At 68.4% G+C, this 47449-nt stretch carries 55 protein-coding genes and 1 pseudogene (1 of these 56 cut by a window edge); 24 read left to right on the forward strand and 32 right to left on the reverse strand.

Annotation, left to right across the window (positions count from 1 at the left end; translation table 11 throughout):
• The 3 genes in view from idi to U3A55_RS02790 are tightly spaced (at most 31 nt apart) and all read left to right on the forward strand, a layout consistent with a single transcriptional unit that may run on beyond the window.
• A protein-coding gene (gene idi / locus U3A55_RS02780; protein ID WP_330990001.1) for an isopentenyl-diphosphate Delta-isomerase crosses the window boundary here: on the forward strand, positions 1–378 show its 3' portion. 201 nt of this gene lie to the left of the window's left edge; 378 of the gene's 579 nt are visible here — the last part of the coding sequence; its start codon lies beyond the left edge, outside the window; its stop codon occupies positions 376–378.
• Between the two features lie 31 nt (positions 379–409).
• Complete coding sequence (locus U3A55_RS02785) at positions 410–823, forward strand: desampylase (RefSeq protein ID WP_330990002.1); 414 nt, start codon at positions 410–412, stop codon at positions 821–823.
• A 27-nt stretch (positions 824–850) separates the two neighbouring features.
• Positions 851–1543 carry an SDR family NAD(P)-dependent oxidoreductase gene (locus U3A55_RS02790; protein ID WP_330990003.1) on the forward strand — a complete coding sequence of 231 codons (693 nt, stop codon included), beginning with the start codon at positions 851–853 and terminating at the stop codon, positions 1541–1543.
• Positions 1544–1556: 13 nt separating this feature from the next.
• On the opposite strand, the gene U3A55_RS02795 is transcribed toward U3A55_RS02790, so the two are convergent.
• Both U3A55_RS02795 and U3A55_RS02800 read right to left on the reverse strand, forming a co-directional pair.
• Positions 1557–1787, reverse strand: coding sequence for a hypothetical protein (locus U3A55_RS02795; RefSeq protein WP_330990004.1), 231 nt, complete (start codon positions 1785–1787; stop codon positions 1557–1559).
• Entirely contained in the window at positions 1787–2827 is a 1041-nt protein-coding gene (locus tag U3A55_RS02800; RefSeq protein WP_330990005.1) for a zinc-binding dehydrogenase, read from the reverse strand. Before U3A55_RS02800 ends, U3A55_RS02795 begins: the two co-directional genes overlap by 1 nt.
• 72 nt (positions 2828–2899) lie before the next feature.
• Here U3A55_RS02800 and U3A55_RS02805 point away from each other — a divergent pair, with 72 nt between their 5' ends.
• The 3 genes and pseudogenes from U3A55_RS02805 (at position 2900) to U3A55_RS02815 (ending at position 4534) form a co-directional block, all read left to right on the forward strand.
• Complete coding sequence (locus U3A55_RS02805; protein WP_330990006.1) at positions 2900–3529, forward strand: MogA/MoaB family molybdenum cofactor biosynthesis protein; 630 nt, start codon at positions 2900–2902, stop codon at positions 3527–3529.
• A pseudogene (locus U3A55_RS02810) lies at positions 3526–4304 on the forward strand (5-formyltetrahydrofolate cyclo-ligase). The gene U3A55_RS02805 and the pseudogene U3A55_RS02810 overlap by 4 nt, the downstream one beginning before the upstream one ends.
• A 23-nt stretch (positions 4305–4327) precedes the next feature.
• Positions 4328–4534: a hypothetical protein gene (locus U3A55_RS02815; RefSeq protein WP_330990007.1), complete on the forward strand. Its 207-nt coding sequence runs from the start codon at positions 4328–4330 to the stop codon at positions 4532–4534.
• Here the strand turns inward: U3A55_RS02815 and U3A55_RS02820 are convergent.
• From U3A55_RS02820 to U3A55_RS02845, 6 genes are all read right to left on the reverse strand, one after another.
• Positions 4531–4842 carry a cupin domain-containing protein gene (locus U3A55_RS02820; RefSeq protein WP_330990008.1) on the reverse strand — a complete coding sequence of 104 codons (312 nt, stop codon included), beginning with the start codon at positions 4840–4842 and terminating at the stop codon, positions 4531–4533. The two genes, U3A55_RS02815 and U3A55_RS02820, sit on opposite strands and share 4 nt — an antisense overlap.
• A 24-nt stretch (positions 4843–4866) precedes the next feature.
• Positions 4867–5193, reverse strand: a complete 327-nt coding sequence (locus U3A55_RS02825; RefSeq protein WP_330990009.1) for a DUF7126 family protein — start codon at positions 5191–5193, stop codon at positions 4867–4869.
• Between the two features lie 41 nt (positions 5194–5234).
• Positions 5235–5996, reverse strand: a complete 762-nt coding sequence (locus U3A55_RS02830) for a class I SAM-dependent methyltransferase (protein ID WP_330990010.1) — start codon at positions 5994–5996, stop codon at positions 5235–5237.
• Between the two features lie 43 nt (positions 5997–6039).
• Positions 6040–6957 carry a glutamine-hydrolyzing GMP synthase gene (guaA, locus tag U3A55_RS02835; protein ID WP_330990011.1) on the reverse strand — a complete coding sequence of 306 codons (918 nt, stop codon included), beginning with the start codon at positions 6955–6957 and terminating at the stop codon, positions 6040–6042.
• Positions 6957–8585, reverse strand: coding sequence for a CTP synthase (locus U3A55_RS02840; RefSeq protein WP_330990012.1), 1629 nt, complete (start codon positions 8583–8585; stop codon positions 6957–6959). Before U3A55_RS02840 ends, guaA begins: the two co-directional genes overlap by 1 nt.
• Positions 8586–8651: 66 nt before the next feature.
• Entirely contained in the window at positions 8652–9626 is a 975-nt protein-coding gene (locus tag U3A55_RS02845; protein WP_330990013.1) for a hypothetical protein, read from the reverse strand.
• A 113-nt stretch (positions 9627–9739) separates the two neighbouring features.
• On the opposite strand from U3A55_RS02845, the gene U3A55_RS02850 reads away from it, so the two are divergent.
• Positions 9740–10744, forward strand: a complete 1005-nt coding sequence (locus U3A55_RS02850; protein WP_330990058.1) for an alcohol dehydrogenase — start codon at positions 9740–9742, stop codon at positions 10742–10744.
• Here U3A55_RS02850 and U3A55_RS02855 read toward each other — a convergent pair.
• Positions 10734–11336, reverse strand: a complete 603-nt coding sequence (locus tag U3A55_RS02855) for an alpha/beta hydrolase (protein WP_330990014.1) — start codon at positions 11334–11336, stop codon at positions 10734–10736. The genes U3A55_RS02850 and U3A55_RS02855 overlap by 11 nt on opposite strands.
• Before the next feature lie 80 nt (positions 11337–11416).
• Between U3A55_RS02855 and U3A55_RS02860 the strand changes: the two genes are divergently transcribed.
• The gene (locus U3A55_RS02860) at positions 11417–12208 is read left to right on the forward strand and encodes a PspA/IM30 family protein (protein WP_330990015.1); all 792 of its coding nucleotides are present in this window, start codon (positions 11417–11419) and stop codon (positions 12206–12208) included.
• On the opposite strand, the gene U3A55_RS02865 is transcribed toward U3A55_RS02860, so the two are convergent.
• Positions 12103–13401: a hypothetical protein gene (locus U3A55_RS02865; RefSeq protein WP_330990016.1), complete on the reverse strand. Its 1299-nt coding sequence runs from the start codon at positions 13399–13401 to the stop codon at positions 12103–12105. The two genes, U3A55_RS02860 and U3A55_RS02865, sit on opposite strands and share 106 nt — an antisense overlap.
• 69 nt (positions 13402–13470) lie before the next feature.
• Between U3A55_RS02865 and U3A55_RS02870 the strand changes: the two genes are divergently transcribed.
• Positions 13471–14520 carry a hypothetical protein gene (locus U3A55_RS02870; RefSeq protein WP_330990017.1) on the forward strand — a complete coding sequence of 350 codons (1050 nt, stop codon included), beginning with the start codon at positions 13471–13473 and terminating at the stop codon, positions 14518–14520.
• On the opposite strand, the gene U3A55_RS02875 is transcribed toward U3A55_RS02870, so the two are convergent.
• Together U3A55_RS02875 and U3A55_RS02880 are read right to left on the reverse strand one after the other, a co-directional pair.
• Complete coding sequence (locus U3A55_RS02875; protein WP_330990018.1) at positions 14517–15719, reverse strand: MFS transporter; 1203 nt, start codon at positions 15717–15719, stop codon at positions 14517–14519. The genes U3A55_RS02870 and U3A55_RS02875 overlap by 4 nt on opposite strands.
• Before the next feature lie 55 nt (positions 15720–15774).
• Positions 15775–16260 carry an HPP family protein gene (locus U3A55_RS02880; protein ID WP_330990019.1) on the reverse strand — a complete coding sequence of 162 codons (486 nt, stop codon included), beginning with the start codon at positions 16258–16260 and terminating at the stop codon, positions 15775–15777.
• A gap of 82 nt (positions 16261–16342) precedes the next feature.
• On the opposite strand from U3A55_RS02880, the gene U3A55_RS02885 reads away from it, so the two are divergent.
• Positions 16343–16879, forward strand: coding sequence for a DUF6149 family protein (locus U3A55_RS02885; protein ID WP_330990020.1), 537 nt, complete (start codon positions 16343–16345; stop codon positions 16877–16879).
• Here the strand turns inward: U3A55_RS02885 and thrS are convergent.
• From thrS to U3A55_RS02910, 5 genes are all read right to left on the reverse strand, one after another.
• Positions 16876–18801 (reverse strand): threonine--tRNA ligase, encoded by a 1926-nt coding sequence (gene thrS / locus U3A55_RS02890; RefSeq protein ID WP_330990021.1) that lies wholly within the window; start codon positions 18799–18801, stop codon positions 16876–16878. The two genes, U3A55_RS02885 and thrS, sit on opposite strands and share 4 nt — an antisense overlap.
• Positions 18802–18846: 45 nt before the next feature.
• Complete coding sequence (locus U3A55_RS02895; RefSeq protein ID WP_330990022.1) at positions 18847–19890, reverse strand: dipeptide epimerase; 1044 nt, start codon at positions 19888–19890, stop codon at positions 18847–18849.
• On the reverse strand, positions 19887–20900 hold the full coding sequence (locus U3A55_RS02900) for a DUF1611 domain-containing protein (protein WP_330990023.1): 1014 nt from the start codon (positions 20898–20900) through the stop codon (positions 19887–19889). Before U3A55_RS02900 ends, U3A55_RS02895 begins: the two co-directional genes overlap by 4 nt.
• A 25-nt stretch (positions 20901–20925) precedes the next feature.
• Positions 20926–21813 carry a Vms1/Ankzf1 family peptidyl-tRNA hydrolase gene (locus U3A55_RS02905; RefSeq protein ID WP_330990024.1) on the reverse strand — a complete coding sequence of 296 codons (888 nt, stop codon included), beginning with the start codon at positions 21811–21813 and terminating at the stop codon, positions 20926–20928.
• Positions 21814–21962: 149 nt separating this feature from the next.
• Complete coding sequence (locus U3A55_RS02910; RefSeq protein WP_330990025.1) at positions 21963–22301, reverse strand: DUF5802 family protein; 339 nt, start codon at positions 22299–22301, stop codon at positions 21963–21965.
• A 138-nt stretch (positions 22302–22439) separates the two neighbouring features.
• On the opposite strand from U3A55_RS02910, the gene U3A55_RS02915 reads away from it, so the two are divergent.
• Genes U3A55_RS02915 through U3A55_RS02930 form a run of 4 tightly spaced genes read left to right on the forward strand, consistent with a single transcriptional unit; the run spans position 22440 to position 26142 of the window.
• Complete coding sequence (locus tag U3A55_RS02915) at positions 22440–23279, forward strand: hypothetical protein (protein WP_330990026.1); 840 nt, start codon at positions 22440–22442, stop codon at positions 23277–23279.
• A gap of 27 nt (positions 23280–23306) precedes the next feature.
• The gene (locus tag U3A55_RS02920; RefSeq protein WP_330990027.1) at positions 23307–23957 is read left to right on the forward strand and encodes an ArsR/SmtB family transcription factor; all 651 of its coding nucleotides are present in this window, start codon (positions 23307–23309) and stop codon (positions 23955–23957) included.
• Between the two features lie 35 nt (positions 23958–23992).
• On the forward strand, positions 23993–25246 hold the full coding sequence (gene gatD, locus U3A55_RS02925) for a Glu-tRNA(Gln) amidotransferase subunit GatD (RefSeq protein WP_330990028.1): 1254 nt from the start codon (positions 23993–23995) through the stop codon (positions 25244–25246).
• Complete coding sequence (locus U3A55_RS02930; RefSeq protein WP_330990029.1) at positions 25237–26142, forward strand: GNAT family N-acetyltransferase; 906 nt, start codon at positions 25237–25239, stop codon at positions 26140–26142. Before gatD ends, U3A55_RS02930 begins: the two co-directional genes overlap by 10 nt.
• Before the next feature lie 6 nt (positions 26143–26148).
• Here U3A55_RS02930 and U3A55_RS02935 read toward each other — a convergent pair whose 3' ends face one another.
• Genes U3A55_RS02935 through U3A55_RS02945 form a run of 3 tightly spaced genes read right to left on the reverse strand, consistent with a single transcriptional unit; the run spans position 26149 to position 28858 of the window.
• Positions 26149–26424 carry a ubiquitin-like small modifier protein 1 gene (locus tag U3A55_RS02935; protein WP_330990030.1) on the reverse strand — a complete coding sequence of 92 codons (276 nt, stop codon included), beginning with the start codon at positions 26422–26424 and terminating at the stop codon, positions 26149–26151.
• Positions 26425–26447: 23 nt separating this feature from the next.
• A complete protein-coding gene (locus tag U3A55_RS02940; protein WP_330990031.1) occupies positions 26448–27614 on the reverse strand; it encodes a TrkA C-terminal domain-containing protein in 1167 nt (388 codons plus the stop codon).
• A complete protein-coding gene (locus tag U3A55_RS02945; RefSeq protein WP_330990032.1) occupies positions 27611–28858 on the reverse strand; it encodes a potassium channel family protein in 1248 nt (415 codons plus the stop codon). Before U3A55_RS02945 ends, U3A55_RS02940 begins: the two co-directional genes overlap by 4 nt.
• Positions 28859–28929: 71 nt before the next feature.
• Between U3A55_RS02945 and U3A55_RS02950 the strand changes: the two genes are divergently transcribed.
• Positions 28930–30078, forward strand: a complete 1149-nt coding sequence (locus U3A55_RS02950) for an NAD-binding protein (RefSeq protein ID WP_330990033.1) — start codon at positions 28930–28932, stop codon at positions 30076–30078.
• Positions 30079–30120: 42 nt separating this feature from the next.
• Positions 30121–30417, forward strand: a complete 297-nt coding sequence (locus tag U3A55_RS02955) for a hypothetical protein (protein ID WP_330990034.1) — start codon at positions 30121–30123, stop codon at positions 30415–30417.
• A gap of 6 nt (positions 30418–30423) precedes the next feature.
• On the opposite strand, the gene U3A55_RS02960 is transcribed toward U3A55_RS02955, so the two are convergent.
• From U3A55_RS02960 to U3A55_RS02970, 3 genes are read right to left on the reverse strand one after another with little or no spacing between them, the layout of a single operon-like run.
• Positions 30424–31851 (reverse strand): HPP family protein, encoded by a 1428-nt coding sequence (locus tag U3A55_RS02960; protein WP_330990035.1) that lies wholly within the window; start codon positions 31849–31851, stop codon positions 30424–30426.
• A gap of 51 nt (positions 31852–31902) precedes the next feature.
• Positions 31903–32631, reverse strand: a complete 729-nt coding sequence (locus tag U3A55_RS02965) for a nucleoside phosphorylase (protein ID WP_330990036.1) — start codon at positions 32629–32631, stop codon at positions 31903–31905.
• Between the two features lie 39 nt (positions 32632–32670).
• Entirely contained in the window at positions 32671–33045 is a 375-nt protein-coding gene (locus U3A55_RS02970; RefSeq protein ID WP_330990037.1) for a helix-turn-helix domain-containing protein, read from the reverse strand.
• Positions 33046–33145: 100 nt separating this feature from the next.
• Between U3A55_RS02970 and U3A55_RS02975 the strand changes: the two genes are divergently transcribed.
• Positions 33146–33658 carry a DUF7509 family protein gene (locus U3A55_RS02975; RefSeq protein ID WP_330990038.1) on the forward strand — a complete coding sequence of 171 codons (513 nt, stop codon included), beginning with the start codon at positions 33146–33148 and terminating at the stop codon, positions 33656–33658.
• A gap of 271 nt (positions 33659–33929) precedes the next feature.
• On the opposite strand, the gene U3A55_RS02980 is transcribed toward U3A55_RS02975, so the two are convergent.
• Together U3A55_RS02980 and U3A55_RS02985 are read right to left on the reverse strand one after the other, a co-directional pair.
• Positions 33930–34838 carry a carbohydrate kinase family protein gene (locus tag U3A55_RS02980; protein ID WP_330990039.1) on the reverse strand — a complete coding sequence of 303 codons (909 nt, stop codon included), beginning with the start codon at positions 34836–34838 and terminating at the stop codon, positions 33930–33932.
• Positions 34835–35644 carry a DUF63 family protein gene (locus U3A55_RS02985; RefSeq protein ID WP_330990040.1) on the reverse strand — a complete coding sequence of 270 codons (810 nt, stop codon included), beginning with the start codon at positions 35642–35644 and terminating at the stop codon, positions 34835–34837. The genes U3A55_RS02980 and U3A55_RS02985 overlap by 4 nt, the downstream gene beginning before the upstream one ends.
• A 140-nt stretch (positions 35645–35784) precedes the next feature.
• Between U3A55_RS02985 and U3A55_RS02990 the strand changes: the two genes are divergently transcribed.
• Together U3A55_RS02990 and U3A55_RS02995 are read left to right on the forward strand one after the other, a co-directional pair.
• Complete coding sequence (locus U3A55_RS02990) at positions 35785–36669, forward strand: hypothetical protein (protein WP_330990041.1); 885 nt, start codon at positions 35785–35787, stop codon at positions 36667–36669.
• A gap of 18 nt (positions 36670–36687) precedes the next feature.
• Complete coding sequence (locus U3A55_RS02995; RefSeq protein ID WP_330990042.1) at positions 36688–37179, forward strand: hypothetical protein; 492 nt, start codon at positions 36688–36690, stop codon at positions 37177–37179.
• 3 nt (positions 37180–37182) lie between these two features.
• On the opposite strand, the gene U3A55_RS03000 is transcribed toward U3A55_RS02995, so the two are convergent.
• Together U3A55_RS03000 and U3A55_RS03005 are read right to left on the reverse strand one after the other, a co-directional pair.
• A complete protein-coding gene (locus tag U3A55_RS03000) occupies positions 37183–38109 on the reverse strand; it encodes a ribose 1,5-bisphosphate isomerase (RefSeq protein WP_330990043.1) in 927 nt (308 codons plus the stop codon).
• Positions 38110–38167: 58 nt separating this feature from the next.
• Complete coding sequence (locus tag U3A55_RS03005) at positions 38168–38434, reverse strand: hypothetical protein (protein WP_330990044.1); 267 nt, start codon at positions 38432–38434, stop codon at positions 38168–38170.
• A gap of 70 nt (positions 38435–38504) precedes the next feature.
• On the opposite strand from U3A55_RS03005, the gene deoC reads away from it, so the two are divergent.
• On the forward strand, positions 38505–39137 hold the full coding sequence (deoC, locus tag U3A55_RS03010) for a deoxyribose-phosphate aldolase (RefSeq protein ID WP_330990045.1): 633 nt from the start codon (positions 38505–38507) through the stop codon (positions 39135–39137).
• Here deoC and U3A55_RS03015 read toward each other — a convergent pair.
• Positions 39128–40270, reverse strand: a complete 1143-nt coding sequence (locus U3A55_RS03015; protein WP_330990046.1) for an outer membrane protein assembly factor BamB family protein — start codon at positions 40268–40270, stop codon at positions 39128–39130. The genes deoC and U3A55_RS03015 overlap by 10 nt on opposite strands.
• A gap of 103 nt (positions 40271–40373) precedes the next feature.
• Between U3A55_RS03015 and U3A55_RS03020 the strand changes: the two genes are divergently transcribed.
• Positions 40374–41477, forward strand: a complete 1104-nt coding sequence (locus U3A55_RS03020; protein WP_330990047.1) for an AI-2E family transporter — start codon at positions 40374–40376, stop codon at positions 41475–41477.
• Positions 41478–41486: 9 nt separating this feature from the next.
• On the opposite strand, the gene U3A55_RS03025 is transcribed toward U3A55_RS03020, so the two are convergent.
• On the reverse strand, positions 41487–41963 hold the full coding sequence (locus U3A55_RS03025; protein ID WP_330990048.1) for a hypothetical protein: 477 nt from the start codon (positions 41961–41963) through the stop codon (positions 41487–41489).
• A 100-nt stretch (positions 41964–42063) separates the two neighbouring features.
• Positions 42064–42537 carry a hypothetical protein gene (locus tag U3A55_RS03030; RefSeq protein ID WP_330990049.1) on the reverse strand — a complete coding sequence of 158 codons (474 nt, stop codon included), beginning with the start codon at positions 42535–42537 and terminating at the stop codon, positions 42064–42066.
• A gap of 221 nt (positions 42538–42758) precedes the next feature.
• On the opposite strand from U3A55_RS03030, the gene U3A55_RS03035 reads away from it, so the two are divergent.
• Both U3A55_RS03035 and U3A55_RS03040 read left to right on the forward strand, forming a co-directional pair.
• Complete coding sequence (locus U3A55_RS03035; protein ID WP_330990050.1) at positions 42759–44012, forward strand: tRNA (N(6)-L-threonylcarbamoyladenosine(37)-C(2))-methylthiotransferase; 1254 nt, start codon at positions 42759–42761, stop codon at positions 44010–44012.
• 43 nt (positions 44013–44055) lie between these two features.
• A complete protein-coding gene (locus U3A55_RS03040; RefSeq protein WP_330990051.1) occupies positions 44056–45525 on the forward strand; it encodes an aldehyde dehydrogenase family protein in 1470 nt (489 codons plus the stop codon).
• Here U3A55_RS03040 and U3A55_RS03045 read toward each other — a convergent pair.
• Complete coding sequence (locus tag U3A55_RS03045; RefSeq protein ID WP_330990052.1) at positions 45517–46062, reverse strand: HIT family protein; 546 nt, start codon at positions 46060–46062, stop codon at positions 45517–45519. The two genes, U3A55_RS03040 and U3A55_RS03045, sit on opposite strands and share 9 nt — an antisense overlap.
• A 145-nt stretch (positions 46063–46207) precedes the next feature.
• Between U3A55_RS03045 and U3A55_RS03050 the strand changes: the two genes are divergently transcribed.
• On the forward strand, positions 46208–46408 hold the full coding sequence (locus U3A55_RS03050; RefSeq protein WP_330990054.1) for a DUF7835 family putative zinc beta-ribbon protein: 201 nt from the start codon (positions 46208–46210) through the stop codon (positions 46406–46408).
• A gap of 66 nt (positions 46409–46474) precedes the next feature.
• Here U3A55_RS03050 and map read toward each other — a convergent pair whose 3' ends face one another.
• The gene (gene map / locus U3A55_RS03055) at positions 46475–47368 is read right to left on the reverse strand and encodes a type II methionyl aminopeptidase (protein WP_330990055.1); all 894 of its coding nucleotides are present in this window, start codon (positions 47366–47368) and stop codon (positions 46475–46477) included.
• Positions 47369–47449 lie beyond the last annotated feature (81 nt).

Consider the following 47449-nt stretch of genomic DNA (forward strand, 5'->3'; position numbering starts at 1 on the left):
CGCGCCGCCCGCAAACGCCTCTGGGACACCTGCTGGGACGGCACCGTCGCCAGCCACCCCGTCGAAGGCCAGTCTCAGAAGGAAGCCACCCGTGAACGCCTCGAAGAAGAACTGGGGATTTCGCCCGACCAGTACGACGACCTCGAAGTCACGGACAGATTCGAGTACAAGCGCTACTACATGAACGACGGCGTCGAGTGGGAGGTCTGCGCCGTTCTCCAGGCGACCCTCACCGACACCAGCGTCGACCCCGACCCCGACGAGGTCGGCGGCGTGCTCTGGGCTGACTACGAGGACCTCCACGAGAACCCCCGGCACTACCGTCAGCTCGACCTCTGCCCGTGGTTCGAAATCGCGATGCGCCGCGACTTCGAGTAGGCTTTTTCCCGATAGCGGCCCTATCGAACCCATGCTCGTCCTCGCCGGCGGCGTCTACGACGACGTGCTCGCCCACGCCCGCGAGGACGCCCCCCGCGAGGCCTGCGGCATCCTCGTCGGCGCTCTCGACGGCGACACAGCCACCGCGTCGGTCGTCCACCGGGCGCGGAACGTCGCCGACGCGCCCCACGTGACCTACGAGATGGACCCGACCGAACAGCTCCGGGTCTTCGAGACGGCGGCCGACCACGACCGCGAGGTCGTCGGGTTCTACCACTCGCACCCCGCCGGCCCCCCCTCGATGAGCGACCGGGACCGCGACGAAGCGGCGTGGCCGGGCTACCGCTACCTCCTCGTCTCGCTCGCCGGGCGCCCGCCCTTCCTCGGCGCGTGGACGTGGACGGGCAGCGAGTTCGAGCGCGAGACGGTCGCAGTCCAAAACTGAGTAGTGCGCGCCCGCCGCTGTTCCGGTATGGTCGACACCTACGACGACCTCTCGGGACAAGTCGCGCTCGTCACCGGCGCGAACCGCGGGCTCGGCGCGGAAATCGCCCGCCAGCTCGCCGAGCGTGGCGCAACCGTCTACGCCGGCTCCCGGAGTTCGCAGAACGAGACGCCGGAGAACACCGAACGCGTCCTCCTCGACGTGACCCAGGAGGGCGACATCGAGGCCGCCGTCGACGGCATCTACTCCGAGGTCGGCCGCCTCGACATCCTCGTGAACAACGCGGGCGTCGGCGAGTTCGGGAACGACATCGTCGCGGAGCCGACCACCGAAATCGACCGCACGCTCGCGGTGAACCTCCGCGGGCCGATGGTGCTCTGCAAGCACGCCGTCCCGCTCCTCATCCAGAACGAGGGCGGTCGCGTCGTCAACGTCTCCTCCGGCATGGGCGCGCTCACCGACATGGACGGCTCCAGTCCCGCCTACCGAATCTCGAAGACGGGACTGAACGGCCTCACCGCATATCTCCACGGCGAGTACAACGAGAACGGCCTCATCGCGAACTCCGTCTGCCCCGGCTACGTCCGCACGGACATGGGCGGCGAGGACGCGGACCGCCCCGTCGAGACGGGCGCGGAGACGCCCGTCTGGCTCGCGTCCTTCGAACCCGAGAGTCCGTCTGGCGCGTTCTGGCGGGACAAGGAACGAATCGACTGGTAGTCCGGCGTCGCCGCTACCGCCGCACCGCCGTCCAGACGCCCACGAGCGCGAACAGCACCGCGGGAACCATCGGGAGCGCGACGAGCGTGTCCATCCACGGTAGCCCGAGCGGCCTGAGCGTCCCGACGAGCAGTACTCCGACCGGTACGACGAGCAGGGAGAACACGAGCACCGCGATAATCGCCCACGACTGCCGGTCCGTGAGCGGTTGTTCGGCCTGTGCCTCCTGTGGTTCGTGCGCCATCAGTATTCGCTATCGGGTTTTACCACCACCTTCCCAAAGCCTTCGCGGTTCTCCAGCAGTTCGTGCGCGCGCGCCGTCTCGCTCATCGGCAGCACCTCGCGGATGCGCGGCTCGAACGTGCCGTCCCAGACGTGCTGGAGCGCGTCGTCCGCCTCCCCGAGCGTCGCCATCGTCGACCCGATGACCTTGAGCTGATTCCAGAAGATGCGATTGATGTCCGTCTCCGGCCGGCCGCCCGTGGTCGCGCCACAGGTGACGACCCGGCCGCCCTTCGCGAGGGACTTCAGGCTGTCCTGCCACGTCGCCGCCCCGACGTGGTCTACCACCACGTCGACGCCGCGCTTTCCCGTCAGCTCTCGAATCCGGCTCGCGAAGTCGTTCGCCTCGTAGTCGATGGTGTGGTCCGCGCCGATCTCCTCGGCGTACTCGAGTTTCTCCTCGGACGAGGCGGTCGCGTACACCTCCGCGCCCGCGTGCTTCGCGACCTGCACGGCCGCGTGTCCGACACCGCCGCTCGCGCCGAGCACGAGCACTTTCTCGCCCGGACTGACCTCGCCGCGCGTGAGCAGCATCCGCCACGCCGTCTGGAACACGAGCGGCGCGGCCGCCGCCGTCTCCCAGTCCACGTGCTCCGGCACGGGAACGAGGTTCTCCTCCGGGACGACGGTCTGCTCGGAGTGGACGCCGCGGACGTGCTCGCCGATGATGTGGAACGAGGAACACAGCGAGTGCTCGCCGTCCCGACAGAACTCGCACTCCCCGCAACTCACGCCCGAGAGCAGCGCGACGCGGTCGCCCTCGGAGACGCGCGTCACGCCCTCACCGATGTCGGCGACGACGCCCGCGCAGTCGCTCCCCGGGATGTGCGGCATATCGAGGTCCAATCCGGGCATCCCTTTGCGCGTCCAGATGTCGAGGTGGTTCAGCGCGCCCGCCTTCACGTCCACCACGACCTCGCCCCGGCCGGCCTCGGGGTCCGGGAACTCGCCGTACTCGATAACGTCCCTGCCGCCGTGCTCCGCGAACTGAACTGCTTTCACACCCGGCCTGTTCGAACTATCGTGACAAAACTCTATGGCACGAATTATGCCGCCCCCGCTCCCACGGCCCGTATGGTCGACTTCCAGTCCCGCGACACCCGCCGCGACACCGACGACGCGGATGACCCGGAGCCGGCGGACGCCGACGGCGAGCAGGAGGACGAGAGTCACGACCACGGCGAGCACGACCACGGCCACCACCACGACGCCGACATCGACTCGCTCGGCGTCGGCGTGGTGACGGTGTCGTCCTCCCGGAGTCTGGACGACGACCCGAGCGGGGACGCCATCGCGGCGGCGTTCGAGACCGAGGGCCACGAGGTCGTCACGCGCGAGCTGGTGGGAGACGACTACGACCGCGTGCAGGCCATCGTGAACCGACTCGTCGGTCGCGGGGACGTGAACGTGGTCGTCACCACGGGCGGCACGGGCGTCACGCCGGACGACCGGACCGTCGAGGCGGTGCGGCCGCTCCTCGAAAAACGCCTCCCCGGGTTCGGCGAACTCTTCCGCCGACTCTCCTACGACGACATCGGCACGCGCGTCGTCGGCACGCGCGCGCTCGCCGGTATCGCGGACGGCGTCCCCGTTTTCTGCCTCCCCGGAAGCGAGAACGCCGCCGCCCTTGGCGCGGAGGACATTATCGTCCCCGAGGCACCCCATCTCGCGGGCCTCTCACAGCACGCGGAGGACGAGGAGTGACCGACAAACAGGCGATTCGCGAGCGCGTCTGGGACGCCCTCGACGAGGCGGGTGTCGCGCGCTTCCCGTTCCCGCCGCACGGCCGCATCCCGAACTTCGCAGGCGCGGAGACCGCCGCCGACCGCCTCGCCGACACGGACGCCTGGCGGTCGGCGGACGTGGTGAAGGCGAACCCGGACGCGCCCCAACTCCCCGTCCGGCGGCGCGCGCTCCGCGACGGCAAAACCGTCTACATGGCCGTCCCCCGCCTCAGGGATGAGAAGTGCTTCCTCGAACTCGACCCCGAAACCATCGACCCCGAGAACTACGACAGCGCGCCCGCGCTCTCGAACGTCACCAGAACGCCCCGCGTTCTGGCTGGCTCACGAGAGCCTTCGCTCTCGTGAACGTGGACGACTACGCCACCCAGGTCGGGCCGGACGCCGTCCCGCACGTCGACCTCGTCGTCTCCGGCGCCGTCGCCGTCACCGAGGACGGCGCGCGAATCGGGAAGGGCGAGGGGTACAGCGACCTCGAATACGCGATTCTGCGCGACCTAACTCTCGTTGACGACACGACGACGGTCGCGACGACGGTGCACGAACTCCAGATCGTCGAGGACGCGACGCCGGACGACCACGACGTGCCGATGGACCTCGTCGTCACGCCCGAGCGCACCGTTGAGACGGAGACGCCCTACGCGCGGCCGGACGGCGTGGACTGGGACGCGCTAAGCGAGGCGCGAATCGCCGAGATTCCGGTGTTGGAGCGCCTGCGGCCGGACGAGACTTTATAGGTCGAGGCGGCGAACGTCGAGGTATGCCGCGGGAGGCCGAGTCCGTGCTCGCCGGACTCCTGGAGGAGCGCGAGACGACGCCAGCCTGTGCGATGTGTTCGAGCGACGCCGACTTCTTCCTCTACGAACCCGAGCGGGTGCGGAAGTTCGTCTGCTGGGAGCACGTCAGTCCGTACGCCGCGGCCGTGGACGAACCCGGTGAGGGCCGACCGACGGCGGTCAGGCTCTAACCCATCGGCGCCATCGTCGCCGTGAACACCGCGATGGCGTCGCTCTCGTTGCGCGCGCCGTGCGGGACGCCGGGTTCGTGGACGACGACGCCGGGCGCGTCCACCGTCTGTTCCTCGTCGCCCTGCACGACGACGAGGCTTCCTTCGACGACGTGGAACGCGTTCGTCTGCCCGGGGTGTTCGTGCGGGCTGAGTTCGCCGCCCGGTCCCAGCGCGAACGCCTTCACGAGGGCGTCCTTGGCGTAGTACAGCTCCGCAGTCACTACCTCTCCCGCCTCGGGCGCGAAGTCGAGGTCGTGGACGTCCATACCGGCGCGTGGGCGCGGAGGTACTTAGGCTTCGACGCCCGCGACGAGTTCCTCGGCGACGAGGTCGGCGTCGAGCAGTTCGGTGTCGAGCGCGAGGTCGAGCTGTCCGCGGACGAACTCCGGAATCGTGTCCGGCGAGTACACGACCGTCTTCAGGCGGTCGTTCAGTTCGAGCGCGACCGACACCGCGGTCGCCTCCCCCACGTCCGTGAGCGCCAGTATGTCGGCGTCAGCGACGCCGGCGGACTCCAGTTCCGCGGCGCTCCCGAGGTCGATGCGTTCGACCGAAACGCCCCGCTCGGAGAGCGCGTCGCCGAGTCCGCGGTCGGGGCCAACGAGAATTGCCTTCATGCCCGGGAGTCCGCGCCCGGCAGATAAGAATCTGACGTAGGCTACGCGACCATCCAGAACCGCACGCTCCGCGGAATCTTCCAGAGGGCTTCCGGGAGACCGCGCGCGCCCGGGTCGTTCTCCGCGACGTGCGGATGCTGGTGTTCGACCAGCCGATGCACGTCGAATCCCGCCGCGGTGAGCGCGTTGTAGAGGTCGTCTATCGGACGTTCGAAGACAGTGAGCGTCTCCCCGTAGTCTTCGCTGATGGTGATGTCGCGCGGCCCCGAGTCGAGGTAGTCCGCGTCGACGGTTCCGCTCTCGGCGTCGAACGCCTCGTACAGCGGGTGGGGGACGCTGAGCACGAACACGCCCCCAGGGCGGAGGACGCGGCGGGCTTCCGCGAGCGCGCGGTCGAGGTCGTCGACCATCTGGAACGCGGCCTCCGAGGACGCGAGGTCGAAGCGGTCGTCCGCGAACGGAAGCGCCGTCACGTCACCCTGCACGAACGCCGCGTCGACGCCGTAGAAGTCGCGGAGGTGGCGCGCGTGCCCGAGTTGTTCCTCGGAAAAATCCACGCCGACGGCGTCCGCGCCGAGTTCGGCGGTGCCGACGGTTCCCTGTCCGCCGCCGCAACCGAGTTCGACGTAGTCCGCGCCCGCCACGTCGTCGACGACCGACTGCGCCGCGAACCCCGGGGCGTCCCGCTCGAACGGCGACGGTGCGGGCGGCACGTCCTCGTCCGTGTCGGCGTTCCACGCCGCCTGAAACGCGTCGCTCCACTCGTTCCAGAGCCGCCGGTTCGACTGTGAGTGCTCCGACATGTACGCGTTCTCGGACGCCCCGCGAGAAGAAAGTTCGGCCGCGTTACTCGTACTCGATGGTCGCGGGCGGCTTGTGCGTCACGTCGTACACGACGCGGCTCACGTCCTCGACAGTTCCCGTGATGCGGCTCTGGAGGCGCTGAAGCGTCTCCCAGTCGAGTTCCTGAGCGCGCGCGGTCATGCCGTCCCGGCTTTCGACGGAGCGGACGGCGACGACGTGGCCGTGCACGCGGTTGTCGCCCTTCACGCCGGTCGCCTTCCCAAGCACGGCGGCGAACGCCTGCCACGGCTCGTACTCCTCGAGTTCGTCCTCGACGATGTGCGTCGCCTCGCGGGCGACCCGCACCTTCTCCCGCGTGACTTCGCCGACGACGCGCACGGCGAGTCCGGGGCCGGGGAACGGCATCCGTTCCGAGATGACTTCTTCGAGGCCGAGTTCGCGCGCGACGGAGCGCACCTCGTCCTTGTAGAGGTCGCGCAGCGGTTCGACGATTCCCTCGAAGTCCACGGCGTCGGGCAGGCCGCCGACGTTGTGGTGGCTCTTGATGTTCCCCTCGCTCTCGATGCGGTCCGGATAGATAGTGCCCTGCACGAGGTAGTCTGCGTCCGTCTCCCGTGCGACGGTCTCGAACTCCCGGATGAACTGCTCGCCGATGACCTTCCGCTTCTCTTCGGGGTCCGTCACGCCCTCGAGCGCGCCGAGGAAGCGGTCAGCGGCGTCCACGATACGGAGGCTGTCCATGTACCCGAACACCTCCCTGATTTCCTCGGTCTCGCCCTTCCGCATCAGGCCGGTGTCGACGTACACGGGCACGAGCTGCTCGCCGACGGCCTCGTACGCGAGCGCCGCCGCCGTCGAGGAGTCCACGCCGCCGGAGAGCGCGATGATGGCGGTGTCGTCGCCGAGTTCCGCCGCGATTTCGGCTTTCGCGTCCGGGATGAACTCGTCTACGTCCACCATCAGGCGGTCACCTCCGTCTCCGCGAGCACCGACTGTAGTAGCCCGACGAACGGCGGGCTGGCGCGGCCGGGGCGACTGCGGAACTCGGGGTGGAACTGCGTCCCGAGGAAGTACGGGTGCGAGTCGAGTTCGACTATCTCCATGCGGTTACCCGCGTGCCCGCTGAACGTCAAGCCGTCGCTCGTGAGGTCGTCGATGTACTCCGGGTTCACCTCGTAGCGGTGGCGGTGGCGTTCCGTGCAGCTGGTGTCGCCGTACACCTCGTGGGCGAGCGTCCCCGGTTCGATTTCGGTGTCGTGCGCGCCGAGGCGCATCGTGCCGCCGAGGTCCTCCATGTCGTACTGCTCGGGCAGCAGGTCGATGACCGGGTACGGCGTGTCCTCCTCGATTTCGGCGGAGTGCGCGCCCTCCAGTCCGAGGACGTTCCGCGCGTACTCCACGACCGCGAGCTGGAAGCCGAGACAGAGCCCGAGGAAGGGCACGTCGTGCTCGCGGGCGTACCGCACTGCTTCGAGTTTCCCTTCGATTCCGCGGCTCCCGAACCCGCCGGGGACCACGATGCCGTCGGCGGATTCGAGGCGTTCGCGGTGCTCGTCGTTCATCTTCTCCGAGTCCACCCACCTGACGTTCACGTCCACGCGCTCGTGCAGGCCGGCGTGCTTGAGAGACTCGTGAATCGAGATGTAGGCGTCCTCCAGCGCGTACTTCCCGACGAGCGCGATGTCGACCTCGCCCTCGGTGTCGCGCGTGACGAGGTCGCGCCACTCGGTCGAACGCTCGCTCGCGGGGAGCGCGCGGTCGTCGATGGCGAGTTCGCTCATCACGTACTCGTCCAATCCTTCCCCCTCCAGCACGAGCGGGACGTGGTAGATGTCGTCCACGTCCGGGTTCGAGAACACGGCGTCGGTCGGTACGTCGCAGAACAGCGCGATCTTCTCCTTCACGCTCTCCTCCAGCCGCTCGGGGTTCCGTCCGACGAGAATGTCGGGCTGGAGGCCGATGCTCCGCAGTTCCTTCACGGAGTGCTGGGTCGGCTTCGTCTTCTGCTCGCCGTTCTTCGAGTCCGGGACGAGCGTGACGTGCGCGAACAGGATGTCCTCCTCCTCTTGCTCGTGACTGAACTGGCGGAGCGCTTCGAGGTACGGCATCCCCTCGATGTCCCCAACAGTTCCGCCGATTTCGACGAGACACACGTCACTCCCCTCCGCGGCCTCGCGGATGCGGCGCTTGATGTCGTCGGTCACGTGCGGAATCACCTGCACGGTCTTCCCGAGGTAGTCGCCGGCGCGCTCGCGCTCGATGACCTCCTGGTACACCTTCCCCGTGGTGACGTTGTGGTCGGAGGTCATGTCGGCGTCGAGGAAGCGCTCGTAGTTCCCCAGGTCGAGGTCGACCTCGCCGCCGTCCTTGAGAACATAGACCTCCCCGTGCTGGTAGGGGTTCATCGTTCCGGCGTCGACGTTCAGGTAGGGGTCCACCTTGACGGCGGTCACGTCGAAACCGGCGTTCGAGAGAAGTCGCCCGAGGCTCGCGGCCGTGATACCCTTCCCCAGCCCGGACATCACGCCCCCGGTAACGAACACGAACTTGTCGCCCAGTGATGGGTCGTATCCGGTCTCCGTCGGCATACTGTCTGTCCGCAATCCCAGTTCTAAACCGTTTCGGAGACCGTCTGAGTGGTGCGTGTTGACAGCCTACTCAGCGTCGCGCGGGATTCCCTGGAGGGTGTCGGAGCGGTCGTAGATGACGAACTGACCGGCGGACTCCGTGCGCTTCGCGATGGCGACGACGCGCGCGACGTACGTTCCGAGCAGGACGATAGGCGCGAGCGACGTGACGTGCACGCCGACGACCAGCCAGTGCGAGTTCGGGAGCTGTTCGATGTGCAGGAGGACGAACGACATCACGAGAATCGCGGGGAACGCGACGAGGAAGAGGTCCCGGGAGAGGTTCGCGAACTCCCTGCGGAAGTAGAGCGTCTTGAAGTACTCCCGGGTGGTCGCGAGGTACTGCAGGAGGTCGAGCATATCGCCGATGGTTTCCTCGACGGACTCGGGGAGGTCGCCGTCGCCCTCCGCCCGCAGCCGCTGGAGGTCGTTCACCTGCCGCTCGTAGTCGTACGCAAGCGTCGCCAACACCACGTCGATCGGTCCGGACGCCTCGTCCAGCTCCGCGTTCAGTTCGCCGGTCGCGTGCCCGAGGTCGTCGAGGTAGGCGTCAAAGTCTTCCCGGAACTTGAGGTCCGTCGCGGGGATGCGTTCTTCGAGGTACTGCGCGCGCTCCACGATGTCGCCCGTGAGCACGCGCAGGAACGCCGACGGCTCGCCCGGCACGTGGTCGAACTCCGTCACCTCCTCCAGTCGGTGGCGGAACTGGGAGACCGAGTGGATGCGGCCGAACTGCTGGCCGAGCGGGTTCTGCTCGCCCGAGACGAACAGGCTGTTCACGGAGACGACGATGGAGACGAGGAGGAAGTTCCCGCTCAACAGCGTCGTCACCAGCGGCACCACGGTCTCGTGTCGCGAGAGCGTCTGCCCGAGGCCGCCGGTCAGGAGGTGGGCGACCGGTCCGAACAGGACGAACAGCAGACAGACGGCGATGGTTGTGACGGACAGGCGGTTCCCCCGGTACACCACCCACTCCGTCGCACGCGTCGCGAGAGACCCCATCACTCGGGGCTGGGAGCGCCCCCCGGTTAGTGGTTCGGGCCAACACGTCCGTCGCCGGAACGCGGAGTGTTTTGTGTCGCCCGGACGATGTGTCAGTGATGTCAGAGAACACAATGCGCGCGGTACAGGTCCCGGACGCCGGCGGCGACTTCGAGGTCGTCGAGCGCGGTATCCCGGAGCCGGACGCCGACGAGGTCCGGATTGCCGTCGACGCCTGCGGCGTTTGTCACAGCGACGAAATCACCAAAGACGGCCTCCGACCCGGCATCGAGTATCCCCGGATTCCCGGCCACGAGGTCGTCGGCCGTATCGACGCGGTCGGCGACGACGTGACTGAGTGGCGCGAGGGCGACCGCGTCGGCGTCGGCTGGCACGGCGGCCACTGCTTCACGTGCGAGGCGTGCCGCCGCGGCGACTTCATCAACTGCGAGAACGCCGACGTGACCGGACTCGATTTCGACGGCGGGTACGCCGAGTACACCACCGCGCCCCGCGAAGCGCTCGCCGCCGTCCCCGACGCCCTCGACGCGACGGACGCCGCACCCCTCCTCTGCGCCGGAATCACGACGTACAACGCCCTCCGGAACAGCGACGCGCGCCCCGGCGACCTCGTCGCCGTGCAGGGCGTCGGCGGGCTCGGCCACCTCGGCATCCAGTACGCTCGCGAAGCCGGGTACGAGGTCGTCGCGCTCTCCCGAGGCACCGCGAAGGAGGAGAAAGCGCTCGACCTCGGCGCGGACCACTACGTCGACACCGAGAGCGAGGACCCCGCGGCCGCGCTCCAGGAACTCGGCGGCGCGCGCGTCGTGCTCGCCACCGCGCCCTCGGCGGACGCCATCGAGTCCGTCGTCGGCGGTCTCGGCATCGACGGCGAAGTTCTCACCGTCGGCATCCCGCCGGAGCCAGTCGGCGTCAACACCGGCCTCCTCGTCGGTACGCGTGGCTCGGTCTCCGGATGGGCGTCCGGCACCGCCCGCGACTCCCAGGACACCTTGGAGTTCAGCGCGCTCCGCGACGTGACCCCCGAAATAGAGACGTTCGACCTCGCGGACGCCGGCGACGCCTACGAGCGTATGCTGGAGAGCGAGGTGCGGTTCCGTGCCGTCCTCACGCCCTGACGTTCGCCAGGAGGAACGTCCCAACGGTGTCCGCGACCTGGTCGGTCTTCCCGACGAAGAAGTGGTCGGCGGAGAGTTCCACCACCGCCATTCCGTTCTCGCGGGCGCGCTCGACGACTGGCCGCCAGTCCGCCGTGGTGTCTCGCGCGCCGTACACGACCTGCGTCGGACACTCGATATCGTCGAGGGCGCCCGCCGCGTTCAGCCCGGATTCGACTTCTGCGGTCGGCGCGAGCAGGCTCGCCGCGAACAGGTCGACTTCGGTGGTCGCGGCGGCGAGCGCGGCTATCGCGCCGCCGAAACTGAACCCGAACACACCGACAGAGCCGTACTCGTTGACGGCCCAGCGGAGGGCGTTCCGGGCGTCCTCGCGCTCGCCCCGTCCCTCGTCCCACGGCCCGTAGTCGAACCGGAGGCACGCGACGCCGCGCTCGGTGAGGTAGTCGCTGACGGCGGTGAGGCGGGTGTCGCCGCGGTGGCCGCGGTGCTGGGGGTGGGGCGGGCACGCGACCACGCACGCGTCGGCCGCCCGCGGGCCGTCGAGCGTGGCTTCGACGCGCCGTGCACCCGGAACGAACACGGTTTCTCCCATGCGTGTCGACGCGAACGCCGGGGGTTTAGCGGTGGCGCTCGCCGGGGAGGATTTTAACCCTGGCGGACGAACACGGGGGCATGGGACTGCTCTCGCGACTCTCGTACGCGATCCGGTCGAAGCTGAACGCGCTCGTCGGGCGGACGGAGAACCCGCAGCAGGCGCTCGACTACTCCTACGAGCGGATGCAGGACGAACGGCAGAACGTCCGGGAGAGCCTCGCGGACCTCACCGCGCAGAAGAAACGCCTCGAAGCCCAGCGCTCGCGGCTGAACGAGAACGTGGAGAAGCACGCGAGTCAGGCGGAGGAGGCGATGCGGCAGGACCGCGAGGACCTGGCGCGCCGGGCGCTGGAGAAGAAGCAGGCGAAGGTCCAGCAGATGAAGGAACTGGACGAACAGATAGCGGAACTGGAGCGCACGCAGTCGGATGTCGAGGAGAAGAAAGAACAGCTCGAGCAGCGCATCGAGGAGTTCCGGACGAAGAAGGAGACGATGAAGGCGCGCCACGAGGCCGCGGAGGCCCAGAGCCGGGTGAACGAGGCGCTCACGGGCGCCGGTGGCGAGATGGGTGAGGTGAACCGGGCGGTCGAGCGCGCGACCGAGCGCACGGAGGAGATGGAGGCGCGCGCCGCCGCGCTCGACGAACTCGAGGACCGGGGCGCGCTCGAAGCGACGACGGGCGAGGACGAGATAACGACCGAACTCCGCGCGGAGCGCGGCGAGGACGAAGTCGAGGCCGAACTGGAGACGCTGCGCGAGGAGGTTCAGGGCGAACGCGACGTGAGCGAGGCCGCGGAGGCCGCGGAGTCGGAGGTCTCCGAGGACGAGGTGGAGGCGGAACTCGAATCGCTGCGCGAAGAGGAGTCCTGAGCGAGCGCGCGAACCGCGCTCTCGTTCGTCCCCGACACCACCGTCACGCGGTCGTCCTCGGCGCCGATGGCGGTGTAGAACCGCGGCGTCGTGTCCGTCGCGGGAACGACGAGCAGTCCGTCTTTTTCGGTCGCGTTCCGCGAGTCGAGCATGTCGCGCCACGCGTCGGCGAACGCGGTCGCTTCGCTCTCGTTCTGCCACGCGCTCCGCCAGTGCACGGCGTCCGCGTCGGCGTAGTACGTCATGCGGTCGTTCCGCCAGCCGAACGCGGCGCTCGCCGCGTCCGCCTTCGACACGCCGTTCGCGCGTAGCGCGAGCCGAATCCCGAGTTCGCCGACGGTGTCGTATCGAACCGGCGTCAGACTGTTCGTGCGCGGCGGGTCGGCGAGCGCGGGCGTCGTGTCGTTCACGCCGGGGTGGAGGAGCGCGCGCGTCGTGTTCGGGGGCGCGCTGAGGACGGCGTTCCGTTCCATGGTGGTGTCGGCCTGCTCGCTCACGTACTCGTAGCCGTAATGGTAGTAGGCGGACGAGAACGCGGCCTGCCAGCGCTCGCGCGTCACGTCCTCGTGGTCGATGACCGGCCGCGGCGCGTTCGGGAGGTAGCGGTTCCGGTAGCGGAGCGCGGTGCGCTGTGCGTCGCCCTCGACGACGCCGCGCACGGCGAGCGTGCGGTCGGTGTCGAGCAGGCCGGACGTTCCCGCTCGAATCGCGGTGAAGTCGTGCTGGTACTGGAGCGCGTGCGTGAGTTCGTGCGCGAACACCACCTCCTGCGGGTAGACGGACACGTTCTCGCGGAGGACGATACGGGGGCCGGCGTACGTCACGCCGAGCGTGCTCCCCGACCGCACGGTCGCGTTCGTCTTGAGGCCGAGCGCGACTGCGCCCGCCGGCCTGATGCCGAGCGCGCGGTCCGGGAGGTCGCGTTCGCCGCTCGACCCCATCGTCATCTCGCTGACGCGAATCGTGCCGGTGGCGTTCAGGCCGCGGAGGCGTTCGACGCGGTCCAGGACGCGCGGCCCGTCGTAGGAGAGGGTTGCACCGTCGTACGCGAGCGGGCCGTCCGGCGGCGCGTCGTTGACGCTCGTCGAGCCGTCCGTCGTCGTCGCGCTCGTGGTCGGAGCCGTGTCGGCTGTGGGGGCTGAACAGCCCGCGACGAGGAGGAGAAGGACGGCGAGGAGGGCGCGAGCCTGCATGGGGGAAGCGTCCGCACGCCGTCACATAAGGCCGTCGCCCCTTTGATGCTGGGCGTCGAACCACTCGACATGAGCGACTCGGGCGGCGAGCCCCCGGACGAGGAGCGGCCGAGCGACACGATGCGCGAGCGCGTCCCCGAGAGCAGCTGGAAGTTCTGGCTGCTCCTGGACGCCCCTCGCTGGGCGCTCGCCGCCGGTATCTCGGGCGTCGTCTTCCTCGTGCTCGTCGCCCTCGGACACCTCCACCCGCTCGGCACGCCGAACCTCCTCACGGACGCCGACCCGATAGAAACCCTGTTCCAGGGCCTCCTCGGCTCCATCATCACGGGCGTCACGCTCGTGCTCACGCTCAGCCAGCTCGTGCTCAGCCAGGAACTCGGTGCGGTCGGCGACCAGCGCGACCGCATGGAGGGCGCAATCGACTTCCGCGAGGACGTGGCCGAACTGCTCGACGAACCCGTCAGTCCCGCGATGCCGTCGGCGTTCCTCCGCGCGCTCGTCTCCCTCACCGAGGACCGCGTCGACGCGCTCGAAGCCGCCGTCGAGGACATCGAGGACGACGCCCTCACCGACGCCGTCGACGAGTACGCGGACAACCTCCGCGGGAACGCGAAGGCCGTGGAGGACCAGCTCGACGGCGCGCAGTTCGGCGAGTTCGACGTGGTGTGGGCGGCACTGAACTACAATTACTCCTGGAAGATTTACGCCGCGAAGAAGCTCCGCGCCGAGTACAGTGAGACCCTCACGGAGGAGGCGGAGACGGCGTTCGACGACCTCGTGGAGTCCCTCGAACTGTTCGGTCCGGCCCGCGAGCACTTCAAGACGCTCTACTTCCAGTGGGAGCTGGTGAACCTCTCCCGGACGCTCATCTACGCCGCCGTCCCCGCGCTCACCACCGCCATCGCCACCCTCCTCTACCTCGAACCGCAGCTGTTTCCCGGACCAATCGGCGGCATCGAGCCGCTGATTCTCGTCGTCGCCGCCGCGGTCACCGTCTCCGTCGCGCCGTTCGCCATCCTGCTGGCGTACATCCTCCGCATCATCACGGTCACGAAGCGCACGCTCTCCATCGGTCCGTTCATCCTCCGGGAGACCGAGCGCTCCCGCGACCTCGACTAGCTCGCCGCGAGTCGCGCGCCGAGCACCGTCGCGATAACGGCGAACGCGGCGAGCGCGAGGAACAGCGCGAACGGCGTGGCGTACGCGAGGAGGCCGCCCGCGACCGCCGCGCCGAGCGCGCCGACGCCGAACACGCCGAGGTACGTGAATCCGTACGAGATTCCCCTGGTCTCGGGCGGCGAGTACTCCGCGACGAGCGCCTGATACATCGGCTGGACGACGAACAGGAAGAAGCCGAGCACCGCGCTCACCGCCAGGAGCGGGAGCGCGCCGATACTCGCGAGCGGCATGAACGCGACGGCGAGCACCGCGAGCACGCCGAACGCGATGGCGATGCCGCGCTCGGGCGGCATCATGTCGGTGAGCCGGCCGCCCGCGTACTGGCCGAGCACGCCGACGGCGAGCAGGCCGGAGTAGACGTAGCGCGCGGGGTCGCTGATGCCCGAATCGGCCGCGAACGCCTGGACGAAGTCGAGGTCGGAGAGCAGTTCGGGGAGGAACGTGAGGACGCCGCGGTAGTAGAGACCGCTCATCATCACGATACCGAACACGAGCACGAACGCGCCCGCGAACAGCGTCTTCGAGGTGTCGAGGAACGCGCTCCACGACGCGGGCGGGCCGCTCGCCTTCCCGCCGGCCTCGTGCGCGGACTCGTCCACGGAGACGAGGAGCACGAGGCCCGCGGCGAGAATGGCGGGGACGCCGAGGAAGACGACGACGGTCCGCCAGTCGAACGCGAGCAGGAGGAGGCTGGTCGCGAGCGGGCCGGCGGCGATGCCGACGTTCCCGGCGATGCCGTGGAACGCGAGGCCGCGGCCGCGCTCGGTGACGCCCGTGCTGATGAGGGAGAGGCCGGCGGGGTGGTAGACGCTCGCCGCGACGCCCCAGCAGACGAGCGCGAGCGCGATGACGAGCACGCTCGGCGCGACGCTCAGGACGAGGAAGGACGCGCCCATTCCCGCGACGCACGCGGCGATGAGCGGTTTCGACCCGACGTGGTCGGCGAGCACGCCCGCGGGGAGCGCGCCCAACCCGAACAAGCCCATCCCGACCGTCACCACGAGGCCGAGTTCCGCGGTCGTCGTGGAGAACTCGGTGAGCCAGATGGTGACGAGGATGGGGATGGAGAGCTCGTACGTGTGGACCAGGGCGTGCGCGAGCATCGCGACGCCGACGATGGCCCGGTCGTTCCGGTTCACGAACGGGGGAACACGGAGAACCGGGTTAAGTCTCGGGTTTCCGGTAGAACATCGGTCAGTCGGCGGCGAGCGTAACCGGAGCGAGGAGTCGATGTGTCTCCACGAGAACGGCGACGCTGACGACGATGACGACGGCCTCGACTGGCGTGGCGAGCAGGCCGAGCGAGACGATGAGTGTCGTCGCGCACGCGGGCGGATGAACGGCATCGACGGCGAACATCCCCCACGCCGTGAGCACCACTGAGAGGGTGCCGCTCGCCGCGAGTTGCGCGCCGGTGACGGAGAACGCCGCGAACGACGCGGTGACGGTCGCGCCGTCCCCGAACGCGAGGTAGGAGAGGAGACCGGCCGCCGCGCCGACGGCGTGCGCGCCGACGACCGTGCGACGGGTGCGGTCGATTCGGTCGCCGAACGCCAGTACGAACGCGGACGGCCCCAGACTCGGGAACACGAACGGCGTGCCGGCCGCCCAGGCGATGACGCCGAGCACGGCGAACAGCCCGCCAGCGTGTAGTCCGGCGACGAGTCGCTGTCGGTTCACACGCCGTGTGCGGTCGGCGTCCCCAAAAGCCCTCCTCACTCGCGGCCACCACGAACTAAGCCGTCCCGGCGCAGGTATCGGTATGCGGCTCTACCAGACGCCGAAGAACTACGTCGCGCAGGTCGTGCTCGAACGCGACATCCCGCTGCTCACGCGGGCGATGCGGTCGTGGCTCGTCTCGCTCCACGCGGACTTCTTCGCGGACGCCTCGGAGACCGACGGCGAGGCGCGGCGCGCGCACCTCGACGCGCTGTTCGACGCGACCATCGACGCCTACCTCCGCGCGCTCGACGAGGGCTACCCGGAGGCTGAAGCCCGCGAGATAACGCACGTGATGGCCGCCTGGGACTTCCAGAACCAGGGCTGGGGCGAACTCCTCGAATTCCCGCCCGACGAACGCCAGGCGTACTACGAGAAATACCGCGAGTTCTTCGACGCGCACGACGCCAACCCCGAAAATCCGCTCGGCGAGTTCGCGCCGCCCACGGGCTTGCCGTACGCGCCGCCGACGCCCGACCGCCTCGACGGCGAGTACCCGTTCGCCGAACCCGGACTGGTGGACGACATCTACGTCCACGCGCCCGACGACGAGGTCCACCTCGGCTGCGGGTCGAGCTAGGCGAGGAAGGTGACCGCGCGGCGCTTCTGCTCCTCTTCGAGTTCGAGGTGTTCGCGGAACGACGACAGCGCCACGCCGTCCTGCTCGCGCTCCTGGCGGTCCCGAACGCTCACCGTCCCCGCGTCCTCCTCGTTCCCGCCGACGACGAGCATGTATGGGACGTTGTCGTCGTGCGCCTGCTGGATCTTCCGCCCGACCGTCCACGAGCGGTCCTCGACCTCGACGCGGAAGTCGCCGAGTTCGCTCGCGACCTCGCGGGCGTACGGGATGTTGTCGTCCGTGACCGGGAGGACGCGCACCTGCTCGGGCGCGAGCCAGAGCGGGAACTGGCCCTTGAAGTGCTCGATGAGCACGCCCATGAACCGCTCGAAGCTCCCGAGGAGCGCGCGGTGAATCATCACGGGGTGGTGTTCCTCGTTGTCCTCGCCGATGTACGTCAGGTCGAGGTTCCGCGGGATGTTGAAGTCCACCTGCACCGTCCCGATGGTCCACTCCCGGCCGAGCGCGTCACGCGCGTCGATGCCGATTTTCGGACCGTAGAACGCCGCTTCACCCTCCTCCACGTCGTAGTCGAGATCCTCTTCGCGGAGCGCGTCGACGAGCGCGTCCGTCGCCTGCTCCCAGATGTCTTCGCTCCCCATCGCGTCCTCGCCCCGCGTCTCTAGCTTGTAGAGGACTTCGAGGCCGAAGTGGCCGTAGATCTCTTCGATGGCCTGGAGGATGTCGAGGATTTCGCCCTGAATCTGGTCGGGCCGGACGAACGCGTGCCCGTCGTCCTGCGTGAACCCGCGCACTCGCAGGAGCCCGGAGAGTTCGCCCGACTGCTCGTTCCGGTAGTCGTTCCCGAACTCCGAAAACCGCACGGGGAGGTCGCGGTAGGAGTGCGTGGACTCCGAGTAGATGTGGGCGTGGTTCGCGCAGTTCATCGGCTTCAGGCCGTACTCGGTGCCGTCCTGCTCCCACGCGAACATCTCACCGTTCTCCGTGAACGTGTCGTAGTGCCCGGTCGGCTTCCAGAGGTCGGTCTTGTTCAGTTCGGGCGTGCGGACCTCGTCGAACCCGAGGTCGTCGTTCTTCTCGCGCACGTAGTCCTCCAGTTGGCGGCGAATCGCCATCCCGTTCGGGTGGTAGTGCGGACAGCCCGGACTGTGCTCGGGGACGCTGAAGAGATCCATCTCGCGGCCGATTTTCCGGTGGTCGCGCTCCTTCGCCTCCTCGCGCATCTCCAGGAAGTCCTCCAGTTCGGACTCGCTGGGGAACGCGGTGCCGTGGACGCGCGTCAGCGTCTCCTTCTCCTCGTCGCCCCGCCAGTACGCGGCGGAGACACTGAGGAGCGTGAACCCGCCGATTTCGCCCGTCGAGTCGACGTGCGGGCCCTGACAGAGGTCGCGCCAGTCGTCCTGCTCGTAGAACGACACGGGGTCCTCGTCCGCGGCTTCCGTCTCCAGAATCTCGCGCTTGAACTCGTTGTCCTCGAAGAACTCGAACGCCTCCTCCCGCGGAACCTCGACGCGCTCGATGGGGTAGTCCGCCTCCACGATGTCCGCCATCTCGTCCTCGATGTCGTCGAGGTCGGACTCCTCCAGGTCGACGTTCGCCACGTCGTAGTAGAACCCTTCGTCCGTCGACGGGCCGATGGTGAGTTTCGCCTCTGGGTACACTCGCTGGAGCGCCTGCGCGAACACGTGCGCCGCGGAGTGGCGGAGCACGTCGAGGTACTCCTCCGAGGAGTCCGTGACGATTTCGATGCGGCAGTCCTCGAAGAGCGGTTCTTCCTTCGCGACGAGGTCGCCGTCCACGACGCCGGCGACGGTGTCCCGGCCGAGGCCTTCGCCGATTCGGTACGCGATATCCTCGACCGTCTCCCCCGCCTCCGCGCTGAGTTCGGAGCCGTCGGGGAGCGTGACCGTGAGTTCGCTCATGGGGCGAATACGGCCAACAGCCCACATAAGCGTGACGTGATGCCCTTACTCGACGGGGCGCGCGCCCGTCCCCGACCGCTCGACGGCGTCGAGGTCGACGTAGCCGCCGGGGAGCGGGACGCCCTCGTAGGGGTCGTCCGCGAGGAGGAGCGAGCCGTCGAGGTCCGCGTAGTCCAGCAGGGGCGCGAGGTGGCAGGCCGCGGCGATGGCGGCGTTCGTCTCCACCATACAGCCGAGCATGACTTCGAGGCCGTGCGCGCGAGCCGCGTGAACCATCCGCTTCGCCTCCCGGAGGCCGCCGCACTTCATCAGCTTGATGTTCGCGATGTCGGCACGCCCCGCGAGTTCGGGTACGTCCGCGAGCGTGACGCAGGACTCGTCCGCCGCGATGGGGAGCGCGCTGCGCTCGTACACGAACCCCAGGCCCTCGGTGTTCTCCGCGGGCACCGGCTGTTCGACGAACTCAACGCCGTACTCGGCGAGCCACTCGGTGTTCCGCACGGCCTCGCGGGGCGTCCACGCCTCGTTCGCGTCCACACGGATAGTCGCGTCCGGCGCGGCCTCGCGCACGATTTCGACGATTTCCTCGTCCCGCGGCGTGCCGAGCTTCACCTTCAGCGTCCCGTAGCCCGCCGCGACGGCCTCCCGGGTCTTCTCGCGCATCGTCTCGGTGTCGTCCAGTCCGATGGTGAACGACGAGGTGACCGACTGCTCGGGATCGAGCCCCCAGTACCGATACAGGGGGAGGCCAGCGCGCTTCGCCGCGAGGTCGTGGAGCGCGATGCTCACCGCGCACCGCGCCGCCGGATTCCCCGACACCGCCTCCCGAAGCCCCGTCTCGATGCGGGCGAGCGCGTGCGGGTCGCCGACTTCCTCCACGACCGCGAGGAGGTCGGGGAGGACGGCTTCGACGGTGTCCGCGGTCTCGCCGTAGTGCGCGGACGGCGCCGCCGCCCCAACGCCCGTGTTCCCCTCCGCGTCCGTGACGCGAACGACGACGTTCTCCGCGGTCGCCGTGGTACCGCGAGCGATGGTGAACGCGTGTTCGAGCGGGAGGCTCACCCGGTCGAACTCCGCCGAGAGCGTCATAGGACGTCCTCCAGCACCTCCTCCATGCCGAAGCGGACCGGGTCCGTTGCGGGCACGTCGATGGTGTCGGCGTACGATTCGACCGCGTCCCGCGCCGCGTCGTCATCGTCGAGTTCGCGGGTGTTCAGCGCGCCGGCGACGACCTCCGTCTCGTGGACGGGCGCGGAGAGCGACTCGTAGAGCGAGACGTACTCGGGGAGCGGCGGCAGGTCCTGGTCGTAGCCGTGAACGGAGTCGCGGCCGTGCTCGTGGCAGAGCACGAGCTTGTCCGCCATCGACCCGTGGAGGATGCCGCACGTGACCGCGGAGTACGCGGGGTGGACGATGCTCCCCTGACCCTCCACGAACACCACGTCGTGGTCGTCGCCGACCTCCAGAATCATCTCCTCCACCGCGCCCGCGGTGAAGTCCGACACTACACGGTCGATGGGGTTCCCCCAGCCCGCGATCATGATGCCGGTCTGGCCGGTCGGGACGAACGCCGCGTCGTACCCCGCGTCCTCCGCGGCCGCGACGAGTTCGAGCGTCGTCGTCATCTTCCCCACCGAGCAGTCCGTTCCCACCGTCAGCACGACCTCCGCGCTCACCTCGTCCGCGACGCCGTCCGCGACGGTGAGGTCGGGCGACGGCTTGCGGACGTCCCAGAGTTCGCCGCCGTGCTCGGCAGCGAGGTCCGCGAACTCGTCGTCCTCCGCGAGGAAGTAGTGGAGTCCCGAAACCACTTCGAGGCCGCGTTCGAGTGCGTTCCGGACGTCCGGCCGCCAGGACTCGTCGAACCCCCCGCCGATGGGCGCGATGCCGATGAGCAGGCCGTCGACCTCTCCCTCGACGTCGCTCATCGACGCGACGATGGGCGCGTCCGGCACGCCCGCCAGAACGTCGTTCACGCGCTTGCCCGCGTTGTCGCGGTCGACGACGGCGACGACCTCGTGGCCGCCGTACCGCAGAACGCCGACCGCGGTCTTCGCGCGGTCGGGGAACTTCTCGTGTGCGAGGAGTGCGATACGCATACCCGCCACATGGACATCACCCGTCCTAAATCAACCGGAGGCGAACGGTCCAGAAATCACGGAACGCCTCGGAGAGCGCGTCCTCGGGGTCGCCGGTCGCGTCCGACGGCGCGGTTACGTCCGCGTCGGACGCGAACTCGGGAAGGAGCGTGCGTTCGCCAACGACGTAGAGGGTGTCTGTGTCCAGCGCTTCGATGGCGTCCTCGCACTTCTCGAGGTGCTCGGCGACCTGTTCGTCGCGCCGGCGCTCGAATCGGCCTTGACTGAACCCGCCCTTCGAGTGCTTGCCCTTCACGTCGCTCTCGAACCCCTCGAACCCGGTGCGTTCGCGGCCGTCGTACGTGCCGAGAGCGAACAGGTCCGCGCGCACGATCGCGAGCGCGAACTCGCCCGTCGGCTCGAACCACTCGCGTTCGACGCGGAAGCTGTCGCTCCACGCGTCGAACTCGTCCGGTGCGACCGGCGGGCGGAGCGTCGCGCTCACCACGCCGTCGGCGTCCCGGACGGCGAGACAGGGACTCCCGTGTTCCACGAGCGCCGCGCGCTCGCCGAACGCGTCGCTCACGCTCTCGGGAACGCGGCCGTCGACCATCGCCGTCAGCGCGCCATCCCCGGGCGCGTGCACGGTTTCGAGCCTGGTGAGGAGGCGGTCGAGGCGCTCCCCGAACACGTCGGCCGTCCCGCGAATGTCGAGTTCCTCGTCGACGGTCTCCGCGCGCTCTGCGCGGTCCCGGAGCTCCTCGATGCGGTCCTCGAGCCTGTTGACCGCCTCCTCGGCCTCCTGTTTCGCCGCGACCGCGTCCCGCCGCCGCTCGCTCTCGGCGTCGAGCTGCGCCTGCAGGCTCTCCACCTCGTCTTCGAGGTCCGCGATGCGGTCTTTCAGGCGTGCGCGCCCGAGGAGTCTGTCCAGCATTGCCCGGACGGGCGCCCGCTGGCCGGAAAAACGTAGCGAATAGGGCGAACAGACAGCCCCCGCGGTGGGGCGCGCGGTGGGCTGCCGGTTTCGCGGGCCGCGCGCCCGCCGTTTTCACGTCACGCTCCCGGTTGGCCCCGGCTTCCTACTTAAACTGCGCCTGTGCGGACGAGACGTTCGGCGTGGTCCGCTTTCGCGAGCAGGACCTCCCGGAGTGCGGGCGGGTTGTCGACGGAGAGGCGTTCGAGGAGGTCGCGGGGCACGGCGAGCGTGTCCGCGGGCACGTCGTTGCTCCCGTGGACGCGGAGGTGTGCGGTGTCGAGTTTCATCACGAGCGGGTAGTCGGTTCGCTCCACGCCCTCGCCGGACGCGTAGAGTTGCTCGTTCACGCGTTCGTGCTGGCTCCGCTGCATGGCCGCGCAGTCGCCGTCGTGCGGCTCCACCACGAGCCGACCGAGGTAGTAGCCGTTCGAAAACACCTCGAACATACATGTTACCGTTTACCACGGTAGTAGTTAAGTGCGTCGCCGAAGGCTTTTATCGAACGACTACGCGACCGTTCACGGGCCGAAAACGGTTCGAACGAACGTTCGGGTTTTTAGGCTGGGCCGCCGTACGCACGAGTGATGAATCGTGGCGTCGCGCTCCTCGTCTCCGTGGCCGCGCTCGCGGCCGTCGTCGCCGCCGGCGGCGCGGCCGGCTTCGCCCCCGCCGCCGACAACGCCACGGCGAACAACACGACCGCGAACACGAGCTACGGCGCGAGCGTCTCCGCGTTCATGTCCTCGAACGCCGCGGACGCGAGCGGCACCGTCGACCAGGGCGTCTGGGCGGCGTCCGTGAACCGCTCCGAGAACGCGACCACCGAGGTGACCCGACGCGTCGACACGCTCCAGGACCGCCTCGACCGTCTCCAGGAACGCAGACAGGACCTCCGCGCCGCCCGCCAGAACGGCTCGCTCTCCCCGCTCTCGTTCCGCACGCAGATGGCCGAACTCTCCGCGCGATACCAGCAGCTCGCCGCGTCCGCGAACGACACCGCGGCCGTCGCTCGCACGCACAACACGACGCCGCCCGGCCTCCAGCGCCTCGTCGAGAACGCGTCCGCCGCCGCGGCCGCGACCCGCGGGCCGCCCGGCGACATCCCCGGCCGCGGCACCGACGCACCCCGCGGCCCGCCCGGGAACACCACCCACGGCCCGCCGGACAACCCCACGACCGGCCCACCAGAGAACACCACGCAGGGCCCACCAGAGAACACCACGCGGGGCCCGCCGGACGACACGACGACGCGCGGGGGCGAGAACGCCGGGAACGGCGGAGGGTCGGACACGACCACGCGTGACTCCGGGAACGCGAGCGACGGTGCGACGACCACGCGGCGCGGAACCCGCGACGGGAACGGCGACGGGAACGACCGACCCGCGGCGTTCGACCCCGTGGTTCGCGGGGAGTCACCCTTTTGAACGCGAGTCCCTAACCCTCGCGCGGTAATGGACTCCGGGGCGCTCCTCGACCTGCTGGGTAACGCCAACCGCCGCCGCATCCTGCGGCTGCTCGCGCAGAAGCCGTGCTACGTCACGGAGATAAGCGAGTACATCGGCGTCAGCCCGAAGGCCGTCATCGACCACCTTCGCCGGCTCGAAGACGCAGGTCTGGTGGAGAGCCACACCGACGACCGCCGCCGGAAGTACTTCCACATCGCGCGCAACCTCCGCCTCGAAGTGAGCGTCAGCCCCTACCAGTTCGGCGCGAAGAGCGCGTACCCCGCGAGCACCACGCTCGACCTGGGGCGATGCACGCACCTCAGCATCGACCTCGAAATCGAGGAGGACTCGGCGATAGACGGCCTCGCCGCGGAACTCCGCGACCTCCGCGAGTTGGAGCGCGAACTCTCGATGGCCCAGCGCTGGGTGCAGGGCCGCCTCGCGGACGTGCAGTCGGATATCTCGGACGCCGCCAGCGAGGACGAAGACCACCTCGTTCCGGACGTGCTCGCGGAAATCGTCGACGAGCCACTCGACGTGCGGGCGCTCGCGGACCGCGTGAACGCGCCGCCGTCGGTGGTGGAGAGCACGCTCGTCCGCCTCCGCGAGCGCGGCATCGTGGAGGAGGTCGGCGACGGCTGGCGCATCGCGGAGTAGAATCCTTTTAGTCCGCGCCACCGATGGTTTCGGGTATGCACACTGGGGACCGCGTTCGCGTCGACCGCGCGGGCGAGGAGACGGAGGGCGTCGTCCTCCCCTCCTCGTCGCCGGAGACGCTCGTCCTGAAACTCGATAGCGGCTACAACATCGGCATCGCCCGCGAGGACGCCACGGTCGAGGTCGTGGAGTCCGACGTGTACGAACTGGAGCGCGAGGAGGGCGAGGCCGGCAGCGTCTCCGAGGTCGATTTCGACGACGACCTTCCCACGATTTCGCTCATCAGCACGGGCGGCACCATCGCATCCACCGTGGACTACCGGACGGGCGCCGTGACGGCCCAGTTCGACGCCGAAGACGTGCTCCGCGCCGTCCCCGACCTCGCCGGCCGCGCGAACTACCGCGGGCGCGTCGTCGCGAACATCCTCTCCGAGAACATGGAGCCGTCCATCTGGCAGGACCTCGCCCGGGCGGTCCACGACGAAATCGAGGCCGGCGCGGACGGCGTCGTCGTGATGCACGGCACGGACACGATGCAGTTCTCCGCGTCGGCGCTCGCGTTCATGCTCGACACGCCCGTGCCCGTCGTCTTCACGGGCAGCCAGCGCTCCGCCGACCGGCCGTCCTCGGACAACGTGATGAACGCCGTCTGTTCGGTGGAGGCCGCGAAGGCCGACGCCGCCGAGGTGATGGTGTGCATGCACGCCTCCGAGAGCGACGACCGGTGCGCGCTCCACCGCGGCACGAGAGTGAGAAAGAACCACACGAGCCGCCGCGACGCCTTCGAGACAGTCGGCGCTGACCCGCTCGGCTACGTCGACTACGAGACCGAGGCCGTCGACTTCAACCGCGAGACGGCGGAGCGCGGCGGCGTCGACCTCGACATCGCGCCCGCCATCGAGGAGGACGTGGAACTCGTGAAGTTCACGCCGAACATGGACCCGGGCTTCCTCGACCTCTGCGAGGACAAGGCGGGCGTCGTCATCGAGGGTACTGGTCTCGGACACGTTCACTCCGACCTCGTCGACCGCATCGACGACCTGACGAGCGACGGCACCGCGGTCGTGATGACGAGTCAGTGCGTCGAGGGCCGCGTCTGCGACCGCGTGTACGACACCGGCCGCGACCTCCTCGACGCCGGCGTCATCGAGGGCGAGGACGCCCTTCCCGGCACGGCGAAAGTCAAGCTGATGTGGGTGCTCGCGAACGCGAGCGAGGAGAGCGTCGACGAGGCGTTCCGCAGGCCCGTCGCCGGCGAACTCACGGAGCGTTCGACGCCATGGCAGTAGAGATTCGGCAGGCTCGCCGCGACGACTCCGACGCCGTCGCGGCGTTCACGCAGGACACGTGGAGCGACCGCCGCGAGAGCGGCGACTACCTCCCGCGCGTCTTCGAGGACTGGGTCGAGTCGGACGACGACACTCAGCGCACGTTCGTCGCGGATGTCGACGGCACCGCCGCCGGCGTCCTCCAGGTCGTCCGCCTGAGCGAGCACGAGGCGTGGGCGCAGGGGATGCGCGTCGACCCCGCGCACCGCGGGAAATCCCTCGGCACGCGGCTGACGCACGCGGGCTTCGACTGGGCGCGCGAGCGCGGCGCGACCGTCGCCCGCAACATGGTGTTCTCGTGGAACGTCATGGGCCTCGGCCTCTCCAGGGCCGCCGGCTTCGAACCCGAGACCGAGTTCCGCTGGGTCCACCCGACGCCGGACGCCGACGCGAGCCACGACTACACCGAGACCGGGGACGTGCACACCGCGTGGCGCGCCCTCCAGTCCAGCCGCGCGTTCGACGAACTCGCCGGACTCGGCCTCGACCTGAACGAGGCCTGGGCGCTCAGCGAACTGACGAAAGACACGCTCCGCGACGCCCCTCGAACCATCGCGCTCACCGACGGCGACGGCGCACGCGCGGCCGCCTACCGCGTCCGCGACTACGACCGCGAGAACGAGGGCGGCGACTCCGTCACCTGGGCGGACTACGGCGTCGGCGTCTGGCACGACACGGACGCCTGCGACGCGCTCCTCACGGCAATCAGCCGCGACGCCGCCGAGAACGACATCGACCAGGTTCGCGTGCTGATTCCCGAGGCTGTCGACTTCGTTAGCGACGCGGCCGCCGCACGCGTCGACATCGGCGACGAACCCGACTTCGTCACCGCCGCCGACCTCACCGCAGACTACTGATTCTCCTCACGCAGTCCCGCCGCTCACGGGCGGGAAGAGCGCGAGTTCGTCGCCGTCCTCGACGGCCGCGTCGAGGTCGTCGACGGTTTGGCCGTTCCGGAGGACGTTGATGTGGTCGTGGAGACTGCCGTCGTCGTCGAGTACGCGGTCTTCGAGCGCGGGATGGTCGACGAGGAGAGCGTCGAGGGCTGCCCCGACGGTGGCGCCGTCGAAGTCCACGGTGACGTGGCGGTCGCCCGCGACTTCCGCGAGGTCCGCGAACAGCTTCCACTCGGCGTTCATGTTCCCGAGTCGGACTGGGAGGCCTAAGAGCCTCCCGACTCCGTCGGCGCCACCGGCTCCCCGCCCGCCTCGGCCTCGATGCGGCGGAGGGTTTCGGGGCGCGCGACGACGTACAGCCAGTCGTTCCCGGCGAGCCGGCGGTTTCGGGACGGAATCGGTTCCACGGGTCCTTCGCCGGGCCGGACGGCGACGACGGTGGCGTCGATGTCGCCGAGCCGGGTGCCGTCGAGCGGGCCGTCGGGCGCGATGCGAATGGCGGTCATCGTCTCGTCCGCGGCGCGGAGGAGCGTCGCGAACTCGCGGTCCGCGGTCGGCGTCGACGGGAGCGTGAGGAGTCGGTACCGGCCGCCCGCGACGCGTTCGGCGTCCGTCTCGTCGAGCGCGAGCGTGACGGTGTCGCCCGCGGTCGCGCGGAGTTCCGCGGTCGCGACGCGCTCGGGGTTCTCGCCCGTCGTCCACACCTGCACCACGTCGCCCGCGCTCGCGGAGTTCGGGGGGTCGGCGACGACGGCGACGGCGGCGGTGCCGGGGCCGAGCGTCGGGCCGATGCCGGCGAGTCGGCGGCCGACCGCGAGGTAGGTGACCGTGCCGTCGGGCTCCATCTCCACGTCCACGTACCCCACGTCGTGGTCGTCCTTCAGGCGGTTCACCACGCGCTCGCGGAGGTCCTCCACGGTGAGCCGGCGCGGGAAGATGAGCGTCTTCCCCGCGATGTCGTCCTTCACGGACGCCTCGACGCGTTCGTACTCGTCGATGTCCGCCACGTCCTCGGGGAGCGTGACGGCGACGACGCGCCCGACCGCCTGCACCAGCTGGCTGACCTCGCCGGTCACCTCGCGCGCGCCCGCCGCGGCGAACACGGAGGTCGCGACCCGGTCGCCCGTCCGCTGGCCGACGGGACCCACCGCGGTGGCGAGCGCGAACGCCACGCTGTTGAACAGCACGACGTTCATCTCGAACAGCTCCGATTGGCCCGCGAGCACCTGCGTGAGGGCTGATTTCGTGTTCAGATAGAGCGCGACGGAGGAGACTGCGGCGAGCACGGCCAGCCCGGTCGAGATGCGGTCCCGGAAGTACCATCGGTAGCCGAGCGCGACGAGCCCCGCGGTACCGCCCGCGAGCACGGTGAGGCCGAACAGCCGGACGGCGGCGACCGCGGACACGCCGAACAGGGTCGTCTGGGCTATCACGCCACCACCTCGGCGAACGCGTCGAGCGCGTCCCGGGACCCGACGACGAACGCGTCGTCGCCCGCCTCCAGTCGCGCGGTCCCCCGCGGCGCCATCGTCCACGCGCCGTCGTGTCGTATCGCGAGCACCACGACGCCGTGCTCAGTCCGCAGGTCGCTCTCCGCGAGCGTACGGCCTGCAATCTCGCTCTCCGTGCCGACGGTGACGCGGCGGAGGCGGTGGCCCGCGCGCCGCAGGAGGCTCACGAGCTCGAACTCCCGGCGCGTGCCCCGCGACCGCACCACGACAGTCCCGCCGTCGGCGGCGAGCAGCGTCGTCGCGGCCGCGCGGTCGACCGCGACTGTCACGCGACCCTCGCCGCCCGTTGTCGTTCCCGCGACCATCGCGCTCGCCGTCTCGGTGCCGCCGTCCGCCGTCGGACCGTCGCCCGTCGCCGCGTTGTCCGCGGGAGTCTCCGGTTTCTTCTCGCTGCCGGACTTCGCGCTCACGACGGTGCCGGCGGCGGTCGTCCCGTCCGCGACGACAGTTACCGTGTCGCCGCGCGCGACGCCGGTCGGGACGAGCGCCTCCACGGAGACCGCGCGCTTCCCCGAGGGCACGCGCTTCGACACCCCGGAGACGGGCGGTGCGGCGACGACGGTCGCGCGCGCCTGCTCGTCGAGCGTCACGTCCGCCGCCGCGAGGTCGAACTCGCTGCGCAGGCGGTCCTCGAACCGCGTCTCGATTTCGCCCACCGGGAGGTCCGCGGGGAACGTCCACTCCGTCTCCCGAATCTCCGCGCGAAGCGGCTCCGGGAGCGGCGGATACCCCTCCATGTCGGCGATGTCGCCGACGATTTCGACGCGGACCTGCCCGCGCGTGCCGACGAGTTCGACCACGTCCCGGCTGAACGTGCGCTCGCGCAGGCTCTTGATGCTGATTCGCTTCGGGAGCGTGCCACCGAGCTTGTCGCCCTGTGCGTGCGCGTAGAAACTCATCATTAGAATGACCAGTAGCGCGGTGAGTACCGTGGTGCTGTTCGCGGACTGGAGGATGGTCTGGTCCGTGAACGCCAACAAGCCGCCGTTGATGCCGGCGACGGCGACCGCGAGCACGACGACACCGAGCGCGGGAATCGTCAGGCCGGTGACGTACTTGAACGCGAACCCGAACCCGAACGACACCAGCACGGGGACCACGCCCGCCAGCAACCCGAGGTAGATGCCGCGGAGCACCTGCACCGCGAACCCTGACTCCACTGCCATAGTTCGAATGAACGCGCGGCCGCCTTACCAGTACCGCCCCGTTTATGCCGACGGGACCTCCCTTTCCGGGTATGGTCGTCTCGCGCGAGTCGGTGGCGACCGGCCGTATCGCGGTCGGGCTGACGATGCTCGTCGCCGTGCTCTCGGTCGTCACCGGCGTCATCGAAATCAGCCAGCCCGGCCACTTCGGCCCCCTCGCGCCCTACCTCCCCGAGGCCCTGAAGCAGGCCGCGGGGTTCACGGGCGCGCTCACCGGCTTCCTGATGGTGTTCAGCGCGCTCGGGATGCGCCGCGGACTGCGCGCCGCCTGGTACTCCACCGTGGTTCTCCTCCCGGTCACCGCCATCCAGGGCGTCGTCCAGACGAGCATTTACTCCACGCCCCTCATCGTTCTCTCCGTCGTCTCGATTCCCGTCGTCTGGCTCACCCGCGACCGGTTCGACCGCGCGCTCTCCCTCACCACGACACAGCTCTCCGCGGGCATCGCGCTCACCGGCATCCAGATATACGGGACCGTCGGCGCGTACGCGCTCCGCGAGCACTTCCCCGCCATCGACACCATCCTCGACGCCTTCTGGTTCACGCTCGTCACGTCCTCCACCGTCGGCTACGGCGACATCACGCCGACCACCCAGACCGGCCGCCTGTTCGGGCTGAGCGTGCTGGTCCTCGGGACCGCGAGTTTCGCCATCGCGCTCGGCGCGCTCCTCGGTCCCGCCATCGAAGCCCGGTTCGCGAACGCACTCGGACGCATGACTCAATCACAACTCGAAGCCCTCGAAAACCACGTCATCGTCGCCGGCTACGGCGACCTTACGGAACCGCTCATCGTCGAACTCCGCGAGACCGGGACGCCGTTCGTCGTCGTCACGCCGGACGCGAACGTCTCGGACCGCCTTCCGGAGGAGACCGTGCTGGTCGGAGACCCGAGCGACGAGGACGTCCTCGACCGCGCCGGCATCGACCACGCGCGCGCCGTCGTCGCCGCCACCAACAACGACGGCGAGGACGCGCTCGTCGTCCTGACGGCCCGTCAGATGAACGCGGACGTGCGCATCGTCGCCGCCGCCACCGAGAAGGAGAACGAACCGAAACTCAAACGGGCCGGCGCGGACGCCGTTGTCAGCCCCGCCGTCATCGGCGGCCGCCTCCTCGTCCGGTCCGCGTTCGGCGACGAGGACTCCGAACGCGTCGCCGACGAACTCCTCGAAGGCGACTGACAGCGACAAAACGGGCATCTGAACGCCTGTTCAGGTAATGGCATGGGTTCGACCGACGACTGCTGTGAGCGCGAGACCGGGCTGGACGCGGCGACGCAGCGTCGCGCCGTCCGCGAGCGCTACGCCCGCATCGCCAGCGACGCCGACTCTTGCTGCGGCGCGGACGTGGCGGCGAACGCCGCGGCGCGCGTCCGCACGCTCCTCGCCGACGCCGGATTCGTCGACATCGACGTGTCCCCGGTAGACGACAGCGCGGAGATGCTCTCCGAGTGGCACGACGACTGCGACCCGAGCGACTTCCTCGTCTCCGCCAGCATCACCGCCCGCACGCCCGACTGAGTCGGGCTACGCGCGGTGAACGACCGCCACGTCGGTCTCCACGTCGCCGATGCGGCTGAACGTCGGCGGCGACACCACCCGTGACGCCGCGGAGCGGTTCGAACTCGCCCCCAGCACGACGAGGTCGTAGTGGGCGTCGTTGCGCTCGATGAACGACTCGATGCTGGAGCGCGACACCCGCGTCTCCGAGCGGCAGTCCGTGGTCTCCACGAGGTTCGCGAGCATCGACTCCGCGCTCCGGCGCTCGCGCTCGTGGTCGATACACGTGCAGACGCTCACCGTGCCCGCGTGTCCGGCGAGCCGGCCGGCGTAATCTATCATCGCGTGCGCGAGGTCGCTCGCGGTTCGCACGGGGACCATCACGCGCTTCCACGTCGTGCTCCCCGTCGCGGACCGGAACGCGATTGCGTCCACCGGCCCCCGGAGAACGGTGCGGACGAACGGCGACGTGGCGTCGTCCTCCTCCTCGTACGGCGTGACGATGAGGTCGCAGTTCGTGCGCTCCGCGGTGTCGAAGACGGTCTCCGCGGGCGCCTGCCGGTCCACGGCGACCACGACCTCGACGGGGACGCCGACCCGGGTCTCGATGTGGGCGGCGTGCCGTTCGAGTTCGCGCGCCGCCTCGGTCGCGACCTCCTGTTGGGCGCACTCCTCGGGGTTCTCCACGTCCTCGTCCAACCGGGCGCGCGTCGCCTGCGCCACCTCGCGCTCGTCCATCACGTCCAGCAACACGACCTTCGCGGCGTCGTGCGCGGCGGCGATTCGCGCGCCGAACATCGCCGTTTCCGTCACGTGCTCGCCCCGCATCGGCACGAGCACGTGGTCGTCGCCCTGCGTCGTCTGGTAGAGGTAGCGCGCTCGCTGCTCGTAGAACTCGCGGCGCCACGCGACGAACACGCCCGCGACCACGAGCGAGGACACGAGCACGCCCGCCAGATACGCCAATTGAGCGTTCCCCGTCAGGAGGACGAGCAGCGCGGTCGAAAAGGCGGTCGGGAGTTCGAGGTCGAGCAGCCACGTCGCGACGCCCGTGAACAGAATCGCGAGCGCCGCGCCGCTCGCGTGCACGTCCATCGTCGTCGGCGACACGCCGTACGCGAGCGCGGTGGCTTCGAGCGCGAGCCAGCCACAAAAGGCGCCGAGCGTCAGCCCGCCGACGAACCGCCGCGGCTCGGCGTACCGGCCCTCGGGGTCGGCGAACAGCGTGTACGTGCTGGACGCGAGCGGCGGAAAGAGGAGGAAGGAGATGTTCGGCACGAGCTGTGAGAGCAGCGTGACGAACCCGATGAGGAGCGGGACGAACAACAGGACGGAAATCCGGGTGAGGTTGCTCGTGGTTTCGAGCCACCGCCGGAACTCGTTCACCTCGCGGCGTTCGATACGGCCGGCTCGGCGGCGCGCCGCACGGATGCGCTCACGGAGCCGGTTCAGCATACCCCGCACAATTCCCTCGGGGTTTTTGCGTCTTTCGCGTTCGCCGCCGCGTTACGCGAGGTCCGCGACCGCGTTCAAGCTGAGCGTGATGGCGCGCTCGACGTTGTCCCGGGCTTTCGCCGGGAGTTCCTCGTCGTCGGTCGCGCCCTTCTGCGTGCCCTTCACGAGGTTGCCGTCGACGGTGCAGATGGCGCCGGCGCGCATCCCCTTCCGGCGCGCGAGCGAGAACACGGCCGCAGCCTCCATCTCGACGGAGAGGATGTTCGCCGCCTCCCACGCGGCGACGTACTCGTCCGTTTCGGCGTAGAACGCGTCGTCGGACGCGATGGGGCCGACGTGCACGTCCTCATCGTTCGCTTCCGCGGAATCGACGAGCGCCGACAATACCGTGTAATCGGGGACTGCGGGCAAGGTCTCGGCCTCGTAGCGCTTCGACGTGCCCTCGTCCTTCGCCGCGCCAGTCGCCACTATCATGTCGCCGATTTCGATGTTGCGCTGGAGCGCCCCCGTCGTCCCCACGCGGATGACGGTGTCGACGCCGACGTTGTACAGTTCCTCGATAGCGATAGCCGCGGACGGACAGCCGATACCGGTCGAGCAGATGGTGAGCGGTGTGTCCTCGTAGGTCGCGTTCACGACCTTGTACTCGCGGTTCTCCGAGACGACCTCGACGTCCTCGCACTGCTTCGCGATGCGGTCGACGCGCCCGGGGTCGCCCGGAATCAGCGCGATGTCGTTCACGTCGCCCGGTGCCACGAGCAAGTGGGGCTGCTTCGCCATACTCGGAGTTCAGGAGGGGGAGAGAAAAGTACCGCGTTCCTACGCGTAGCGGTCGAGGAGTTCGCGCTCCCGCGAGATGAGTTCCGCGACGCCGTGTTCGAGTAGCGTCTCCGCGAGTCCGGTGGCTACGTAGTACGAGTGAACGCCGTTCTCGCCGCGGTCCTTGCGTTTCCGGTTCTGCACGAGTCCGACATCTTGGAGCGTGTCGAGGTGGTAGTGGAGGCGATTCGACGGAACGTCGAGGGCGTCCGCGAGGGCGCTCGCGCTCGACTCGCCGTTCCGGAGGAGAGCCGTCAGAATCCGATACCGCGTCGAATCCCCGATAACGCGCTGCATCGCGAGGTAGTCGTCGAGGTCGAGGAGGCTCTCGCCGGGAAGCGGGGGCGGCGCATAGCGGTCGTCAGCCTCGGACATCTGTGCGTGTCCGTACACACCGCCAGCGTATAACTATATCTGAGTCAGTTAGGGCTGAAAAAACCCTATTTTATATACTCTGGTCGCGTGGGTCGAGGAAATGCGCGAGCGTCTCCTGGAGACCCTCCCACGGACGCGATATCGCCGCTTCCTCGTGTACGTGATGGGTCCGTACAAGGCCCACGCCCACGAAGACGAAGCGCAGTTCGCGTTCCTTAAACGGGTGCGCGACGGGCTTCGCGACGCCGGATTGAACGCGTTTCTCGCGACCGATATCGACATCCCGCTGACGGAGATGGACGCGGGAACGCAGTCGCTCGAATTCGCTCGCGCGAGCAACGTCGTCCTGTTCGTAGTGCCGAGCGGAGGCCGCAACCTCGGCGTCGGAATCGAAGTCGGCGCCGTGCTGGAAGACCGAATGAACACGCCCGGTCGCGTGCTATTCGTCCACGAAACCGGCGTTCGGAGCGCGATGATAGCCGCGGTTGCGGACCGCTGGAACGCGACGATAGACGACTACGAGGACGACGTGGAACTCCTCGAACGCGCGAAACTGTTCTCCAGAGACGTGATGGAACGCGAACGAACGGGCGACCTCCCGACGCTCGACTAGACGAGGCCGTCGGCCGCTGGCGGGCCGAATCCCACTCGTCCACGACCCGCCAGTGCCCGCCGCGCTCGGGGGCGGTGTAGAGCGCGTCGTCGGTGCCCGCGACCGTCCCGCGTTCGCCGGTGGCGACGCTCTGTACGCCCTCGCAGACGAGGAACGCCGTCACGCGGTCCGAGAGCGCGGCGAACGTACGCGATACCACACGGACGCACCCACCAAAACGGTTCGCCAGCAACGACGCGCCAGCAATCGAAACGTGACGACCATCGCGGAATTAGTATCGGTCGTCGAGAAACGCCTCGACTTCGGGCTGCGTGGGGGCGGTGCGCGCGCCCTCGGAGGTGGCGGCGAGCGCGCCGCACGCGTTCGCGTACTCCAGCGCGCGCTCGACGCGGTCGGCGTCGATGCCGTCCTCGGTGAGGATGACCGACAGGAACCCCGCGGCGAACGCGTCGCCCGCGCCCGTCGTGTCCACCGCGTCCACCTCGAACCCGGGGTGGTCGTAGCTCCCGGTGGCGGTGTGGACGGTCGCGCCGCGCGCGCCGTGCTTCACCACCACGAGACCGCCCCGGGTCGGCGGCGCGTTCGCGTACTCGGCGCCGAGCACGGACGCGGCCTCCCGGCCGTTCAGGAACAGCACGTCCGCGCGCTCGATGGTCGCGGAGAAATCTCTGGAGTCCAGCCGCCGCCCCGGGTCGAAGCTCACGGTGGCGTTCGCGTCCGCGGCGAGGTCTGCGAGCCGGGTCGCGGTCTCCGGGCGCTGGCTCGTCAGGTGGACGTGGTCGATTCCCGCGACCGTCTCGTCGTCCACGCCGTCGGGGGCGACGGCTTCGTTCGCGCCGTCGTTCCCGAGGACCATCACCTGCCCGCTCGCCGCGACGACGAGGTACTTCACGCTCGTCTCCCCGTCGTCGACGACACGCAGACGGTCGGTGTCCACGCCCGCCTCCGCGAGTTCGCGGCGGACGAGCAGGCCGTTCTCGTCGTCGCCGACGCTCCCGAGGATGCTCGCGTCCACGTCGTGTCCGGCGAGCGACGCGGCGACGTTCGCAGCGCTCCCGCCGCCGGCTGCGTGTTGGCTCTCGATGCGCGCCTCGCCGTCCGGGTCCGGGAGCGCGTCCACGCGAAGCGTTACGTCCCAGTTCACGTGCCCCGCCGCGAGCACCCGCACGCTCCCGGTCATGGCGCGGTCACGACGAACAACAGGAAGTTGTGCATACCCGGACCGAGTCCGACCGCCGCGACGAGGCCGAGGAGGAGCGACCCCTCCGCTTCGGCCTCCCGAACGTAGTCCGCGAGCAGCACGGTGATGCCGGCGGCGAGCGCGAGCTTCACGAGCACGAACAGCCACCCGCTCCCGAGCGCGTCCGCTGTCGGAAGGCTCGCCGCGAACTCCATGATGAGCCGGGAGAGTGGCGTGCGCTCCCCGAACCCGAGCACGTCCACGCCCACCGCGGTGGTCGCGCCGTCGAGCGCGTGCCCGACTACGACGAGCGCGCCCGCCGGCCACGTCACGCGCGCCGCGCCCGGCCGCACCCGCCGCAGCACCGTCCACACGACCGCCGCCGCGACCACGCCGACCGCGAGACCAGCCGCCGGCCACGCGAGCGTCAGGCCGCCGTGCGTCGTTCCGTACTGGAGCGACGCACCGACCGGCGCCGCGAGCGCGAGGAACCCGGTTCCGGCGAGCACTCGGAGCGGCGCGTCCGTCCGACTCGCGCCGATCCAGCACAGGCCGGCGAGCACGAACGTCGACGCGTACACTATCGGCGAACTCGCGAACGGCGCGGCCGCTTCGGGAAGCACCCCTAGCTGGTAGGTGACGTACAGCGTCGACCCGACCGCCATCCACGGCGCGAGCGCCACGATGCTCCGCGGCGTCACGCGAACGCGGGCCGCCCGAAGCCCGTACGCCACCCCCGCCACGCCCACGAGCACCGCGAGCAGGTGGGGGAGCGGCGGGACCTCGACTCCTGCGGGCAACACCATACCGGACGCCCGCGGCCCGACGGGAAAACGTTGCCGCTCCACGCTTGCTCCGAGAGAATATCAAACCCATATAATATAGATAGATAAATAAAATATAGTTATAGAGAAAATTTATTGCAGGAGGATATCGTCTGTCGTATATGGGAAAAAATGAACTCGGCCGGAGATATGTACTAAAAAAATCCGCAATTGCACTGAGTAGCTTGGCTGTATCAAGTACTGCTGTCAGCGCGTCTACTCATGAACCAGGCCCCAGTCTTAGAAGTGAAGGCATCGAAAGTGAGATAACCAAGCTGCAGGAGGCCGGAAATCACCAGAAGGTATCTCAAGTTCTTTCTGAGTATGGGATTCCGCATGGCGTCACTGAAAAACAAATTTCGTCTGACGGTTCAACAGTAGATACTGCATCGCTACATCAAGGTGAAACGCTTGAAAATAATAGTGGTTCTTCCGTGGTTGTCTCTCCACAAGAAGAATACGACTATAATGCTTCTACTTTCACTCGAACAACCATTTTAGCGGACTCTACACCCGATAACGACGCAGCCGATTATTGGCGGATTGGTTTGTCCTGGGTATTGGATACTGGTAACCCGTTAGATGGTACACTTGAGAGCGCGAGTCCTCCCGATGGAATCCAAATCAGTGGCTCGGATTCAAACTGGACTCACGATTCTCCAAAAGCAAGGGCGTATTGTGAAGGTCCAACAGTAAATACTGACATCAATACAAAAATAAGAGGGGTGGGTGCGCGATTTGACGACCCTGACACAACAATTGAACCAAACGGAAAACGAATGGGGGGCGTACAAACCTACTTTTGGCGGAAGAATACGGATATTCCGTATATGCTCTTTTCTACCTACAGACACGCGTGGACACATGCAACCGATTCTCTTAGTATCACGTATGCCGCAGTACCATTTGGCTTCACCGTCGGTTTCGATACTGACTTCTGGGAGGTCCAGATAAACCACCAAATTTCTCCCGACAATACCGTTACTGAAAACCGACGCTACCCGTAACCCCCGGACGTACCTACTATGTCTCCCTCCAAACAAAACGACGCAATTCCCGCGTGTTCGCGTCGTCGGTTCCTCGCAACGGTCGGTATCGGCTTGACCGGGAGCGTCGCTGGCTGTACGTCCGGCGACGACGACTATCCCACCGGGACGCTCCGGTTCGCGAACAACCACGACCTCCCCCACTCGCTTTCGCTCCGTGTTACCGACGTTGGCGCTCGACCGACCGACATGAACCGTTCTGTCGATGGCTATGCGTCCGTGCCGCCGTCCCAGCGGAACATAACGACGGCCACCACGCTCCAGCCCGGTGACGAACAGACGTATCGAAGCGTCTTCACCGAACCGGCCTGGTACGCCATCGAGTTCTCCCTTGACGGGCGCGTGCTGGACGGGTCCCGCGGCCATCTCGCGTTCAATCCGATTCCGAACGAGGCGAGTGAAGAAACCCGCTACCTGACTGCGAGTGTCACCAAGGCCGGGGAGTTCTCGTGGGGAACTCCCCACCTCTGACAGCTACTCCCCGAACACGTCGTCGGGGCGGTCGCCGTAGCGGTCGCGCATCAGCGTGACGAGGCTCTCGGGGGCGTACTGGCCGCGTTCGGTGACGACGGCGTCCACGTACCGAGCGGGCGTCACGTCGAACGCGGGGTTCGCGACCGACACGTCGAGGTCGGTGTCGAGGACTTCCGCGGGGTCGCGTTCCTCGATGTCGATCGGGTGGCCGGCGAGCGTCCGCGGCGCGAGTTTCAGGGTCTGGGCTGCGACGGTGACGGGAACGTCGCGCTCGCTGGCGCTCGCGGCGAGGCCCGCGGTGCCGATTTTGTTCACGACGGCGCCGTCCGCGCGCACCGCGTCTGCGCCGACGAGCACATGGTCAACCTCTGGGAGGAAGTGGTGGGCGGCGGAGTCCACGATGAGCGTCACGTCGACGCCGAGTTCGCGCAACCGCTCGGCGGTGATGTGGCCCTGCTTCCGGGGACGCGTCTCCTTCACGTACGCGGAGAGCGACTTCCCCGACTCGACGGCGCGCTCGACGCACGCGAGCGCGTCCGTCGAGTGACAGTGCGTCATCACGGTGTCGCCGTCCGCGAACCGCCGGCCGCCCACCGCGCCGAGGTCGTCCTGCGCCGCGTCCAGTTCCGCGCGGAAGTCCTCGACCGCCGCGACCACGCTCTCCCGGAGTTCGGGCACGCTCTCGCCCGCCATCCCGCCGAGCACGAGGCGGAGCGCGTTCGGCAGGGAGACGGCGGTCGGCCGGGTCTCCCGGAGGCGGTCCGCCGCCGCCGTCATCGCCGCGCGGAACTCAGCGGGCGTGTCCGCATCGGTCTCCCGGGCCTCGACGGCGAGCGCGTCCGCCGCTGCGCGCGCGATGGGGGCCGCACCCCGCACGTCCATCGACGCGATGCGTTCCGCAGTGTCCGCGACCGCGTCGCTGACCATAGGGATTCCTTCGCGGGATACCGGGAAAAAGAGCGGGGGCGCTGCGGGGCGACCGCCGCTACAGGGCGTCCGCGTTCAGGTCGCCCGCGAGGTAGCGTTCGCCCGACGCCGTGAGTTCGAACACGCCGTCGTCGGGCGTCGCGAGCAGGCCGCGGTCCGCGAGCACGTGACAGCGCTCCCCGAGACGTTCCACCGAGGGCGTCGCGATGCCGCCCGTCGACCGGAGCACGCGCTCCACGTCCGTGAGCGTGCCGCGGCCCTCCGTCGCGACCGACTCGAGGACGCGGTCGTCCACGGGAGACATCCAGTGAGCGGGCTGGCGCATACTGACTCGAACGCCCACAACCGCCGTAAAAACACCGGCCGTTTATGCGTCGCGGCCTCGACTTCCACCCATGAATCGGGACGCCCTCGCCGCCGCCATCGACCACACCGTTCTCGGCCCCGAGACCACCATCGCGGACGTGGAGCGCGTGCTCGACGACGCGAGCGAGTACGGCATGAACGCCTGCATCCCGCCGTGTTACGTCGCGGAAGCCGCCGAGTACGCGCCGGACGTGACGCTCGCGACCGTCGTCGGATTCCCGCACGGCCAGCACCACCCCGCCGTGAAGCGCGCCGAGGCCGAGCAGGCGTGGGACGACGGCGCGGACGAACTCGACGTGGTGCTCAACGTCGGCCGCCTGAAGAACGGCGAACATGACGCCGTCCGCGACGACATCGAGGGCGTCGTCGCCGCCACCCCGCTCCCCGTGAAAGTCATCGTCGAAACCGCGCTCCTCACCGACGCCGAGAAACACGCCGCCGGTAAACTCACGACGGAGGCGGGCGCGGACTACCTCAAGACCTCCACGGGATTTGCGGACGGCGGCGCGACCGTTCCGGACGTGGAACTCCTCGCCGAGTACCTGCCCGTGAAAGCCAGCGGCGGCATCGGCACCGCCGACGAGGCGCTCGCGATGCTCGACGCCGGCGCGGAACGCATCGGCGCGAGCTCCGGCGTCGAAATCCTCGAGGACTACGACTGAACCACGAACGTCGTTCGAGTTCCGCCGTCGTCGTACCCGGTCGCGACGACGAGTCCGTCGGTCGCGGCGACTGACGGCCCGACGTAGCCGCCGAGCGCGAGCGTCCACGTCTCGTCGCCCGACTCGCGGTCGAGCGCCGCGAGCACGCCGTCGTCCCGACCGACGAACACCGTGTCCCCGGCGACGGCTGGCGCGCACCGGACGTTCGCGTCCTCCGGCCCGTACGACCACACGACCTCCCCCGTCTCGACGCTGTGCGCGTCGAGCGCGCCCGTGCCGCTGTACAGGTGGCGGCCGTCCAACGCGAGCGCCCGCCACCCCGCGCCCTCGTCGTGCTTCCAGACGACCTCGCCCGTGCGGCGGGAGAGCGCCGCGAGCGTCCCGTAGTGGCCGTTGACGTAGACGCGTTCGTCCCCGATGACCGGCGCTTGGGGGTCGCGCGCGGCGAGGTTCGTCCGCCACACGGGCGTTCCGTCCGTCCTGAACACGTAGACTTCGCCCGTCGCGGTCGCCGCGGCCGTCACGGCACCGTGCGTCGCCGGCACCGTCACGAGGTTCCCCCAGACCGACCGCGTCCAGACGTCGCGGTCGTACCGCCCCACACCGGCGAGCCGGCCGTCCGCGAGCGCGACGACGAGCCGCCGATTACGGTTCGAGACCGCGGGCGGCGTCACCACCTCGGCCGGGAACTCCACCCGTGTGACCAGGTCGCCCGAGTCCGCGTCGAACCCGCGGAGTTCGGAGTCCGTGGGCGTGTAGGCAACGCCGTCGAACACGGTCGGCGGGAATTTTCCCGTTGTCTCCGCGCGCCACGCGAGTTCGCCCGACGCGGTGTCGAACGCGCGCACCCACTCGTCGTCCGAGACGAACACGCGGTCGTCGGCGATCGTCGTCCCCGTCCACGACGGCGGCTGCTCGACGACGCTCGCCGTCTCCGGGTCGGAGAGCGGGGTGGCGTCGCGCGCGAACCGCGTGTTCGCGTGGTCGTGACCGAACGACCGCCAGCCGTCCTCGAACGAGACGCCCGGATAGTCGCTCCTGATTCCGTCCCCGTCGTCCATCAGCGAACACCCGGCCGTCGCGGCGAGCGCGCTCGCACCCGTCGCGGCGAGGAACTGTCTGCGGGAGGGCATACACCGAACCTGTCCGCCGCCCGACTAAACGGTTCGGGTGGGTTCGGCCACCTCCTTTTTTCTCGTCGGCCGTCGTCCGCCCCCGTATGCACGGGTGGCCGCGGTGAGTTCGCGCGAGTGGATTCCGTCCCGCGGAGAGCGCGTGCCGCTCTGGGGCGTCGTGCTCGTCCTCGCCGCCGTCGTCGGGTTCGCCGTCTACTCGTTCATCGGGACGTTCGTCCTCGGCGTCTTCATCTACTACGGTGTCCGCCCCGTCTTCCGCCGTCTCGACCGCGTCCTCCCGGAGAGCGTCGCCGCCGTTCTCACCCTCCTCCTCACCGCGCTCCCGTTCTTCCTCGTCGCGGGCTACTTCGTCCTGATGGGGTTTCACGAACTCCTCCCGCGGCTCCGGAGCTACCAGGAACTCCTCCAGCCGTACGTGAACGTGGACGCGCTCCTCCAGCAGCCCGTCGACCGGTTCGTCGCGTACCTCCGGAACCCCGAGCGGTACTCCGTCACTAGCATTATCGAGCAGGCCCGGCGGTTCTTCGGCCTGTTCTCCAGCGTCCTGATGAACCTCGTGCTCGCGACCCTGTTCGCGTTCTACCTCCTCAAGGACGGCAAACGCCTCCGCGAGTGGTTCGCGGGGTTCGCGGGCGACGGCTCCGCGACGTACGCGTACGCCACCGCCGTGGACCGCGACCTCGAAACGCTCTACTTCAGCACCGTCCTGATGGTGTTTGTCATCGCCGTCGCCGCCGAAGTCGTCTACCACGGCTACAACATGTTCGCGCCGCCCGCAATCGGCATCCCCTTCCCGACCGTGCTCGCCGTCGCCACCGGACTCGCCGCGCTCATCCCCCTCGTCGTCGGGAAAGTCGTCTACCTCCCGCTCGTCGGCTACCTCGGGTACAGCGCCGCGACCACGCCCGAGGTCAGCCTGCTCTTCCCCGTCGGCCTGCTCGTCGTCTGCTTCCTCTTCCTCGACTTCATCCCGATGACGTTCGTCCTCCCCGAAATCGCCGGCCGCGGCATGCACGTCGGCATCGTCATGTTCGGGTACATCGTCGGCTCGATGGTGTTCGGCTGGTACGGCCTCTTCCTCGGCCCGCTCGTCCTCGTTCTCTCCGTGCAGGCCGTCCGCATCCTCCTGAAACCGCTCGTGTTCGGGGAGGAAGTGACCGGCGAGGTGAACACCGCCGAGGACATGGGCGCGGACCCGCCCTGAAGCCCGGGGTTACCCGGCGCGTTCGCGTCGCTGTCGAATCGTCTGCCGAGCCAGTATGACGGTCACGATAGCTGAAACCGCCGCCAGAAGCCAGGCCTGCTGGAGGACGCCGTACACCACGAGGACCCCGAAACTGGCCGGAATGAGTACACCGGAACGGTTCGGATAGCGGTTCTGGAGCGGAAGCAGAACCGCTCCGGCGACGAACACGACCGTGAGCCACCCGTATCCGCCCGCTCTCGTTTCCGTCCATCCCCAGAACGTGACCGCCGCGAGACCGAGAGAAATCCCGCTGAGTAACCCCGTCATCACGATTCGAGACGCTCCCCGGCGTTGTGCGACGGCCAGGACGGCACCGCCGAGAATCAACACGACGCCCACGAGCAAGACGGTGGGTCCGAGGTTGAACACGATGCCCGCGACCGAACTGGCCAGTCCGAGAGCGGAGAACGATAGCCAGTATCGCGTGGTTGGAGGGGGACTCATGACTGTATGTTTCGGTGTGCTGTTATGATTTTACGGGTGGGCGGCTCGTGTGCTCGTTCCGGTGGAGGAGTTCTTTCGGACGGAAAAAACGCATCGGACGCTACTCGGCGCGCTCGCGTCGCTGTCGAATCGTCTGCCGAGCCAGTATGACGGCCACGATAGCTGAAACCGCCGCCAGAAGCCAGGCCTGCTGGAGGACGCCGTACACCATGAGGACGCCGAAACTGGCCGAGATGAGGCTCTCCGCGAGGGTTCGATTCCGGATTCGTAGCGGGAGCAAGACCGCTATCGCGACCAACACGCCAGTGAGCAATCCGAGTGGTTCACTCCCGGTTTCGACCCATCGCCAGAATGTGACTGCCGCGACACCGAGAAAAAGCCCGCTCCGTAACCCGACTATTACGAGCCGAGACGCCCCCTGTCGCTGCGCCACGGCCAGCAGGATGCCGCCGAGAACCAACACGACGCCCATGAGGAAGACGGTGACGCCGAGGTTGAACACGACGCTCGCGACGGAACCGACTACTCCGAGGGCGGCGAACGACCAAGATTGCGTAGTAGGAGGATTGCTCATTGATGTTTATTTGTGGTTTATTATGCTGGTACGGGATCTTCCTTAAAGCCTTCCGCCGCGATAGTTCTTGACGAACCATACCGATGAGGTGATGTGGAATTTAAAAATATCTTTATTAAATTACTATAATAAAGATAAGATATTATGGTTGTTTTCGGAGTGGTGTTTCCTCTTTTCTTGAAGCGCGGGGCTTTTGACGACTCCGACAGTACACGGTCGTGATGGCCCGGTACCACATCGAAACCTACGGGTGCACGTCGAACCGGGGTGAGAGCCGGGAGATAGAGAAGCGGCTGCGGGACGCCGGCCACCACAAGGTCGACGGGCCGAAAGCGGCGGACGTCTCCATCCTCAACACCTGTACGGTCGTCGAGAAAACGGAGCGCAACATGCTCCGCCGGGCGGAAGAACTCAGTGAGGAGACCGCGGACCTCTTCGTCACGGGCTGTATGGCGCTCGCGCAGGGCGAGCAGTTCCAGGAGGCGGACGTGGACGCCCAGGTCCTGCACTGGGACGAGGTGCCGGAGGCGGTGACGAACGGCGAGTGTCCGACGACGACGCCGGACGCCGACCCCATCCTCGACGGCGTTATCGGCATTCTCCCCATCGCTCGCGGCTGCATGAGCAACTGCTCGTACTGCATCACGAAGCAGGCGACCGGCCGCGTCGACAGTCCGCCCGTGGAGGAGAACGTGGAGAAGGCGCGCGCTCTCGTCCACGCCGGCGCGAAGGAGATTCGTATCACGGGACAGGACACGGGCGTGTACGGCTGGGATACCGGCGAGCGAAAGCTCCCCGAACTCCTCGACCGGATTTGCACCGAAATCGAGGGCGACTTCCGCGTCCGCGTGGGGATGGCGAACCCGGGCGGCGTGCACGGCATCCGCGAGGAACTCGCGGGCGTGTTCGCCGAACACGACGAAATCTACAACTTCCTCCACGCGCCCGTCCAGTCCGGGTCGGACGACGTGCTCGAAGAGATGCGCCGCCAGCACCGCGTCGAGCAGTACCTCGACATCGTGGAGACGTTCGACGAGTATCTGGACGAGTGGACGCTCTCCACGGACTTCATCGTCGGCTTCCCTACGGAGGACCCGGAGGACCACGAGATGTCGATGGCGCTCCTCCGCGAGACGCGCCCCGAGAAAATCAACATCACGCGGTTCTCGAAGCGCCCCGGCACCGACGCCGCGGACATGAAGGGCCTCGGAGGTCAGGTGAAGAAGGACCGCTCCTCGGCGATGACGGACGCGAAGATGGAGGTCGTCGGCGAGGCGTACGAGTCGATGGTCGGCACCGAACGCGACGTGCTCGTCACCGAGCACGGCACGGGCGACTCCGTGAAGTGCTACGACGCCGCGTACCGCCAGATTATCGTGCAGAACGCCTCCCAGCACGACCTCGAACCCGGTGACTTCGCGACGGTCGAGGTGACCGGGCACTCGACGGTGTACGCGTTCGCCGACCCCGTGTAGGCCGGACACCACGCCTTTGTCACCGGCCGCCGTGTCTCCACGTATGTCCAGCGAGACTGACAGCGCGTGGAACCGCCTCTACATCGACGGCGAGTGGCGAGACTCCGGAAGCGGCGAGACGATTTCCGTGGAGAACCCGGCGACCCGCGAGCAGTTCGCCGAGGTTCCCGCGGGGACCGTCGACGACGTGGACGCCGCGTACGAGGCCGCGGACGCCGCCCAGGACGAGTGGGCGGCGCTGTCGCGCGAGGAACGTCTGGAGTACGTCGAGGCGATGCGGGACGAACTCCAGGAGCGCTACGAGGAAATCGCGGGACTGCTCGCGCGGGAGAGCGGGAGCGCGATGGGGAAGGCGACCGGCGAGGTCGGTATCAGCCTCGCGGACTTCGGCACCGCGCTCTCCGTCGAACCCGAGGGCGACGAGGTACGGGACTCCCAGTTCGTCTCGGAGAAAGACCACCACATCGTTCAGGAACCCGTGGGCGTCGTCGGTATCATCAGCCCCTGGAACTACCCCCTGCACCTGACGACGCGCGCGCTCGCGCCGGCGCTCGCGCTCGGGAACACCGTGGTCGTGAAACCCGCAAGCGATACGCCCGTCACGGGCGGCCTCTTGCTCGCCGATATCGCTGACGAGGTCGGCCTCCCGGACGGCGTCCTGAACGTCGTCACCGGCCACGGGAGCGACATCGGCGACCGACTCTCCGACCACCCGACGCCCCGCGTGCTCTCCTTCACAGGCAGCACGGCGGTCGGGCGGACTGTCGGGAAGCACGCGGGCGAGAACATCGCGATGCCCGCGCTCGAACTCGGCGGGAACGGCCCGTTCGTCGTCACCGAATCCGCGGACGTGGAGCAAGCGACCGCCGCGGGTGCCGTCGGCTCGTTCACCCACCAGGGCCAGGTCTGCATCTCCATCAATCGTCACGTCGTCCACGAATCGGTTTACGACGAGTACGTCCAACGCCTCGTCGAGCACGCGGAGTCCCTGACGGTCGGCGACCCGACCGACCCCGAGACGGACTTCGGCCCCATCGTGAACGAGGGCCAGCGCGACGACCTCGCCGCGTTCGTCGCGGACTCGGTCGAGGAGGGCGCGACCCTGGAGACCGGCGGCGACTACGACGAGTTGTTCTTCGAACCGACTGTGCTCTCCGGCGCGACGAACGACATCGCCGCCGCCTGCAACGAGCACTTCGGCCCCATCGCGCCCGTCATCCCCGTCGAGAGCGACGAGGACGCCATCGAGGTCGCGAACGACACCGAGTACGGCCTCTCCGCGGCCGTGTTCGCCGACGACGTGGCGTACGGCCGCGACCTCGCGGACCGCATCGACGCCGGGATGGTGCACGTGAACGACCACCCGATTCAGGACGAACCGAACGCGCCCTTCGGCGGCATGAAGGCGTCCGGTCTCGGCCGGTACAACGGCGAGTGGATAATCGACGAACTCACCGAACCGAAGTGGATTTCGGTCCAGAACGAACCGCGCGACTACGACCTCCTAGAGTGAGAGCGTGACCGCGCCCGCGTCGCTCACGCCCGTCGCCGCGTCGTGGTCGGCGAAGGCGTCGTGGAGCGCGTCGTAGGTGTCGGAGAGCGCTTCGACGACGACCTTCGTGTCGCTGACGACGGGCATGAAGTTCGTGTCGCCCTCCCAGCGCGGGACGACGTGCGTGTGCAGGTGGTCCTCGATGGACCCGCCCGCAGGCCCGCCGCCGAGGTTGAGTCCGGCGTTGTACGCGTCCGGCCCCATCGCCGCGTCGAGCGCGTCGAACGTCGCCTGCTTGAGGCGCGCGTGGTCGAGCAACTCGTCGTCCGAGAGCGCGCCGTAGTCGCCGCCGTGGTCGTACGGAATCACCATCGCGTGCCCGGGATTGTACGGCGCGTTGTTCAGCAGGCAGAAGGCGTGCTCGGAGCGCGCGACGATGCGGTGCTCGCGGTCCGTTCCGTGCTCGGGGAGCTCGCAGAACACGCACTCCTCCACGTCTGGGTTCTTGTCCTCCCGCTCCACCCACTCGATGCGCCACGGCGCGAACACGCGGTCCATACCCGGGAGTACGACGCCGTCGGGAAGAACGGTTCGGCTCCCGCTCGGGGGGCCGTCGGCTCACGTCGGATACACGTGCTGGCTCGAAACTAAGGGTGCATTTTTAAGTTTCTCGGGCGGCTCTTTTGAGCCGAGGGTGGTTCCGATGGCGAGTAAAACACCTCATTCCGACGGCATGACGGAACTGTGCGAGAGCTGTGGGCAGGAGACCCCTCACGAGGTCTCTATCGAACTTCGAACGGAAAGTTCGAAGTCCGAGAACTCCGAGTTCTCGCGCGAACCCTACCGGGTTTCCGAATGCCGTTCCTGTGGCGAAACGAGTAGCCAGCGAATGAACAACGCCTAACCGGCGTCACCAGACTCCCAGACGCCCCCTCATTATTATTCATACCCTATCAGCGCCGCGTAGTCCCTACTCCGTCGTGCGCTCGCAGCCGTCCTCCGTGACGATGACCGTGTGCTCGGCCTGACTCACGAGTTCGCCCGCCTGTTCCTTCAGGACGGGGTAGCTCCGAATCACGTCGTTCATCTCCAGGCGGCGCAGCCCCATCTCCGCGCGCGGCGTGTCCAGCCAGCGCGCCGCAAACGGAAGGCCGTCGAACGCCGCGGCGGCGTCCAGGACCTGACGGGCCTGCCGGTTCCGCACCGACTTCTCGTCGACGACCTCGTAAATCTCGGTCGCCTGCCCCTCCGAAACCTTCCCGTTGCCCGTCGTGGCGAACGGCTCGATGGCGAGCACGTCCCCCTCCTGGAGTTCGACGCCCGTATCGACGCCGCGGTTCGGGACGTTCGGCCCCGTGTGCGCGTCGTACACCTCCAGGCCGTGCCCGGTGAGGTTCACGATGGGCTTGAAGCCGTACGCCTCGATGACGTCCTCGACCTCCGCGCCGACCTCGCCCGTGTGCACGCCCGGCTCCACCGCGTCCAGCGCCGCGTCCAGCGCCTCCTCCGCGGCCTCCACGAGCTCTCGGTTCTCCCCGAGGTCGACGGTCGTCGCGGCGTCCGCGATGTGGCCGTCCACGTGCACGCCCACGTCCAGACACACCACGTCACCCTCCGCGAACTCGGTCTCGTCGTCCGCCCCGGGACTCGCGTGGCTCGCCTCCTCGTTCACGCTGATGTTCACCGGGAACGCCGGCTTCGCGCCGCGCTCTCGAATCTCCGACTCCGCGAACTCCGCCACCTCCAGATGGGTCGCCCCCGGCTCCACCAACTCAGCAGCCTCCGCCATCACATCCGCGAGGATATCGCCCGCTTCCTGATACTTCTCGTACGCCTCCGACCCGCGCTCCACAGAGTCAGTCATACCTCGCGCTTAGAGTGACACGGGAAAAGAGGTTGCGCCTCCCACCCCACCTTTTTCATCGTCGGGGGGGCGTGGGCGGGC

The organism is Salarchaeum sp. III, assembly GCF_036418315.1.
GTDB lineage: Archaea > Halobacteriota > Halobacteria > Halobacteriales > Halobacteriaceae > Salarchaeum.

Coding starts and splice junctions, on each gene's coding strand:
- U3A55_RS02785 (WP_330990002.1), top strand. CDS start 410: ATGCTCGTCCTCGCCGGCGGCGTCTACGACGACGTGCTCGCCCACGCC.
- U3A55_RS02790 (WP_330990003.1), top strand. CDS start 851: ATGGTCGACACCTACGACGACCTCTCGGGACAAGTCGCGCTCGTCACC.
- U3A55_RS02795 (WP_330990004.1), bottom strand. CDS start 1,787: ATGGCGCACGAACCACAGGAGGCACAGGCCGAACAACCGCTCACGGAC.
- U3A55_RS02805 (WP_330990006.1), top strand. CDS start 2,900: ATGGTCGACTTCCAGTCCCGCGACACCCGCCGCGACACCGACGACGCG.
- U3A55_RS02815 (WP_330990007.1), top strand. CDS start 4,328: ATGCCGCGGGAGGCCGAGTCCGTGCTCGCCGGACTCCTGGAGGAGCGC.
- U3A55_RS02820 (WP_330990008.1), bottom strand. CDS start 4,842: ATGGACGTCCACGACCTCGACTTCGCGCCCGAGGCGGGAGAGGTAGTG.
- U3A55_RS02825 (WP_330990009.1), bottom strand. CDS start 5,193: ATGAAGGCAATTCTCGTTGGCCCCGACCGCGGACTCGGCGACGCGCTC.
- U3A55_RS02830 (WP_330990010.1), bottom strand. CDS start 5,996: ATGTCGGAGCACTCACAGTCGAACCGGCGGCTCTGGAACGAGTGGAGC.
- guaA (WP_330990011.1), bottom strand. CDS start 6,957: ATGGTGGACGTAGACGAGTTCATCCCGGACGCGAAAGCCGAAATCGCG.
- U3A55_RS02840 (WP_330990012.1), bottom strand. CDS start 8,585: ATGCCGACGGAGACCGGATACGACCCATCACTGGGCGACAAGTTCGTG.
- U3A55_RS02845 (WP_330990013.1), bottom strand. CDS start 9,626: ATGGGGTCTCTCGCGACGCGTGCGACGGAGTGGGTGGTGTACCGGGGG.
- U3A55_RS02850 (WP_330990058.1), top strand. CDS start 9,740: ATGCGCGCGGTACAGGTCCCGGACGCCGGCGGCGACTTCGAGGTCGTC.
- U3A55_RS02855 (WP_330990014.1), bottom strand. CDS start 11,336: ATGGGAGAAACCGTGTTCGTTCCGGGTGCACGGCGCGTCGAAGCCACG.
- U3A55_RS02860 (WP_330990015.1), top strand. CDS start 11,417: ATGGGACTGCTCTCGCGACTCTCGTACGCGATCCGGTCGAAGCTGAAC.
- U3A55_RS02865 (WP_330990016.1), bottom strand. CDS start 13,401: ATGCAGGCTCGCGCCCTCCTCGCCGTCCTTCTCCTCCTCGTCGCGGGC.
- U3A55_RS02870 (WP_330990017.1), top strand. CDS start 13,471: ATGAGCGACTCGGGCGGCGAGCCCCCGGACGAGGAGCGGCCGAGCGAC.
- U3A55_RS02885 (WP_330990020.1), top strand. CDS start 16,343: ATGCGGCTCTACCAGACGCCGAAGAACTACGTCGCGCAGGTCGTGCTC.
- thrS (WP_330990021.1), bottom strand. CDS start 18,801: ATGAGCGAACTCACGGTCACGCTCCCCGACGGCTCCGAACTCAGCGCG.
- U3A55_RS02895 (WP_330990022.1), bottom strand. CDS start 19,890: ATGACGCTCTCGGCGGAGTTCGACCGGGTGAGCCTCCCGCTCGAACAC.
- U3A55_RS02900 (WP_330990023.1), bottom strand. CDS start 20,900: ATGCGTATCGCACTCCTCGCACACGAGAAGTTCCCCGACCGCGCGAAG.
- U3A55_RS02905 (WP_330990024.1), bottom strand. CDS start 21,813: ATGCTGGACAGACTCCTCGGGCGCGCACGCCTGAAAGACCGCATCGCG.
- U3A55_RS02910 (WP_330990025.1), bottom strand. CDS start 22,301: ATGTTCGAGGTGTTTTCGAACGGCTACTACCTCGGTCGGCTCGTGGTG.
- U3A55_RS02915 (WP_330990026.1), top strand. CDS start 22,440: ATGAATCGTGGCGTCGCGCTCCTCGTCTCCGTGGCCGCGCTCGCGGCC.
- U3A55_RS02920 (WP_330990027.1), top strand. CDS start 23,307: ATGGACTCCGGGGCGCTCCTCGACCTGCTGGGTAACGCCAACCGCCGC.
- gatD (WP_330990028.1), top strand. CDS start 23,993: ATGCACACTGGGGACCGCGTTCGCGTCGACCGCGCGGGCGAGGAGACG.
- U3A55_RS02930 (WP_330990029.1), top strand. CDS start 25,237: ATGGCAGTAGAGATTCGGCAGGCTCGCCGCGACGACTCCGACGCCGTC.
- U3A55_RS02935 (WP_330990030.1), bottom strand. CDS start 26,424: ATGAACGCCGAGTGGAAGCTGTTCGCGGACCTCGCGGAAGTCGCGGGC.
- U3A55_RS02945 (WP_330990032.1), bottom strand. CDS start 28,858: ATGGCAGTGGAGTCAGGGTTCGCGGTGCAGGTGCTCCGCGGCATCTAC.
- U3A55_RS02950 (WP_330990033.1), top strand. CDS start 28,930: ATGGTCGTCTCGCGCGAGTCGGTGGCGACCGGCCGTATCGCGGTCGGG.
- U3A55_RS02955 (WP_330990034.1), top strand. CDS start 30,121: ATGGGTTCGACCGACGACTGCTGTGAGCGCGAGACCGGGCTGGACGCG.
- U3A55_RS02960 (WP_330990035.1), bottom strand. CDS start 31,851: ATGCTGAACCGGCTCCGTGAGCGCATCCGTGCGGCGCGCCGCCGAGCC.
- U3A55_RS02965 (WP_330990036.1), bottom strand. CDS start 32,631: ATGGCGAAGCAGCCCCACTTGCTCGTGGCACCGGGCGACGTGAACGAC.
- U3A55_RS02970 (WP_330990037.1), bottom strand. CDS start 33,045: ATGTCCGAGGCTGACGACCGCTATGCGCCGCCCCCGCTTCCCGGCGAG.
- U3A55_RS02975 (WP_330990038.1), top strand. CDS start 33,146: ATGCGCGAGCGTCTCCTGGAGACCCTCCCACGGACGCGATATCGCCGC.
- U3A55_RS02980 (WP_330990039.1), bottom strand. CDS start 34,838: ATGACCGGGAGCGTGCGGGTGCTCGCGGCGGGGCACGTGAACTGGGAC.
- U3A55_RS02985 (WP_330990040.1), bottom strand. CDS start 35,644: ATGGTGTTGCCCGCAGGAGTCGAGGTCCCGCCGCTCCCCCACCTGCTC.
- U3A55_RS02990 (WP_330990041.1), top strand. CDS start 35,785: ATGGGAAAAAATGAACTCGGCCGGAGATATGTACTAAAAAAATCCGCA.
- U3A55_RS02995 (WP_330990042.1), top strand. CDS start 36,688: ATGTCTCCCTCCAAACAAAACGACGCAATTCCCGCGTGTTCGCGTCGT.
- U3A55_RS03000 (WP_330990043.1), bottom strand. CDS start 38,109: ATGGTCAGCGACGCGGTCGCGGACACTGCGGAACGCATCGCGTCGATG.
- U3A55_RS03005 (WP_330990044.1), bottom strand. CDS start 38,434: ATGCGCCAGCCCGCTCACTGGATGTCTCCCGTGGACGACCGCGTCCTC.
- deoC (WP_330990045.1), top strand. CDS start 38,505: ATGAATCGGGACGCCCTCGCCGCCGCCATCGACCACACCGTTCTCGGC.
- U3A55_RS03015 (WP_330990046.1), bottom strand. CDS start 40,270: ATGCCCTCCCGCAGACAGTTCCTCGCCGCGACGGGTGCGAGCGCGCTC.
- U3A55_RS03025 (WP_330990048.1), bottom strand. CDS start 41,963: ATGAGTCCCCCTCCAACCACGCGATACTGGCTATCGTTCTCCGCTCTC.
- U3A55_RS03030 (WP_330990049.1), bottom strand. CDS start 42,537: ATGAGCAATCCTCCTACTACGCAATCTTGGTCGTTCGCCGCCCTCGGA.
- U3A55_RS03035 (WP_330990050.1), top strand. CDS start 42,759: ATGGCCCGGTACCACATCGAAACCTACGGGTGCACGTCGAACCGGGGT.
- U3A55_RS03040 (WP_330990051.1), top strand. CDS start 44,056: ATGTCCAGCGAGACTGACAGCGCGTGGAACCGCCTCTACATCGACGGC.
- U3A55_RS03045 (WP_330990052.1), bottom strand. CDS start 46,062: ATGGACCGCGTGTTCGCGCCGTGGCGCATCGAGTGGGTGGAGCGGGAG.
- U3A55_RS03050 (WP_330990054.1), top strand. CDS start 46,208: ATGGCGAGTAAAACACCTCATTCCGACGGCATGACGGAACTGTGCGAG.
- map (WP_330990055.1), bottom strand. CDS start 47,368: ATGACTGACTCTGTGGAGCGCGGGTCGGAGGCGTACGAGAAGTATCAG.